At 58.3% G+C, this 56885-nt stretch carries 54 protein-coding genes (2 of these 54 running past the window's edge); 27 read left to right on the plus strand and 27 right to left on the minus strand.

The annotated features are described in order from the left end of the window. Both C934_RS0110765 and C934_RS0110770 read right to left on the minus strand, forming a co-directional pair. Positions 1-300 carry the beginning of a glycosyltransferase gene (locus C934_RS0110765; RefSeq protein WP_018856729.1) on the minus strand. The gene continues 636 nt to the left of window position 1, outside the view, so the window shows 300 of its 936 coding nt (coding positions 1-300); it begins with the start codon at positions 298-300; the stop codon falls past the left edge of the window. Then, complete coding sequence (locus tag C934_RS0110770; RefSeq protein WP_026371730.1) at positions 272-1501, minus strand: glycosyltransferase family 4 protein; 1230 nt, start codon at positions 1499-1501, stop codon at positions 272-274. The genes C934_RS0110765 and C934_RS0110770 overlap by 29 nt, the downstream gene beginning before the upstream one ends. A gap of 387 nt (positions 1502-1888) precedes the next feature. Between C934_RS0110770 and C934_RS0110775 the strand changes: the two genes are divergently transcribed. The 9 genes from C934_RS0110775 to C934_RS0110815 all read left to right on the plus strand — a co-directional run bounded on the left by C934_RS0110775 (position 1889) and on the right by C934_RS0110815 (position 12125). Beyond that, positions 1889-2596, plus strand: coding sequence for a hypothetical protein (locus C934_RS0110775; RefSeq protein ID WP_018856731.1), 708 nt, complete (start codon positions 1889-1891; stop codon positions 2594-2596). 18 nt (positions 2597-2614) lie between these two features. Further along, positions 2615-4198 (plus strand): acyl-CoA ligase (AMP-forming), exosortase A system-associated, encoded by a 1584-nt coding sequence (locus tag C934_RS0110780; RefSeq protein WP_018856732.1) that lies wholly within the window; start codon positions 2615-2617, stop codon positions 4196-4198. Positions 4199-4218: 20 nt separating this feature from the next. Beyond that, positions 4219-5421 (plus strand): pyridoxal-dependent decarboxylase, exosortase A system-associated, encoded by a 1203-nt coding sequence (locus C934_RS0110785; protein ID WP_018856733.1) that lies wholly within the window; start codon positions 4219-4221, stop codon positions 5419-5421. A gap of 37 nt (positions 5422-5458) precedes the next feature. Continuing rightward, the gene (locus tag C934_RS0110790) at positions 5459-5734 is read left to right on the plus strand and encodes an acyl carrier protein (RefSeq protein WP_018856734.1); all 276 of its coding nucleotides are present in this window, start codon (positions 5459-5461) and stop codon (positions 5732-5734) included. A gap of 85 nt (positions 5735-5819) precedes the next feature. Continuing rightward, entirely contained in the window at positions 5820-6779 is a 960-nt protein-coding gene (locus tag C934_RS0110795; RefSeq protein ID WP_018856735.1) for a glycosyltransferase family 2 protein, read from the plus strand. A 1-nt stretch (position 6780) separates the two neighbouring features. After that, positions 6781-7455 carry a polysaccharide deacetylase family protein gene (locus C934_RS0110800; RefSeq protein ID WP_018856736.1) on the plus strand — a complete coding sequence of 225 codons (675 nt, stop codon included), beginning with the start codon at positions 6781-6783 and terminating at the stop codon, positions 7453-7455. A gap of 14 nt (positions 7456-7469) precedes the next feature. Further along, positions 7470-8687, plus strand: a complete 1218-nt coding sequence (locus C934_RS0110805) for a glycosyltransferase (RefSeq protein ID WP_018856737.1) — start codon at positions 7470-7472, stop codon at positions 8685-8687. A gap of 160 nt (positions 8688-8847) precedes the next feature. Then, complete coding sequence (locus C934_RS0110810; RefSeq protein ID WP_018856738.1) at positions 8848-10233, plus strand: O-antigen ligase family protein; 1386 nt, start codon at positions 8848-8850, stop codon at positions 10231-10233. 425 nt (positions 10234-10658) lie between these two features. Next, positions 10659-12125 carry a hypothetical protein gene (locus C934_RS0110815; protein ID WP_018856739.1) on the plus strand — a complete coding sequence of 489 codons (1467 nt, stop codon included), beginning with the start codon at positions 10659-10661 and terminating at the stop codon, positions 12123-12125. A gap of 303 nt (positions 12126-12428) precedes the next feature. Here the strand turns inward: C934_RS0110815 and C934_RS0110820 are convergent, their stop codons facing one another. Together C934_RS0110820 and C934_RS0110825 are read right to left on the minus strand one after the other, a co-directional pair. Further along, entirely contained in the window at positions 12429-13241 is an 813-nt protein-coding gene (locus C934_RS0110820) for an FkbM family methyltransferase (protein WP_018856740.1), read from the minus strand. Positions 13242-13619: 378 nt separating this feature from the next. Beyond that, the gene (locus tag C934_RS0110825; protein WP_083929849.1) at positions 13620-14588 is read right to left on the minus strand and encodes a glycosyltransferase family A protein; all 969 of its coding nucleotides are present in this window, start codon (positions 14586-14588) and stop codon (positions 13620-13622) included. Between the two features lie 410 nt (positions 14589-14998). Between C934_RS0110825 and C934_RS31845 the strand changes: the two genes are divergently transcribed. Continuing rightward, positions 14999-16078 (plus strand): glycosyltransferase family A protein, encoded by a 1080-nt coding sequence (locus C934_RS31845; RefSeq protein ID WP_018856743.1) that lies wholly within the window; start codon positions 14999-15001, stop codon positions 16076-16078. Between the two features lie 204 nt (positions 16079-16282). Here C934_RS31845 and C934_RS0110840 read toward each other — a convergent pair whose 3' ends face one another. Further along, the gene (locus C934_RS0110840; RefSeq protein ID WP_018856744.1) at positions 16283-17644 is read right to left on the minus strand and encodes a rhamnosyltransferase WsaF family glycosyltransferase; all 1362 of its coding nucleotides are present in this window, start codon (positions 17642-17644) and stop codon (positions 16283-16285) included. Between the two features lie 251 nt (positions 17645-17895). Here C934_RS0110840 and C934_RS0110845 point away from each other — a divergent pair, with 251 nt between their 5' ends. From C934_RS0110845 to C934_RS0110875, 7 genes are all read left to right on the plus strand, one after another. Beyond that, the gene (locus C934_RS0110845) at positions 17896-18402 is read left to right on the plus strand and encodes an acyltransferase (protein ID WP_018856745.1); all 507 of its coding nucleotides are present in this window, start codon (positions 17896-17898) and stop codon (positions 18400-18402) included. Further along, positions 18399-19436: a Gfo/Idh/MocA family protein gene (locus C934_RS0110850; protein WP_018856746.1), complete on the plus strand. Its 1038-nt coding sequence runs from the start codon at positions 18399-18401 to the stop codon at positions 19434-19436. The genes C934_RS0110845 and C934_RS0110850 overlap by 4 nt, the downstream gene beginning before the upstream one ends. Continuing rightward, entirely contained in the window at positions 19433-20539 is a 1107-nt protein-coding gene (locus C934_RS0110855; RefSeq protein WP_018856747.1) for a DegT/DnrJ/EryC1/StrS family aminotransferase, read from the plus strand. Before C934_RS0110850 ends, C934_RS0110855 begins: the two co-directional genes overlap by 4 nt. Continuing rightward, on the plus strand, positions 20529-21239 hold the full coding sequence (locus C934_RS0110860; RefSeq protein ID WP_018856748.1) for an acyltransferase: 711 nt from the start codon (positions 20529-20531) through the stop codon (positions 21237-21239). Before C934_RS0110855 ends, C934_RS0110860 begins: the two co-directional genes overlap by 11 nt. Positions 21240-21242: 3 nt before the next feature. Further along, positions 21243-22217 carry an SDR family NAD(P)-dependent oxidoreductase gene (locus C934_RS0110865; protein ID WP_018856749.1) on the plus strand — a complete coding sequence of 325 codons (975 nt, stop codon included), beginning with the start codon at positions 21243-21245 and terminating at the stop codon, positions 22215-22217. Then, the gene (locus C934_RS31850; protein ID WP_018856750.1) at positions 22214-23398 is read left to right on the plus strand and encodes a DegT/DnrJ/EryC1/StrS family aminotransferase; all 1185 of its coding nucleotides are present in this window, start codon (positions 22214-22216) and stop codon (positions 23396-23398) included. The genes C934_RS0110865 and C934_RS31850 overlap by 4 nt, the downstream gene beginning before the upstream one ends. 169 nt (positions 23399-23567) lie before the next feature. Next, a complete protein-coding gene (locus C934_RS0110875) occupies positions 23568-24161 on the plus strand; it encodes a hypothetical protein (protein WP_018856751.1) in 594 nt (197 codons plus the stop codon). A gap of 205 nt (positions 24162-24366) precedes the next feature. Here C934_RS0110875 and C934_RS0110880 read toward each other — a convergent pair whose 3' ends face one another. Both C934_RS0110880 and C934_RS0110885 read right to left on the minus strand, forming a co-directional pair. After that, positions 24367-25872 carry an O-antigen translocase gene (locus C934_RS0110880; protein ID WP_026371735.1) on the minus strand — a complete coding sequence of 502 codons (1506 nt, stop codon included), beginning with the start codon at positions 25870-25872 and terminating at the stop codon, positions 24367-24369. A gap of 26 nt (positions 25873-25898) precedes the next feature. Next, positions 25899-27197, minus strand: a complete 1299-nt coding sequence (locus C934_RS0110885) for a polysaccharide biosynthesis/export family protein (protein ID WP_083929850.1) — start codon at positions 27195-27197, stop codon at positions 25899-25901. Positions 27198-27542: 345 nt separating this feature from the next. Between C934_RS0110885 and C934_RS31855 the strand changes: the two genes are divergently transcribed. Together C934_RS31855 and C934_RS0110895 are read left to right on the plus strand one after the other, a co-directional pair. Beyond that, on the plus strand, positions 27543-28997 hold the full coding sequence (locus tag C934_RS31855) for a GumC family protein (RefSeq protein ID WP_018856754.1): 1455 nt from the start codon (positions 27543-27545) through the stop codon (positions 28995-28997). Positions 28998-29132: 135 nt separating this feature from the next. Next, positions 29133-29879, plus strand: coding sequence for a CpsD/CapB family tyrosine-protein kinase (locus tag C934_RS0110895; protein WP_018856755.1), 747 nt, complete (start codon positions 29133-29135; stop codon positions 29877-29879). A gap of 45 nt (positions 29880-29924) precedes the next feature. Here C934_RS0110895 and C934_RS0110900 read toward each other — a convergent pair whose 3' ends face one another. The 7 genes from C934_RS0110900 to paaN all read right to left on the minus strand — a co-directional run bounded on the left by C934_RS0110900 (position 29925) and on the right by paaN (position 38177). Next, entirely contained in the window at positions 29925-31955 is a 2031-nt protein-coding gene (locus C934_RS0110900; RefSeq protein WP_018856756.1) for a 3-hydroxyacyl-CoA dehydrogenase NAD-binding domain-containing protein, read from the minus strand. Between the two features lie 4 nt (positions 31956-31959). Next, on the minus strand, positions 31960-32661 hold the full coding sequence (locus tag C934_RS0110905) for an ABC transporter ATP-binding protein (RefSeq protein ID WP_018856757.1): 702 nt from the start codon (positions 32659-32661) through the stop codon (positions 31960-31962). After that, positions 32648-33433 (minus strand): ABC transporter ATP-binding protein, encoded by a 786-nt coding sequence (locus C934_RS0110910; RefSeq protein ID WP_018856758.1) that lies wholly within the window; start codon positions 33431-33433, stop codon positions 32648-32650. Before C934_RS0110910 ends, C934_RS0110905 begins: the two co-directional genes overlap by 14 nt. Then, complete coding sequence (locus C934_RS0110915; protein ID WP_026371737.1) at positions 33430-34386, minus strand: ABC transporter permease subunit; 957 nt, start codon at positions 34384-34386, stop codon at positions 33430-33432. The genes C934_RS0110910 and C934_RS0110915 overlap by 4 nt, the downstream gene beginning before the upstream one ends. Before the next feature lie 2 nt (positions 34387-34388). Further along, complete coding sequence (locus C934_RS0110920; RefSeq protein WP_018856760.1) at positions 34389-35261, minus strand: branched-chain amino acid ABC transporter permease; 873 nt, start codon at positions 35259-35261, stop codon at positions 34389-34391. Between the two features lie 67 nt (positions 35262-35328). Beyond that, positions 35329-36477 (minus strand): ABC transporter substrate-binding protein, encoded by a 1149-nt coding sequence (locus C934_RS0110925; protein ID WP_018856761.1) that lies wholly within the window; start codon positions 36475-36477, stop codon positions 35329-35331. Positions 36478-36518: 41 nt separating this feature from the next. After that, the gene (gene paaN / locus C934_RS0110930) at positions 36519-38177 is read right to left on the minus strand and encodes a phenylacetic acid degradation protein PaaN (protein WP_018856762.1); all 1659 of its coding nucleotides are present in this window, start codon (positions 38175-38177) and stop codon (positions 36519-36521) included. Positions 38178-38279: 102 nt separating this feature from the next. Here paaN and paaG point away from each other — a divergent pair, with 102 nt between their 5' ends. The 4 genes from paaG (at position 38280) to C934_RS0110950 (ending at position 41567) form a co-directional block, all read left to right on the plus strand. Further along, positions 38280-39074 (plus strand): 2-(1,2-epoxy-1,2-dihydrophenyl)acetyl-CoA isomerase PaaG, encoded by a 795-nt coding sequence (gene paaG / locus C934_RS0110935; protein ID WP_018856763.1) that lies wholly within the window; start codon positions 38280-38282, stop codon positions 39072-39074. Continuing rightward, positions 39071-39520, plus strand: a complete 450-nt coding sequence (gene paaI, locus C934_RS0110940) for a hydroxyphenylacetyl-CoA thioesterase PaaI (protein ID WP_018856764.1) — start codon at positions 39071-39073, stop codon at positions 39518-39520. Before paaG ends, paaI begins: the two co-directional genes overlap by 4 nt. 35 nt (positions 39521-39555) lie before the next feature. Continuing rightward, positions 39556-40866, plus strand: a complete 1311-nt coding sequence (gene paaK, locus C934_RS0110945; RefSeq protein ID WP_018856765.1) for a phenylacetate--CoA ligase PaaK — start codon at positions 39556-39558, stop codon at positions 40864-40866. 104 nt (positions 40867-40970) lie between these two features. Beyond that, on the plus strand, positions 40971-41567 hold the full coding sequence (locus C934_RS0110950; RefSeq protein WP_018856766.1) for a TetR/AcrR family transcriptional regulator: 597 nt from the start codon (positions 40971-40973) through the stop codon (positions 41565-41567). A gap of 87 nt (positions 41568-41654) precedes the next feature. Here the strand turns inward: C934_RS0110950 and C934_RS0110955 are convergent, their stop codons facing one another. The 3 genes from C934_RS0110955 to C934_RS33235 form a co-directional block, all read right to left on the minus strand. Then, positions 41655-42416, minus strand: coding sequence for a slipin family protein (locus C934_RS0110955; protein ID WP_018856767.1), 762 nt, complete (start codon positions 42414-42416; stop codon positions 41655-41657). 26 nt (positions 42417-42442) lie between these two features. Then, the gene (locus tag C934_RS0110960) at positions 42443-43852 is read right to left on the minus strand and encodes an NfeD family protein (RefSeq protein ID WP_018856768.1); all 1410 of its coding nucleotides are present in this window, start codon (positions 43850-43852) and stop codon (positions 42443-42445) included. Positions 43853-44138: 286 nt separating this feature from the next. Beyond that, positions 44139-44486 (minus strand): hypothetical protein, encoded by a 348-nt coding sequence (locus C934_RS33235; protein ID WP_018856770.1) that lies wholly within the window; start codon positions 44484-44486, stop codon positions 44139-44141. A gap of 141 nt (positions 44487-44627) precedes the next feature. Between C934_RS33235 and C934_RS0110975 the strand changes: the two genes are divergently transcribed. The 4 genes from C934_RS0110975 to C934_RS0110985 all read left to right on the plus strand — a co-directional run bounded on the left by C934_RS0110975 (position 44628) and on the right by C934_RS0110985 (position 47054). Continuing rightward, positions 44628-44900: a helix-turn-helix transcriptional regulator gene (locus tag C934_RS0110975; protein WP_018856771.1), complete on the plus strand. Its 273-nt coding sequence runs from the start codon at positions 44628-44630 to the stop codon at positions 44898-44900. Beyond that, positions 44897-45064 carry a hypothetical protein gene (locus C934_RS35610; protein WP_245267946.1) on the plus strand — a complete coding sequence of 56 codons (168 nt, stop codon included), beginning with the start codon at positions 44897-44899 and terminating at the stop codon, positions 45062-45064. The genes C934_RS0110975 and C934_RS35610 overlap by 4 nt, the downstream gene beginning before the upstream one ends. Next, positions 45018-45365, plus strand: coding sequence for a HipA domain-containing protein (locus C934_RS0110980; RefSeq protein WP_245267945.1), 348 nt, complete (start codon positions 45018-45020; stop codon positions 45363-45365). Before C934_RS35610 ends, C934_RS0110980 begins: the two co-directional genes overlap by 47 nt. 252 nt (positions 45366-45617) lie before the next feature. Next, a complete protein-coding gene (locus tag C934_RS0110985) occupies positions 45618-47054 on the plus strand; it encodes a DUF6880 family protein (protein WP_018856773.1) in 1437 nt (478 codons plus the stop codon). A 214-nt stretch (positions 47055-47268) separates the two neighbouring features. On the opposite strand, the gene C934_RS0110990 is transcribed toward C934_RS0110985, so the two are convergent. The 10 genes from C934_RS0110990 to paaX form a co-directional block, all read right to left on the minus strand. Then, positions 47269-47883 (minus strand): transferase hexapeptide repeat family protein, encoded by a 615-nt coding sequence (locus C934_RS0110990; protein WP_026371739.1) that lies wholly within the window; start codon positions 47881-47883, stop codon positions 47269-47271. Positions 47884-47900: 17 nt separating this feature from the next. Continuing rightward, a complete protein-coding gene (paaZ, locus tag C934_RS0110995; RefSeq protein WP_018856775.1) occupies positions 47901-49958 on the minus strand; it encodes a phenylacetic acid degradation bifunctional protein PaaZ in 2058 nt (685 codons plus the stop codon). A 16-nt stretch (positions 49959-49974) separates the two neighbouring features. Further along, the gene (locus tag C934_RS0111000; protein WP_018856776.1) at positions 49975-50730 is read right to left on the minus strand and encodes a Phenylacetic acid catabolic protein; all 756 of its coding nucleotides are present in this window, start codon (positions 50728-50730) and stop codon (positions 49975-49977) included. A gap of 27 nt (positions 50731-50757) precedes the next feature. Beyond that, positions 50758-51834 carry a 1,2-phenylacetyl-CoA epoxidase subunit PaaE gene (paaE, locus tag C934_RS0111005; RefSeq protein ID WP_018856777.1) on the minus strand — a complete coding sequence of 359 codons (1077 nt, stop codon included), beginning with the start codon at positions 51832-51834 and terminating at the stop codon, positions 50758-50760. A gap of 25 nt (positions 51835-51859) precedes the next feature. Beyond that, complete coding sequence (gene paaD / locus C934_RS0111010; protein ID WP_018856778.1) at positions 51860-52384, minus strand: 1,2-phenylacetyl-CoA epoxidase subunit PaaD; 525 nt, start codon at positions 52382-52384, stop codon at positions 51860-51862. A gap of 15 nt (positions 52385-52399) precedes the next feature. Next, positions 52400-53179, minus strand: a complete 780-nt coding sequence (gene paaC, locus C934_RS0111015; RefSeq protein WP_018856779.1) for a 1,2-phenylacetyl-CoA epoxidase subunit PaaC — start codon at positions 53177-53179, stop codon at positions 52400-52402. Beyond that, entirely contained in the window at positions 53179-53463 is a 285-nt protein-coding gene (gene paaB, locus C934_RS0111020) for a 1,2-phenylacetyl-CoA epoxidase subunit PaaB (RefSeq protein ID WP_018856780.1), read from the minus strand. The genes paaC and paaB overlap by 1 nt, the downstream gene beginning before the upstream one ends. A gap of 103 nt (positions 53464-53566) precedes the next feature. Beyond that, a complete protein-coding gene (gene paaA / locus C934_RS0111025; protein ID WP_018856781.1) occupies positions 53567-54571 on the minus strand; it encodes a 1,2-phenylacetyl-CoA epoxidase subunit PaaA in 1005 nt (334 codons plus the stop codon). Positions 54572-54596: 25 nt separating this feature from the next. Then, positions 54597-55802: a 3-oxoadipyl-CoA thiolase gene (gene pcaF / locus C934_RS0111030; RefSeq protein ID WP_018856782.1), complete on the minus strand. Its 1206-nt coding sequence runs from the start codon at positions 55800-55802 to the stop codon at positions 54597-54599. A 192-nt stretch (positions 55803-55994) separates the two neighbouring features. After that, on the minus strand, positions 55995-56885 hold the 3' portion of the coding sequence (paaX, locus tag C934_RS0111035; protein WP_018856783.1) for a phenylacetic acid degradation operon negative regulatory protein PaaX. The gene runs 3 nt beyond the window's last position; the window shows 891 of its 894 coding nt (coding positions 4-894); the start codon falls outside the window, past its right edge — the gene reads right to left on this strand; it ends in the stop codon at positions 55995-55997.

Genomic DNA, 56885 nt, shown 5'->3' on the forward strand with positions numbered 1-56885 from the left:
ATGCGTGATTTCATCTAGCCAACCGTCTGCGGCAACACAGTCAGCATCGATGAAAGCCAAGGTGTCTCCCGCAGCGTTTGCTACACCAAGATTTCTGGCGGGGCCCGGACCAGGAACTGGTTGCGACAGCAGTTTGACATTTGGAAAGGCAGCGCAAATCTCCGCTGGCATCTCTCTGGACCCGTTGTCCACCACGATTATCTCGAACGAAAGCCCAGGGTTATTCTTGAGTGTCAGCGACATCAAGCAGCGTCGAAGCAATTCGGGCTGGTCAAGATGCGGGATAATGACGCTTATCATCGACGCCCAATCTCCTGCGAAATACTGTGCGATAGGCCGTCAGATAGCGACGAGCTTCGTTCGCCCACTGGAACTCACGATCGGCGACAGATCGCCCGACGGCTGACATCTCCGCGCAGCACTGTGGATCGTCCACAAGCGCGAGAATTCCGGTTGCGAGTGCTTCTGGCGAATGCTCCTTAACCACGAGCGCCGCTTCTGTTGCATCACGCGTGGCTTGCCGAAGATTGAACTGAACGATGGGAAGGCCCAACATCATGTATTCAAAGACCTTGTTCATTGAGAGCTTGTCGTTGAATTCATTGGGTGGGTCAGGAATGACTCCAATGTTTAGTGCAGACAGGTGAGCCATGAGGGGCTGGCCACTCAAATAGCCACTGAAGCGAACGGTATCGCCAAGGTTGAGGTCGGTCGCGAGCTTTTTCAGTCGGCTAAGCTCCGGACCGTCACCAATGATGAGGCCGTGGACATCGTCTCTCTTGCGATGATGGACAATCTCGGCGAGGGCGCGGACCATGGTCTCAACCCCGTCCTGTTCGCCCATAATGCCGAGATAGCCGACCAGGTGCTTGCCGGGGACAACGAGCGACTGATCAGGAATTGTGCGCCGGAACCGTGAAGCTTCTGGGTAGCTTTTGACGACAACTACACGATCGGGGGCCATTCCACCGCGAGAGATTGCAATGTCGCGGAACGTCTCGTTTGTCGCAATACTGACATCGGCCAACCGGAAGGTCTGCCGTTCAAAGAAGCAGAGCAATCGGTGAAAGATGTCCTTGCGTCCGAACTTGGTAGCGTAGAGCTCCGGGCTGAGATCGTGATGGTCGAATACAAAGCGGGTGCCGAACAGCAATTTGTGGATCAGGGCAACGAGGAACATCAGATCCGGGGGATTGCATGCCTGAATGGCGTCAATTGACTGGCGCCGCCGGACGCGGAATGAAAGACGTGTCTGATGAAACAGCGCGAGGCAATACTCTCTCAAGTAGCCAGTCGCGCTGGTGGCTTCCCGAAGCGGATGCCGGTAAATATGGATGCCGTCCAGAACTTCATAGCTTTTGTCGTACCCCTTTCCTTTGGGGCAAATCACGGACACCTCGTAACCGGCGTCGTTTAGGGCCCGGGCTTCCTGCCATACCCTGCGATCGAACGGGACCGGCAGATTCTCGACCAGGATCAGAATGTGATGGTTGCTAGGAATGGCGGCCTCCCGCGTGTTGAAAACACATCAAGGCTCAAAGATACGGCCCTGCCGGGACGGCATTCCAGTTAGCAAACCGGTTAAAAAAGGCGGCTTTTAGTTGATCTGTGGTTCACCCATATGGGTATCTATGAATCGGTTCAGTATTATATGTAAAAATCTTTAGTAATTTCCAAGTGTACATGAGTTCCAAAAGGGAAATGGGCGGTGCCGGAGGGTGTTTACAAAGAAAAAGTTGGAAGTACATTGCTTTGTCCAATTTCTTCTGGCGACGTGCAGCGAGTGGCGAACTTCCTGCATGCGGAACTAAATGGGAAATTGTCGCCAGCGACGTGGGCCTCAGCGATACGACCGTCTTGGAAGTCGACATCCCCCAATCACGGGTACATGCTGATTGCAGGCGAGCAAATCGTCGGTGTGTATGTTGCTTTTTATTCGGACCGACGGGTTGGGCAAACCGTCGAGAAGTTCTGCAACCTGAGTGCCTGGTGCGTCCTGGATGGTTATCGGGCCCATGGTCTACGACTCCTGAAGGCACTTCTCGGCCAGGATGGCTACACGTTCACGGACCTTTCGCCGAGTGGCAATGTCGTTCCGCTCAACCGACGGCTCAAATTTCAGTTAATCAACACTGCCGTTGCGATGGTGATAAATCTTCCTCGGCCGAGTTGGGGAAGCGGCGTTTCGATCGTCACCGATCCTCATCTCATCGAGCGTTATCTCGACGCTCGCAATCTCGGTATCTACAGGGATCATGCTCTTGCGCCCGCCGCGCATCATCTCGCTGTGATAAAGGGCGATCGTTGCTGCTACGTCATCTTTCGCAAGGATACGCGCAAACGGATGAGGGTGTTTGCGTCGATCTTGCATGTCGGGGACCGCGACCTTTTCGCGGAGACCGCTCACCACGTCTACAGCTACTTGCTAACGCGCTTTGGGATCGTCGCGACCTTTGTCGAAGAGCGCTTTGCCGACGTGCACCCAAGGCTTTCCATCTCGCTTCGATCCCCGCGCCCACGGATGTTCTTGAGTGATCGGGTGTCTCCAAGCGAGGTCGATTACCTCTACAGCGAACTAACCTGCGTACCCTGGTAGCGAGGAGTTTCGAGATCAATGCAGCCGACGATCAAGATCAACATTTCCGATCTGCTTCGCCACGGGGCAGCTTCGTTCGGCAATTCTCCTGCCCTGACATACAAGAATACCACTACTGGCTACGCTCAGCTTTGGCAAAACGCCTGCGGATTCGCATCAGCCCTGGATGCCATCGAGACGGCCCCGGGTGACCGGGTGGCGATTTTCCTCGACAAGCGGCCAGAGACCGCCGTCTCGATATTCGGTACTGCTGCAGCTCGCTGCGTAACGGTGCCAATCAACCCCATTCTCAGGCCACAGCAAGTCGCCTATATATTAGCGGACTGCGATGTCAGGATATTGGTCACGTCCGCAGATCGCCTGGCCCTACTCCAGGGACACCTTGCCGGAGTTCAATCGCTCCAACATGTCATACTCGTCGATGGCACAAACACAGAAGCACAAAAGGACGGCACCTGCCCGTGCATCCACTCTTGGATCGAGATCGTTCCGACGGAGGCATCGCCTCCGTTGCAAAGAGGCGTTGATTGTGACGTTGCCGCCATTCTCTACACATCTGGAAGTACCGGCAAGCCGAAGGGGGTCGTTCTCAGCCATCGCAATATGATCGTCGGCGCTGAGAGCGTAAGCCACTATCTCGGGAACAGTCCGCACGACACGATTCTGTCAGTTCTACCACTGAGTTTCGATGCGGGACTAAGTCAGCTTACGACAGCCTTCAACTCGGGTGCACACGTCGTTCTCATGAACTATCTTCTGCCTGGCGATGTCGTACGGCTTTGCGAGAAGCACAAAGTGACCGGCATTACCGGCGTTCCGCCTTTCTGGATCCAAGTTGGAGCTCTCGACTGGCCAACGGAAGTCGGTGCTAGGCTACGCTACTTTGCAAATACGGGTGGGAGGATGCCGAAGGCAACACTCGACCGGCTGCGCGCGTCCTTCCCCAATGCGCTTCCATATCTGATGTATGGCCTGACGGAGGCTTTTCGATCAACCTATCTCGATCCGACCGAGATCGACCGTCGACCGGATTCGATCGGCAAGGCGATTCCCAATGCGGAAATTCTCGTCGTGCGGCCAGACGGGACGCTTTGCGATCCTGGCGAACCCGGCGAACTGGTTCACAGGGGCCCGCTCGTGGCGCTTGGATACTGGAACGATCCTGCCCGCACCAGCGAGCGCTTTCGGCCATTGCCCGGGACGGGTTCAACCTGGCGGCAACCGGAAATGGCGGTGTTTTCGGGAGATACTGTGGTTCGTGATGAGGAAGGCTTCCTGTATTTCGTCGGTCGCCGGGATGAAATGATCAAGACGTCTGGTTACCGTGTCAGCCCGACCGAAATCGAGGAAGTTGCATATGCCACGGGTCTGGCCCGTGACGCAGTGGCTATGGGAATCGATGATCAGGCGCTCGGTCAACGGATTGTACTGGTTGCTAGCCCGGTTGCCGAGACACTCGACGTGGGTGCACTGTTAACGGCGTTCAGACATCGACTGCCGCAGTACATGGTGCCGTCGAAAGTCATCGAAATGGCGTCCATTCCGACCAATCCAAACGGCAAGTTCGACCGCGTACTCTTGAGGGAGCAATTGGGACAGTGAGTGCACATCCTTCCATTGACATGTTTGACGTGACCGAAGACTGTTTGGCAGTTGGAGGGATAGGCCTTGATCGTCTGGCCGAGCGGGTCGGAAGCACACCTTTCTTCGCCTATGATCGCCGATTGATCACTGCACGGGTCGGGTATCTTCGTTCGGTTCTGCCGAAGGAGGTTCGGCTGAGCTATGCCATCAAGGCCAATCCAATGCCAGCGGTGGTCCAGCATCTGTCGGGCCTTGTCGATTCACTCGATGTTGCTTCCGCCTACGAAATGAAGACAGCCCTGGATACGACAGTGCCTGCCTCCAGCATCAGTTTTGCCGGGCCCGGCAAAACGTCGGCTGAACTGATCCAGGCGGTTGCCGCTGGTGTAACGATCGAGATGGAATCGGGAACTGAGGCTTTGCGTATTGTCGAAGCCGGAAATCGCCTTGGTATCCGACCGAGGGTGGCGTTGAGGGTGAACCCGAATTTCCAAGTCAAGGGATCCGGGATGAAGATGGGTGGTGGCCCACAGCAGTTTGGCGTTGATGCCGAAGAGGTGCCGTCACTCCTTGAAAAGCTTGCGGGCGCAGATCTGGAGTTTCTCGGGTTTCACGTGTTCGCGGGATCGCAAAATCTTCACGCAGATATTCTCTGCGAAGCTTTCTCCCGCAACGTCGAACTGCTGCTGGATCTTTCCGGGAAGTACGGACACGTCGTTCGCTACCTCAATCTCGGTGGTGGTTTCGGAATTCCGTATTTTGAGAAAGATCGCCCTCTCGATCTCGTTCCTGTCGGAAAAAGGCTTGGCGAGCTGGTTGAGAGCGCGATTCTGCCTGTATTGCCCGATGCGAAAGTCGTCATCGAACTCGGTCGGTACCTCGTCGGTGAATCTGGCGTCTATGTAACGAAAGTGGTCGAACGGAAGGTATCACGCGGACGGGTCTATCTGGTGGTTGACGGAGGTCTTCATCATCAACTGGCCGCATCAGGCAATTTTGGTCAGGTGATCCGGCGCAACTATCCAATCGCCATCGGCAACAAGATGAATGCGCCCGAGCTGGAGACTGTATCTGTGGTCGGATGCCTTTGCACGCCCCTGGATCTGCTGGGTGACAATGTTTGTTTGCCACGTGCAGAGGCGGGCGATCTCGTCGTTGTCTTCCAGGCCGGCGCATACGGCCTGACTGCCAGTCCAACAGCATTTTTGGGGCATCCAATGCCGCTGGAGGTGCTCGTTTGAAACCTCGTCATCAATACTGCTATCGTTGTGAGGCACCATGAATTCTTCAACATTTGAATCCGTCAAGGATGTCATCGCCGAAACCCTCGAAATCGAGGACAAGGGTCGCATCGCCGACCCCTCAACCCCACTGTTCGGGAGTCTCCCCGAACTTGATTCATTTGCCGTGCTGAGCCTGATGGCGGCCATTGAATCTCGATTTGGAATTCAAATCGATGACGACAACTTCAGCGCCGAACTATTCGAAACCGTGGGATCGCTGGCATCATTCGTGGACCTGCACCGGTCGAAAACCGATGCCCCTCTCGGCTAGAAAATTCAGGAAACAAAGCATCCAAGGCGGTAACTGGCGCGATGACTGTCGGCAAGTTTGAAAGTGGAAAGCGGAGGAGCCGAACATGACGGTGCTCGCGGGAAATGTTCTCGATCAACTGGATCCTGGCGAAACTCGGCCAAGCGTGGTCGTTGTCATCGTAACTTTCAACAGTGCCAGCGCCTTGCCGGCGCTACTGGATTCCCTTGTCGGCGGTCTTGAAGGTGTGGATTACTTTGAAGTCATTGTCGTCGACAATAATTCTCGGGATGGCTCGGCAGAAATCGCTGAAGCACATCCGGTCCGCCCCACAGTTATCCGCACGGGCCGAAATGCTGGCTACGCGGCAGCGATCAATATTGCCTCAAGCAAAGCGGCAACCGCATCCCATCTTCTGATCTTAAATCCCGACCTTCGGCTCTATCCGGGTGCGGTCAAACCGCTCATTGAGCGGGGAACAACCTCAAAGGTTGGGGTCGTCGTTCCACTCAATTATAAAGAAGACGGGTCGGTCGACCCGACCTTAAGACGCGAGCCCTCGATTATCACCGCGTGGGCGGATGCTATTTTAGGGGGCAGGCTGGCTGCGCGCCTTGGGGTCGGTGAAATCATAGGTGAGCGCCGCCATTACGATCAACGCAGGCCCGTCCAATGGGCAACAGGATCGGCTCTGCTCGTAACGACCGAGGCTCGGAAAGCTGTCGGTGCATGGGACGAGTCGTTTTTTCTCTACAGCGAAGAAGTGGAATATCAGCGCAGGATCCGCGAAGCAGGATTTGAGATCGTCTTTGAGCCGCGCTCGAAGGTGATGCATGCGAGTGGGGGAAGCGGTGCCGGCCCTCGGCTCTTTGCACTGCTGACAGCCAACAGAATTCGCTATTACCGTCGCCACCATGGGGCGCTGCAAACCTCAATATTCAAATTGGGCGTGATTATCGAACATACCGCCAGATTGTGGCGTGGCGCGTCACATCGTGCAGCGCTGGTGAGCGCGCTGACGCCAGGTCGATCAGCTGCCGCGTTTGTTGAAAGTACACGGGGTTAGCATGGCGAGGGAAGGGGAATACCGCATCATCAACTTCCATGGGATTGGAGAACCGCGACGTGAACTTGAGCCCGGCGAAGCCGATTATTGGCTCAGTCGAGATCGCTTTCTGACGATCATTGATAGCATTGCATCCCATCCCCAACGGGAAAGAGTATCAATCACCTTCGACGACGGTAACGCCTCTGATCTTCTGATCGCCGCACCTGAATTGCGACGGCGTGGTCTTCGCGCAGAGTTTTTCATATTGACCGGTCGCATCGGGCACCCGGGATCCCTTGCCTCTGACGACATCGAGGCACTTACGGCCATGGGGATGCGCATAGGAAGCCACGGCGTTGATCACAAAGACTGGACAAAGATTCCAACTCCCGCGCTTAGACACGAGCTTGAAGCATCACGCACGCGGCTACAGGAGATTTGCGGGGTTGATGTTCAGTCCGCCTCCTTGCCCTTTGGCTGGTATAATAGCGCCGTTCTCTTGGAAATAAGACGAGCCGGATACATCGCGGCTTATTCAAGCAGTGGAGGCAATGCAGCCCCCGGCAGTTTTCTGAAACCACGGACTTCCATTCGATTTGACACGACCGATGCCACCCTCGCTCGCATTCTCACAGGTCAGATGCCGATCTGGCGAAGCGTTCGTAGCGAGGTTCGGGCGCGCTTCCGAATATAGGTGGAGATCTTAGAATGGCAAAGCTGTTACTGGTCGCGCCTACGTGTAATGGGGAAGATGTGGGGGAGGCCTCCATCGCATACCAATGGGCGCAGCGGCTTGGCGAGCGCCACGAGGTCACATTGCTCACGTATCACAAGATTGGAGCCAGACCCGCCTCGCAACAACTGAGGAATGTCAACGTCATCGAGTGGCGTGAGCCGCCGCTGCTCGGACGGGCGGAGCGGTTGAATAGCATCGTTAAACCCGGGTATATCCCATTCTATTTTCGGGCACGACGTTGGATTAGAAAAGCGCTCTCCGAAGGCAAACACTTCGATTTGGCGCATCAACCTGTTCCCGTCGCGATGCGCTACCCGTCTCCAGCGGCAAACCTTGGTCTGCCACTGGTGATAGGTCCTGTAGGAGGGGGGCTATCGTCCCCGCCAGGATTTGAAGCGGATGAACGATCAGCCCCATGGTTCATGAGTCTGCGTCGTCTGGACACATATCGTCAAAAATTCGATCCCATCCTGCGCGGGTCGTTTCAGAGTGCAGATTGTGTCCTCGGAATTGCCGACTACGTAAGGGATCAGCTCTCCAATATCCCATTGAAGCGGTTTGAAGTAATGGGTGACAATGCCCTTGACGCCATTCCGGCTCTCATTCGACGACAACCGCGGTCGGGTTCGGTTAAGCTGCTCTACGTCGGTCGTCTCGTTCGAACAAAGGGCGCTCGAGACCTCATTCGGGCAATGACATCTCTTCTCGATTTGCCAGTTGAACTGGACATCGTGGGTGATGGACCAGATCGTACTGAATGCGAGAGACTGATAGCAGAATTCGGACTAGAACATCGCGTTCACCTTTATGGTTGGGTGGCGAAGGAAACCGTTTCGAAATTTTACCGACAGGCTGATGTGTTTGTCTTTCCTAGCTATCGGGAGCCCGGCGGGAGGGTTGTTCTGGAAGCTATGGCGTATTCGCTGCCGCTGATTATTGTTGATCGCGGCGGGCCGGCAAGCGCTACAACCGAAAATTGCGCAATAAAGCTCGCAGTCTCGACACCCGACGTGCTGGCCAATGATATCTCCGTTGCCGCGCGGCGACTTGTCACTAGTCCCGAGTTGCGCGGACAAATGGGAGCAGCCGCTCATGCTCATGCCATGGAGACTGCGCTATGGTCCGCCAAACTCGAGCGGATGAACGAGATCTTTGCTGAACTGATCAACAGAGATCGGAAATTCAGATGATGTGGCATCACGTCTATCGTCGCATTGGGATTAGGTTGGTTCCCATCTCAACATTCCGAGCGCGAACCGGGGCGACGATCCAAACGCTCGAACGTCGTACTCACCTTGCATGTCAATGGTCCCGTAAATGCCACAGCGTTTTTTGGCGGAGCCCTAAAACATGAGCGCGGTTACACGTTCGCAACCAGGTGAGGCACGGCTGGTACCTCGCACCCTTAAGGAGGCGGATGATGCACGTCGTTCAGGCATACGCGGCACAAAGCGTGACAAGGCACTACTTCCTCCAGAGGCGAAACAGGAACGGCTGGCCTGGCCGCTAAAACTCTTTCTGATTGGACTTATGGTTCCGTGGGCAATTCCGATTGGGCCGCTCGCACTCTCTGTTTATAGAATAGTCCTGCTCATAGCCGTTATTCCATGCCTTTTGGCCTGGCTACGGGGCCGGGCCGGCCCCAAAAGACTCGCCGACTTTGGCTTCCTCCTGTTTTGCTCATGGGCGGCAATTGCCTTCTTTGTCGTTCAAGGCGTTGAAGAGTCGATCGAGCCAGCCGGCATCCTCTTCATTGAAACAATGGGAGCATACATGTTGGCGCGCGTGTGTATTCGTACACCGCAGGATTTTAGTCGTATGGTGCTGTTTGTCGCCAAGGCGATAGTTTGCATGATGCCATTCGCGATTTATGAATGGTTGACCGGGACAAACTTGATCCTTCTCATGTTTGGGACGGTGTACAAGACCGAGACAATCGTTGTCATGCCACCAAGAATGGGCCTCTGGCGCGTGCAGGGCCCATTTAGCCATACGATCCTGTTTGGAACCTTCTGTGGAAGCATGCTTGCACTTGCAGGCATGGCAACTATCGGCAGGCTCTCGCCCAAGGCGCGCGTCATACTCGCTGGCCTGGTTGGGTTTACCGCTCTGTTGTCAATGTCTTCGGCGCCCATCGGCGGCCTCTTGTTTCAACTGATGTTGCTGATGTGGAACAAGACCCTGGGCGCATTTGCTGGCCGATGGAAGCTACTGTGGGCGATCGTGTTTGCAGGATATCTCCTCATTGAGTTTGGCTCAAACCAGACACCCGTCCAGTTCTATATTTCCCACTTCACCTTTGAGCAGCAGACAGGCTGGTACCGAATCTGGATTTTTGACTACGGCTCTGCATCGGTAGCAAATCATCCGTTGTTCGGAATTGGGCTGGGTGATTGGGAGCGACCCGTCTGGATGCCGGAGAGCAGCGTCGATAATTTTTGGCTGCTAATGGCGATGCGCCATGGCCTACCAGCTTTTTTGCTGATGACGTTATCGTGGCTTCATATCTGGTTTTCGGTCGCGAAGCACAAGAGTCTCGACCCCACGGTCGACGCTTGCCGGATCGCCTATTTGATTTGTATGACAACGTTTGTGTTTGTTGGATCAACCGTGCATTTCTGGGGAGCTGTTTACGCTTGGTTTTTCTTCCTTGGTGGATCCGGCGTCTGGATCTTGGATACAACGAGGCCGACGTTGAGCTCCAAATACAGGAGGTTCCAGGGGCGGGAACCTTGATGAAGCCTCGGACCCCACGCAAACTCGAAGAGGGATATCTGTACAGGGGGCACCAGACATCCAGCCAGGGGGCGCCTGGGTGAAATGCGACCGGACGCCAATCGCGCTCGAGCCTGGCGATAAGATACAGAAGTCGGTTCCATCGCAGTAGGCAAAGGGAGTGATAGTGCCCAGCCGCAGTCATAGGAAGGTCCACAATAGTGCGCATTTCCTTATTCGTTGGCCAAGAACAAGTGGGACACCCAAAAGACTGCCTTTAATCGCGTGGTCGCGCTGACTGACTGGTGGTCTAACTCTTCTGAAGCAGTCTCTTAACTCCATTGGACGACAGTGACGCGCTTACTAGACAATGCGTGATTGGATAGACTGACAAACACTTCGGTCCAATGCACATCGATACGCTGAAGAAAGCTAGGGGATGATAGATGCAGTTAGAATCTGATCAACTCGCCGGTCAGTTCGTTCTTGCAAGCGAACCTATACCTCGCTTCCTCAACTGGGATCACTGTGAGCTAGGCTCTCTCCACCTTGCCCTGGCGCCGGGCGCCAAATCTGTGCCCGTTGTCGATGCCGAAGGAAATCAACTAGGGGTGCTCCTTGGAACTCCGATTGATCTAGCACAACGTCGTGTGATCGCGGATAGTTACAGCATTTCTGAAAAGCTTGAGGACGTGAATGACGTCGACGATTTTATTGAAACGCACATCTACAGCCTGGCAGGCAGTTTTCTTTTCATATTGTCCACGCCGACGAAGAGGCGGGTCTATCTCGACGCAAACGGGACGATGTCGCTTGTCTATGATGCGCAGGCTCGGCTGGCGGGCGCGACCGCTGCAGCGCTATTGAGTGAGGATCAATATCGGCAACGGTTTCGAGCGAAGCTTTACAAGTCGCTCGATGTTGAAAATGCTGGCTGGTTTACCGGTGACCTGACAGCTCATGCCGGTGTTAATCGCCTGCTTTGCAACCACTATCTTGACCTCGACACGTGGACGGCGAACCGTCACTGGCCCGCGTCGCCTATTACAGTCTCGCTTGATCCGACCTCAACCTGCACAAGGATTTTCGAGCGGGTGGGACAGACAATAGAGATCCTTGCTCGCACCGGAAAGACCAGTGTGGCTTTGACCGCGGGAAGCGATTCCCGCTTGTTGCTCTCCTGCTGCAAAAACCTCCTGAGGGAAGTCTCCTTTGTGACGGTAAAAGCTCCAAATGCCGACGTTGACACCAACTGCGCGAAGCGTCTCGCTCTCAAGTTCAAACTGGCCCATGAGACATTGGCTTACTGCGAAGCCACACACGAACAGGCGGAGCTGTGGCGGCTCAGGGCTGGCCACTGTGTTGGCGGAAACAACGTCAAGATGCACCCGAGCGTGCGTGCGCTGGAAGGCCGCTATTTTGTCGGTGGCCTCGGCGGTGAAGTGGGCCGCGGCTTTCTTTGGCTGAACGCGAAACCGGACACGGTCATCGACGCAAAAGGCCTAGTGAGCCGCCTGAAGCTACCGCAGAGCGATGAGATATTGCAGTCTGTTGAGGACTGGATCAGACCCATATCGCATTTTGATGCACTGACGATACTGGACCTTGCCTATATCGAATTGCGAATGAGTTCCTGGGGATTTTGCGACACTTACGTCAAACCCAACCAGTGCGAATTACATCCGATGATATCGAGGGCCAACTACGTGGATATGCTTTCACTGCCGCCTGACTTAAGGCGAAAGGGTGAGATCTACTTTCGGCAGATAGAACGCACGTGGAAGGAAATTTCCGAGATACCGATCAATAAGTACGGCAACTATCGGGACGTGATTGCGCCAGCCCTCGCGGTCGTTAGAAATCCGAAACGAGCATATCGGAAAGCGCTGCAAATTATGGCAGCTTCACGCTAGAGGCGACAGGGGTTTGCCTGAACAGCTCCGGACGTTTCGCCAAGCGGATTTTCCGCCGCGATTAAAGCTGTCACCACCGGTGTCGGTCAGCGCGTTGAGTTAAGCCTGAGCCAGCACTCTGCCTGGTTGGCCCTGTGTGACCGGCACATCGCTTGCGGCGCAAGATCGGCTATCCACCTTGGCGCTGATCGGCTCCGAGCTCCAGCTAGTCCGTGTCCGCTTCCTCGGTTACCCGCATCAAAGCACGTCTTCCGGTCTTTGAAACCAGCCGCTCCTTCAACATGCGATGATAGGCGATGGCTTTTACCGCAAAACGGCTAGGTAGTTGGACACCCCTCGGAAGTATTCAAGATCCTCATAGTAGGACTCAATCTTGGACAGTCGACCGCCAGGCGTAATCCTGCTCAGGCTGTAGCCGTATCCCGTCAGGAAATCCCAGAAACTTCGGAAGAACGTGCCGGAATAGATATTTGCGGAACCGAATTCGAAAGCGATTGCCCGAACCGCGCCCCTCGAAATGAGGTCGGAAGCGCCTTTCAGGACAGCGAGCTCATGCCCTTCCACGTCAATCTTCATATAATCGATCTTGGAAATTGAGTTTTCGGCTGCAAAGTCGTCAAGCTTGAGGATTGGCACCTCGATGCTGCCCACCTGATCAGCAAAATAGCTCTCCTTCCGTTGGTAGATCGACGCGCTACCCGCTCCTTCGATCGAGAAATGGAACGTCACCGTGCCCTTCTCATTGCCAACGGCGCTAGACACTAAAACGCATCCATCGGCCGCTAGCGGGGCCAACTCACGCTGGCAAGACGGCTGAGGCTCAAACATGTATATTTTGAGTGGCTGCTTGTAGGCGTGGCGGATTTCCGTCGTCCACGTGCCCATGTTTGCCCCCACGTCGAAAACAACTGCGCCGGGGGAAAGGAATGGCAGGGCGACCTTCGTTTCGGCGCCAGCGTCCCAACCCGTGCCGGCCCCCTTGCCTTGCAGTATTGCAACGCTCGTCTCGAGTAGAGAGAGAGCCAATTGAGCGGGCCTTGGGCTGAAGGCAGGTCCGATTGTCGGAAATATCTTTTTGGCAAGCGTCCTAGACCAGCCTAGCTTATGTACTTCCATTAAATCACCCTCCAGTTATTGGCGAAGACTAACAGGTGTTTTCGTTTTTGCTATTCAAAAATAGCATTTATTCTTGTCTATCGCTTGCTTATAAAAAGACGTGACTTGCGTTCGCACTCCGTTGGTAAACTGGCATCCATGATGCGCCACGCGGCATCGCTTCAAATGCTAGCCACGTACCAAAATTGCCTCCCGAAAGGTTGCCCCCAATCTCCGCAGCAACGTCGGTACGCGAGCCACAATCGGGATTCACTTCATAGAACCACTGGATCAAAACTGAATAAAACTCGGGCGAACTACTTTTTCCGATTCCGCGTTGATCGGACCTGCTCTTGCTGCCAGGAAATTCAGTGACGGCTCAGCCTCAGGCGGTACCTGTTAATCACGGCCCGTGCAGCGGGAAATATTCTGCAGGATCAGTGAATAAAGTAGGCTCATATTTAGGGCGCGCTCCCTCATTGACGAAACTGGCCTGAACGCGCGGTAGAGTGTTCTTGCTAGAAATTCGAAACGAAGCATGTCAGTCTTGACGTATATAGCAACAGCCAAGCATTCGTTGCGGCTTTTCAATACGCTGTTTCCGGCAGGATTGTTATAGGACATGCCCGCGCCGGATATCTTCGCGATGTATTTCCTTTCGAAGTTGATGGCCCAATTCGACCAGTCCTGGTCTTCCGCTGAAAAAACCTCCGGACGGAAAGAGCGCTGTCTTAGATGACGCGTCTTGTAAAGGGCGCATGTATTCCAAACTCCGTTGAAACCCGAAAAGTTCTTCGGGCCAATCAGATCAAATCTCATATTCTGTGCAAATTCCTGGACGAAATAGGCAGCTGCAATATCGTCATTTTCTTCGAGCGTCGCGAGGGCGTATTCCAGCGCTTGGCTATTCGCTATGGAAGTGTGGGAGCTCACTACCATTGTATAGGGAGTCTCGATGTGGGCAATTCCCTCATTCAGAGATTCCGAATAGTTGAATTTCTTTGCCCGGTAATGATGAATGATCGAATTCTTGGGGGCGATCTCTAGCGTACCGTCGGTCGATCCAGAGTCGACGAAGACATACTGGCTGGGAGGAACTGATTGCTGCGCAAGCGATAACAAGGTCGATGCGAGCGTCCTCTTAGAATTAAAAGTTCTGATTAACGCTGTATAGTTTGGGGAACTCATCGCGCGACCACTTCGATCTTTGGGCAGGCACTGATGCAAGAGGAGATCGCATTGGTCCGCTCGCCTTCGATAAGGGTCGTGTGAAGAAAAGACAGAGCCGTTCTCGGCAACACGGAATGAACGTACGAACATGCCTTCGTTTTCGGTGGTCCACTGATCCAGCAGGTCGGGGCGTCGCACGAAAAATCTCGACCGGCGGTCAATCTTTCATTGACGGCGATTGCTTCGACGTGTGCGAAGAATCTTGACGCGTTCCACCTGCCTGTGAATCGGTCGTTCGATAGAGCAATGATATGAGTGACGGCAGCGTAGACCGACGTTCCTGCTAAGCCGCCCTGATAATGGAGCAGTCCTTGAAGCAACTGCCCAACTTCAAAGAGCTCCACTCCAATTGCGATCGAAGGGGCGGGAAACATGCGCATCTCCGTTCTGGTGAGCTGAGTTCTACTGCAGTTTCGACGACGGATACAGATTGCCGTTTGGATTAGAAATCGTTCTGGCGTACCTCCAAATGATCATGGATCAGCCCCTTGATTCAAGTATTCATTTAAATAGTGTAAAGTATATGATTGAGGTTTGGAGTACAGCGCATGGCGACAGTTCAGGTGCTCATCCCGTGCTATAATTACGCGAGATATCTTGAACAGTGCGTCTCCAGTGCGCTTAGCCAAGAGGGGGTGTTCGTCAACGTCCTGATTATTGACGACTGCTCCACCGACAACACCCCGCAAGTCTGCCAGAAGCTTGCATCAGGGGATTCGCGCATCCGCTTCATTCGTCATGAAACCAACCGCGGGCACATTGCGACCTACAATGAGGGTATCGGACAGATTGAGGGCGATTATTTTGTACTCCTTTCGGCGGATGATTGTCTGACTCCCGGATCACTTCGCCGCGCCACGTCTCTAATGGACGCAAACCCGAATGTGGGTATGACATATGGTCAGGCGATATCCTTTTTCACCGACCACCCGCCCAAGGCGCGCACGACAATGACGGGAGTATCGCTCTGGACTGGGGAGCAGTGGATCCGACAGGTGTGCCGCTCTGGTAAAAATTTCCTCATTTGTCCGGAGGCAGTCGTCCGATCGAGTGTTCAAAGGCAGATCGGCGGATACGATCCAGCGCTTCCGCATTCTGGTGACATGGAGATGTGGCTGCGCATCGCCGCAGTGTCCGATATTGGCCGCGTAAACGGAGTTGACCAGGCCTTCTACCGTGTTCACGAACAAAGCATGCAAAGAACCGTACACGCTGGCTTTCTCGTCGACTTAGTCGGTCGGCGGGAGGCCTTTCAATCTGTCTTCCGCAAGGAGGGCGCTGGCCTGTCCGCTAGCGAGGAACTTCATGAGTTGGCCAGGCAGGCACTGGCATTCACTGCGGTTCGTTACGCTCGACAGGTCTGCGACCTCTCATGCGACGATCCGGTGCCTGTCAGTGATTACTGCGACTTTGCTGCGTCGGTCTTCCCCCCAATTGTCAACACCCGCGCTTATCACGCCCTTCTTGCAGCCGCGGGCAGCGAGCGAAATGCCTTACGACGATCAACAGCTCGCTGGAACGCTCGCCTTCGTCGACTGATCGAAGTCGAGATCTTTAATCGAGTCGAGTATCATTGGTCACGACGGACTGGTGTATATTTTTCACGATGTGGCTTCTTAGGTGGATAGTTCCATGATGTGTGCCAAGCCGTGAGATGAATTCGAGCTGCCGGAGAGGGTTTTAGACCTCACGATCCGGCCAGTCTTTCCTGACGCTCCGGGGTCGTTGCGACGCTGGGATCTTAGTCTGCGCAATTGACCCGCAGTTCCCTTGGGAGCGTGATTTCCGCAAAATGAAGACCGGCTTTTGCGCCGGCCCGTTAACAGCAGGAGTCAACTCGCGGCTCGACGTGGGGCATTGCGCAGCGCCTTGCGCAGCGCACTATCCACCGCCGAGCCTGCGATGTCCCAGGACATTGCAGCCACACTTTCAGCAGCACGCCAGGATGCAGCGTGAAAGCCAGGCATGGTAACGATACTCTCCATTGCATCGGCCAACGCATGTGGAAGAAGTGAGGCATATCTGACGTGCGAATTATCCAGAACCAAGCGGTTGTGGTCGGCGTCGTTCACAACCGGGATGCAGCCGCATGCAAGCATTTCATGAGGCACGAGCGAGACATTGGTCAATGATAGACTGAGCCCTGCAAAGCACTTGTTGTAAATCTGGTTGAGCTTGTCCGGAGAGACGAGGCCGTGATTGATAAACTGGAATGGAAGGCTCCCCATAGACTGGCCGAAAAGGTGCAGTTCGATGTCAGGCCGTCTGGCGGCAAACAATTCGAGCGCTAGCAGGCCGATCTCAACCGCGCGGCGCGGCGTGCCCGACCTGGCATAGAATGCAACACCGGAGCGTCGTGAAGTGGCATCAAAGCGATAGCGAGCCGTATCGCTTCCGAACGGGAACCAATCGGTTTCCATTGCGAACTCTCGCGCGAGCTTCTCGGAGAGCCAGCGACCTGCAGTAATGCCGTGAAATCCCATCCTGTAGGTTGTTTCCGCCAGGGCGCTATTCGTCCCCACAGGGTAGAACGCAGGCTCATAGTCCTGAATGAAATAGAAGCGCTTGCCGGCGCAAGAAGCGTTGAATGCTGCGTAGGCAGTGGGCCAGCAGGTTGCTATGACGCCATGAGCGTCCTTCATGCCAAGACTGATATCTTCAATGTCGCAAGTCAGATCATAGTCGGACCGTGCGACGTGCTGGTAGTATTTGCCGTCACCGCCATAGGGGTCATAGAAATATACCCGGTTTCGGTAGCCCGCTGTTTGAAGATATTTGAGGGTGCGGAATATGGTCGTATGACCGCCCGATCCAGGTCCGGCGGGACCGACGATCCAGTTTAACTCGATAGGCTCTCCATCGATCAGAACTGGAATGGTAGGGCTTGGTGGCTTCGACAGGTCGGCCTTCAGGACGTCAGATGGAAAAACATGCCATAAGAATGTCTTGGGGTGAATTGCATCCGATAGCTTGGTTCTTATTTTGTTTGTGAGCGCCTTCAGGCCCCCATCCAAAATAATGCGTTTGATCTGACGCCTGAAGCGGCCGAGTTGCTTGTGCGTCGTTGACACGTTCGCAGCAGCAAACGTCAGGAAGCTGCTGGTCGGAAATTTCTTTGATTTAAGAGACAATCGCGCAGTCCCCATGCCCAATGCGGTTTCACTTTCGCCAGCGACGACCGTGAGAAGCCTCATTGCCCGTCTGTGCTCGGTCGTACGCGGAAATTCTAGAATATTCTATTAAATACTTTGCTGCCCGATGTAAAATTCTCAAACTGAACTCAACATACTACTTTTGATTAACCGAATACCGATTTTTGTTTTCTTTACTCCAAGGATAAAAGAAGACTTCTTTGTCTTCAGGAATTGTTCAGTGGGGGCGCGTTTATGCTCGACGTAATTGACAATCCGCTGGGATCAAGCGGCTGCTGCGCGGGGCGGATGGGATGATCGCACAAAGCGTAAAGCTGGGCGACGACGTGGTGATCCACCATCCCGATCTCGTGAACCTTTACGGCTGCTCGATCGGTCGGGGCTCACGTATCGGAACGTTTGTCGAGATCCAGAAGAATGCGTCGATCGCTGAAAACTGCAAAATCTCCAGTCACACTTTCATATGCGAGGGTGTGACAATCGAAGATGGTGTTTTCGTCGGTCACGGGGTGATGTTCACCAACGACCTCCATCCACGTGCCGTCAACCTTGATGGTTCCCTCCAGTCCGACGCGGACTGGTCGGTCGTGCCGACACTCGTCAAGCGCTACGCCTCGATCGGCAGCAACGCCACCATTGTCGCAGGCATAACCATTGGCGAAGGCGCGCAGATTGGTGCGGGCGCGGTCGTCACCAAAGACGTGCCTGCCTACGCAATTGTTGCTGGCGTGCCGGCAAGAATCATCGGCCGCGCAAAGGATGCGCCAGTCGAAGTCATTTCATCCGGGAGAGTAAGATGATCGGAGTTGCCGTCGTCGGTTATGGGTATTGGGGCCCCAACCTGGTCCGAAATCTTGCCGAAACGCCCGGTGCAAAACTTGTCTGGGTATGCGATCTCAAGAAGGATCGCCTTGCAGGTGTCCAGCTGCGCTACCCAACCGTCCAAATCACAGATGATTTCGACGAGGTGCTGCGTGATCCCCGTGTTGACGCCGTCGCAATCGCGACGCCTGTGTCGGCCCACTACATGCTGGCGATGAAAGCGCTCATGGCCGGCAAGCACGTGTTTGTCGAAAAGCCCATGGCTTCGAACTCCGAAGAAGCTCGCCGGATGGTCGACGAGGCCGCGCGGCGCCGGCTCATTCTCGCGGTTGACCACACCTTCATTCATACAGGTGCGGTCCGCAAGATGCGGGAGATTATCGAGAATGGCCTCGGAGACATCTATTACTACGACTCCGTTCGCGTGAATCTCGGCCTCTTCCAGCATGATGTCAGCGTCATCTGGGATCTCGCCGTCCACGATTTGTCGATCATGGACTACGTGCTGCCGGAAAAGCCGGTGGCGGTCTCGGCAACGGGCATGGGCCATGTTGCCGGTGAGCCCGAAAACATCGCCTATCTGACGCTCTTTTTCGAGAGCAAGCTAATCGCCCACATCCACGTCAACTGGCTGGCACCGGTCAAGGTGCGCCGTACGCTGATCGGCGGCAGCAGCAAGATGATCGTCTACGACGATCTGGAGCCGAGCGAGAAGATCAAGGTCTATGACAAGGGCATCACTCTCAACGGCAATCCGCAGGCCGACGGCAAGAAGGTCCACGACATGCGCGTCGGCTACCGCACCGGCGATATGTACGCGCCACAACTTGATATGACGGAAGCGCTTGGACGTGAGCTCAAGCAGTTTGTCGATTGTGTCGTGACAAACGGCCAGCCGATCGCCGACGGTCATGCGGGGCTTCGCGTGGTGCGCATTCTCGAGGCTGCCACCCAGTCGCTCGCCCAGCGCGGACGTGTCATCGAACTCGAGCCCGCGAGGCTGATTGCATGATCCCCCTTCTCGACCTCAAGGCTCAGTACGCCGCCATCAGAAGCGAGGTTGAGCCCGCAGTACTGCGCGTGCTGGCGTCGGGCCACTATGTCCTTGGCGAGGAAGTCGCTCGCTTCGAAGAGGAGTTCGCGGCCTATTGCGATGCCAGGCATGCGATCGCCGTCAACACCGGCACAAGCGCTTTGCATCTTGCCTTGCTCGCCGCCGGCGTCGGCCCGGGCGACGAGGTCATTACCGTTTCCTTCAGCTTCGTCGCGACCGCATCCGCGGTCTGCTATACTGGCGCGCGCCCGGTCTTCGTTGATGTCGAACCGGTAACCTTCACAATGGATCCGGCCAAGCTCGAAGCATCGATAACGCCTCGGACCAAGGCCATAATGCCGGTCCATCTCTATGGGCAGATGGCCGACATGGACGCCATCAAGGCCATCGCTGACAAGTATGGGATTCCTGTCATCGAAGACGCCTGCCAGGCACATGGCGCAGAATACAAGCAACGCCGTGCGGGAAGTATCGGCGTGTCGGGCTGTTTCAGCTTCTACCCCGGCAAGAACCTCGGGGCCTGTGGCGAGGGCGGCATCGTCGTCACCAACGATGATGAGCACGCCAAGACGATCAGGATGCTGCGGGACTGGGGCCAGGAGCAGCGCTATCACCATGCGCTGAAGGGCTACAACTATCGCATGGATGAGATCCAGGGTGCGATCTTGCGCATCAAACTTCGGCATCTCGAGACCTGGACCGAAGCACGTCGGGTTCGTGCCGATCGCTACTCCAGCCTCTTCGCCGATTCGCGCTCGGTGAGCGCCCCTGTTGCGATGATGGATCGGCGCCATGTCTACCATGTCTACGCCGTACGCTCGCACGACCGTGAGCATCTCCAGCATTCGTTGCGGTCGGCTGGCATTCATACCGGCCTGCATTATCCGATCCCGATCCACCTTCAAAAGGCGCATGCTGACCTTGGCTATCGTGCCGGAGATTTCCCGATCTCGGAGGCCGCAGCACGTGAGGTGCTCTCGCTGCCGATCTATCCGGAGCTGACATTGACGCAAGTCGATCAGATTGCAGCTGCTGTGGAGCAGGAAGCCTATGTCAGCTGACCCCTTAACCGGCGTGCGTCTTGTCCTGGCCGTGCATGGGCGTCAGCAAACCTCCGTGGATCCTGATTATGCCGTTCATCTGGCCGAGGAACTGACCCGATCCTATGGGACCGCGGGCCTCGTCGAACTCTACGCGCGCTTCGCGACGGGCGACGGATTCGTCGACAGTTTCATGCGCAAGACAATCTGGAGAAGCCTGGCACGCACCTGTGGCGACGGCTTGCAAGTCGGTAGCGGAGCCGGTTTCAAGCACCCGGAAACCTTCGAAATCGGCAATGGCGTGTTTATCGGCGCTCAAGCCTACATTCAGGGCAGATTCGACGGAACTTGTCGGATCGGAAACAACGTCTGGATCGGCCCGCAGGCCTATTTTGATGCCCGCGACCTCGTGCTTGAGGATCATGTCGGATGGGGGCCGGGCGCTAAGGTCCTCGGTTCAAGCCATACTGCACTGCCGGTCGACATGCCGATCATCCGCACCGACCTGGAAATCAAGCCGGTCCGCGTCGAAGCATGGGCAGACATCGGCACCAATGCCACCATTCTTCCCGGCGTGACCGTCGGCAAGGGTGCAATTGTCGGCGCTGGCGCCGTGGTTGTTGACGACGTCGCTCCCTTCTCAGTTGTTGCCGGCGTTCCTGCAAAATTCCTCCGCTGGCGAGCGGATCAGGATTCAAGCGGACCAAATTCGGAGTGTTAGAGTATGAAGAACAAGCGGATCTTGATCACCGGTGGCGCCGGTCTCATCGGCTCGCATATTGCCGATCTCGTCGCCCGCGAGGACCCCAGGGAAATCGTGGTCCTGGACAATTTCGTCCGCGGCAGGCGTGAGAACCTTGTTGACGCCATCGATCGGGCTCGGGTGACGATTGTCGAGGGCGATATCAGGGACCGTGCGATTCTCAAGGACGTCAGCCAAGGCATCGATGTCGTCTTCCACCAGGCCGCCATTCGCATCACGCAATGCGCCGAGGAGCCGCGGCTTGCCTTTGATGTTCTGGCAGGCGGAACGTTCGACGTCCTCGAAGCGGCCGTGCAGGCTGGGGTTTCCAAAGTTGTGGCGGCGTCTTCTGCCTCGGTCCTGGGGCTGGCCGACACCTTCCCGACCACCGAGGAACATCACCCTTACAACAATCGGACCATTTACGGCGCTGCCAAAGCCTTCAACGAGGGTTTGTTGCGCAGCTTTGCGGAAATGTACGGCCTTCGTTACGTCGCGCTTCGCTACTTCAACGTCTACGGTCCGCGCATGGATGTCTACGGCGCCTACACGGAAGTTCTGATCCGCTGGATTGAGCGAATTGCCAGCGGCCTGCCGCCGATCATCCTCGGTGATGGCATGCAAACGATGGATTTCGTGCACGTGCACGACATCGCGCGGGCCAACCTGCTTGCCGCGAAATCCGATGTCACCGATGAGGTCTTCAACGTCGCAAGCGGTAGCGAGACGAGCCTTCGCGAGCTTGCCGCCCTCTTGACCAAGGTCATGGGCTCTTCGCTGGAACCGCAATTCGGGCCGGCGCGGAAGGTCAATGCCGTGCCGCGGCGTCTCGCCTCAACTGCCAAGGCAGAGAAGCTTCTAGGCTTCAGCGCAAAGGTGACAATGGAAGAAGGCCTGCGCGATCTCGTAGAGTGGTGGCGCCAGGAAAAGAGCTTGAACGCAGGAGAGGCAGCATGAGCCAGATCCCGGTTGCCAAGCCTGTTCTCGACGAACAGGAGGTCGAGGCGGTCCGTCGCGTCATTTTGTCCGGCTGGGTCACGCAAGGGCCCGAGGTGGCCGCGTTCGAGGAAGAGTTCGCCGATTTTGTCGGCGCCCGGCACGCATGTGCCGTATCCAATTGCACGACTGCGCTCCACCTCGCCCTCAAGGCGGTCGGCGTCGAGGCTGGCGATGAAGTCATCACGGTCAGCCACACGTTCATCGCAACCGCAAATGCGATCCGCTACTGTGGGGCCGTGCCCGTTTTCGTCGATATCGAAAAAGATGGCTACAATATCGATCCCGACTTGATCGAAGCGGCCATCACGCCCCGAACAAAGGCCATCATTTGCGTCCATCAGCTCGGAATGCCCTGCGACCTGCATCGCGTCGTTACGATCGCGGCCCGTCATTCCATCCCGGTGATCGAGGATGCCGCTTGCGCAACTGGTAGCGAAATTCTCTGGAAGGGTCGATGGGAAAAGATCGGCAAGCCTCATGGCGATATCGCCTGCTTCTCCTTTCACCCGCGCAAGGTGGTGACGACCGGCGACGGCGGTATGCTGACAACGGCCAACCCGGAATACGATCGAAAGTTCCGCTTATGGCGGCAACACGGCATGAGTGTGACGGATGCAGTACGCCACGGCTCGAAGCAGGTCATTTTCGAATCCTATCCCGAGTTGGGTTACAACTACCGCATGACCGACATGCAGGCGGCGGTCGGGCGTGAACAACTGAAGCGACTTCCGACGATCATTGCGCTGCGACGCGAGCTCGCGGATCAATACGGGCAGGGACTTCGTTCTACGGCAAGTGTCATGCTGCCCATTGAGCCTGCTTGGGCACGCAGCAATTGGCAGAGCTTCTGCCTGAGATTGGCCACGGATCTTGATCAGCGCGACGTTATGCAGGAGTTGCTTGATCGAGGCGTTTCGACGAGACGCGGGATCATGAACATCCACCTTGAGGGCGCCTATTGTGAACCGGGTTCACATCGCGTCTCGGTGAGTTTGCGGCGAAGTGTTGAAGCACAGCAACATTCGATCATTTTGCCGCTCTTTGCGCAGATGGAAACAAGCGATTTGATTTGGGTCGTGGATGCAGTCAAGTCGACGGTCCACAGACATCAATTGGCAATCGAGCAGGCAGTAGGTTGATTTTCCCGGGCGGGGCTCAGATTGCAAATCTCTGGCCAAGAAACGCGTGCCAAGTACCTAAGATCAAAAATACATAAGGGTGCGGTTGGCCGAAAGGCTAACTTGCCGCGATACGGAAGCCCACGAAGATTGGCCCTTCAGGAGACCCGGCATTGTACGGAGATCGGACATGGCGCCTAACTTTGAGTTCTCTTGGCATCCTGGCATCGGCGATCCGACCGCCGGGGGTTGGATTACTGTCGTTTTGTACCTCCTTGCCGCCGGCAGCTGCTGGATGACCGTCCGGGTTCTCCGTCGACAAGATCCCAAAGACAAGGCCGATGCCCGTGTCTGGCGCAATATCTCTGTTCTCTTTTTCCTTCTCGGGATAAACAAGCAATTAGACCTTCAGTCTGGCCTGACAGAGCTTGGCCGTATGGTCGCCTACTCAGGCGGGTGGTATGAACACCGCCAGACAGTACAGATCTATTTAATCGCTGGCATTACCGCCGTATGCCTGGCGATCTTACCAGTCTTGATTTTCGGGCTCAGGAAAGCCCCATTTCAAACGTGGATGGCGGTAGCTGGTTCGACGTTTGTGCTCGGTTACGTATTAATTCGAGCCGCGTCGTTTCATCATATGGACAGCTTCCTTAGGACCCGCCTCCTGGGCCTCAAATGGTACTGGATCCTGGAAATGGCTGGGATCGTGATCGTGTTGATCGCCAGCGAGTGGCGGCGAGCAAAGGCCTTTCAGCAAGTTGGCGAGCGCGTCGTCAATTAGCATCTCGGCCGGTTCAGCGCCGACACTCAATACTGGAATTCGACCTTTATGTGACCACATCCCCGTCGGCAGAATCCATTGCGCAGGTGAAGGGGCAGAAGCCTCAAAGCCACTATTGTTTTATATCTTCGCGTCCCGATACCAGGCCGAGGCCGCTTGCAGATCATAATACCCCGTTGGAGATTGGAACGGGCCCATATGTGTTTCAAATTCGACACATGTTTAAGAGTGGCCGGATCAGACGTGGCAACGCGTGTTCTGGGACCAGATCAGCGAGATTTCTCAGGGAGTGGAGGCCGGCCAGGGCCGCAATTGCCAATCCAAGAGTCGTTGCCTGCCACAGCGGCAAGAGCTGGAGGGCGCCAAACAGAAGCGCCGAGATCGCAAGATAGGCGTTGATCAGATTGCGATTAACCGGTGACCAGCGAAAATCGGTGAAGTGGCGCGCGATAAAGTACATCAGAACACTGTGCCAAACGTAGAGGCCGAAAAACGCAAGGCCCGCACCTGCGGCGCCGAACTTTTGAACACAGAGCCAAGCAAGTCCAACTTGAACGACGGCAGCAGCAATCTCCGACCAGAAGAATATGGATTTTACGCCCTTGGCGAGCACGATGAACCCCATCGGCCAAGCCACGATTCTCAGCATCATGCCGAGGCAAATCCAGCGGAGAATGTCAACAGCTCCCTGAAATTCCGAGGAGTAGAGTAGCGCCATGAATGCCGGAGCAAGGGTCATCGTCGCGATCAGACCAGGGCCCGCCAGCAGGATGCTGATTTCAGTCTGCTCGTTGACCAGTCGGTTGCACTCCGCGTTGTCTTCCGAAACGGCCGTGAGCCTGGGATAAAAGTCCGTGCCCATTGCCTGCAGGATGAAGCCTGCATAAAGCCCTCCCAATGACCAGGCTGCCTGGTAAAGGCCGGCCGCGTGCAATCCGCTCTCCGACGACACAATAAGGCGAATTGCGTAGGTGCTCCCCATGCTCAGGAACGCGCTCGCCATGAACACAAGGCCAAGCTTGCACAAGTCGCTGGCTTCCAGCAGCGCCCTTCGTAAAGAAAGCGAAGGGCGTGGTAGGTGAATTCGTCGGCTGAACCACCATGAGGCAACGAAGTTGACAAAGGCTGCCACCACCAGAGAAATCGCGATTCCGGTTTCTCCGAGGCAGTAAATGATCGGCACTCCCACGATCACGCTGAACAGGCCTGCGAGGACACCGATCCAAGCAATGCTGGAAATGTCACGCATTCCCTGAAGCAGCGCAGTTCTCGCTCCGGCGGCAACCTGAAAGAATACCGCCAGCGACAGCGCCATTACACCCAATGTGTGTCGGCTATCTCCGAATGTAAACTGAGCGACAGGCGCGGCCAATACGAACAACAGCGTCGTGCCAATGATGCCCAAGAGGAGGGAAACGCGGCGAAGCACCGCCACGACCTCGGATACACGGGCAGTATCTTCCGTATTGACGGCAGCGATCTGCCGCACCCCACTCGCGTTGATGCCAAGGCCGGCGACAGTCTGGGACATGTCCACGATCGAGTTGTAAAGAGCAATCATTCCAATGCCTTCGGGCCCCAGAAGCAGGGCCATGGCCTTGTTGCGAAGGATTGAAAACATCACATTTATGATAGACGAGCCTCCGATAAGCGTCGTCGACTTAATTATCTGTGTATAGCTCTTGCTAACGTCACTGCGGGGAGGCGTCATTGTGGCGGCCTAATGTCGCTGCGGATTCATTGGCTGATACCGGTAACTATCGCTTGTGGAGATGGTCGCGCTGGGTTCGTCTGCACGACCTTCAGTACGTCTCCGGGGAGCAGTGCCGTCGTTTCGCTGGACGCAATCTCGGTGGTATTGTTGGTGCCGGGTGCACGGCGCACGAGGACGAATTGCAATTGTGGTTCTTTGTCCTGGTGCATTGCGTCTGTAATCGCTGGGCTATCGATCAGAAGCGTTTGAAGAGTATCACGCTTTAGTCTTAGCTGGGTCAAGGTGGCCCGCTCGGATTGCAGTTCCGTGGCAACCTCCGTCTGTCGCCGATCGTAGAGTCCCTCAAGGTCCCTTGTCGCCTCGCTTATGCCCTGGCGAGCTTTCGTAATCGCGACCGTCAAATCGAGACGGTTGATCCTGTAATCTCTCATTGTACGCTCTACGTCGGCCTGTCTTGTGGCATTCAGCGCGCCGCGCTCGATCAGGTTGATCGTGCTCTCGAGTTGCTGTTGTATTGAGTTAATGGTTAGGTCAGTGCTCTTTATCTTTTCCTGAAGGACGTCGATTTCCTCCGACAAGAGATCGCGCAGATCCGTTAACGACTTCGACTGTCGGGCCAGTTCGTTCGCACGAGCAGAGAATATCACCTCTTCCTGCTTATAGATTGCATTGGAAAAGGCGTCCGTCTTCGGGCGATCCTCTTTCGGTTGTATCGTCCGCTCACCCGCCATTTCCGCTTCAAGGCGCTCGATCTTCGCTGAACTGCGGATGATTGAGTCGTTTATTTCCCTGATTTCACCGACTAGCTTCGTGATGCCTTGCGAGTTCTGCAAACTGTCAAGCGAGCGCAACTGCCCTCCGCTCATTGCCAGCGCCTGAAGAGCGGTAATTCCCGTATGAAACTCATACTCACCTGGCTTTGCGACATCACCAATGACATAGATAGGCGGATAGCTGAGGATCTGAATCGTGGCTGCCGGTTCGTCCACCAGACCAATTTTCTCCTTAAGTTGCCTTGCAATAGCGGATGCCAATGTTCCCTCATCCTTGTCTCTGACGGAGACGTCACCAAGCAAGGGAAGCGAAATCATGCCTTCTTCCGAAACCGTATATTCACCACCGACTGTGGGCCACTGTTCGTAGCTGCTCTTGGTCGGCATCCATTGTACGAGTGTCAACCGAATTTTTGTGTTTGGCAAAAGGGGTGTGCAGGAGGCCTCACTGGCGCTCAAAAACGTCGAAGCAGCTATTGTCGCCGCTGCAATTTTCGAGATTGCACTCAGTAGATTGCCGCGGCATGCCAGTGGTGCCTTGTAACGCATCAGCCAATTCCGGAGTCTGATCGGTTCCATTTAAGGTGATGCTGGACATCGAGCGATCGGTGTATTGCATCATCTGTGCTCTTAAATTGTAGTTTTTGATGTATTATGTTTGCAAGTCTGCGAGGTTAATTAATAAAGATGAGAGTCGTATATTATGCATGCGAGAATTATATATAGAAATGGTGTAAGAATTGGCATTTACTACTTGTAGTGCCTTTAACCAAACGGACTAGTTTGGCTGTCTAGGTTCCTACACTATCGACCAACTATCAACCTAACCAAAACTGATTGAATATGGCAGCTCACGCCACGCCGCTCTAGTTCTAAAGTTCGGATGAAGTCGTAATGGGTGACATCGATTTTCGCTTTTATCTTTCCATCCTTCGGCGAAGACTGCCGTACATTATAGTCTGCGTAACTCTGGCAACAGCAGTCGCGCTTGTGGTGGCGCTCCTCATGCCACGCAGCTATCAGGCCACCGCGAAGATCCTGGTTGAGGCGCCGCAGATTCCCGTGAATCTAGTTCAGTCGACGGTGCCAACAAGCTCGCTCGGCCAGTTGCAGATAATCCGGGAGCAACTGACGACGCGGGATAATCTGGTAAAGCTGGCAGCCAAGCTCGACATCTACGCCGACGCGAAGGAAAAACCCCCGGTCGACTACCTCGTCAGGGATCTCAGATCCCGGCTTATCTTTGAGCAAACCGAACTCAGCAGTGGCGATGGTGCATCGGTACTCGCAATCGGATTTGAAGCAGGCGCGCCGGCCTTGGCAGCGCGGGTCGCAAACGAGCTTGCAACCTCGATCGTGACTAGGAATCAGAAGCAAAGAAACGAGCGGGCGGATGACACGCTCGATTTCTTCAATGACGAGGTGAAGAAGCTCGATGCTGACCTCGGCCGGATCGAAGCGGAGCTCTTGAAATTCAAGAACGAAAACCGCGCTACTCTTCCCGAGAGCCTGGAGTTTCGGCGCAGGCAGCAGAGCACGCTGCAGGAGCGTCTGATATCGCTCGAGCGTGAACAATCGGATCTTCGCACGAGGCGCAGCCTTTTGGTCGAGACCTATATGGTGACCGGTAAATATCCGACCGGCGAGCCGTTGACCGCGGACCAACAGATGCTTCTCGATCTTAACAAGGCCCTTTCTGATCAGCTTACGATCTTTTCGGAAACCAGCCCGAACATAGTCTCGCTGCGAGCGCGCATAGCATCACTGCGGGGAAAGGTTCTGCCAAATAAACAGGAGGGCGCGGATACCAAGGCCCAATCCGGGCTTGACCTTCAGCTGTCCGACGTGGACAGGCGAATTTCTGCAATCGAGAAGGAGCACGCGGAAATAACCGAGACTATCGCTGCTCTCACTCAATCCATAACCGCAACGCCGGCCACCGACATTCGCCTGAATGCCCTTGAGCGAACGCTATCAAACACACAAACACTGTATAACACTGCGATCGCGAAACGGGCGGAAGCTTCATTGGGAAAGCAAGTTGAAACGCGTTCCGATGGCGGGCGGTTCTCGCTTCTAGAAGAGGCCACCGAGCCGCAGCAGCCGTTGCGGTCGCGACGCCGTTTTACTGTTCTAGTCGGTGCCCTTGGCGGCTTTGGGCTTAGTCTCGCGATCATCGCACTGCTCGAAATGCTGAACAAGACAATCCGTCGACCTTCCGAATTGGTTCAGATGCTGCAGGCGCAGCCACTGGCAGTGATACCCTTCATTGCCACGCCCTACGAAATGCGAACGCCACCCATGAAACGGAAACTGAACATTGCGTCACGGGTGTTTCTGAACCGCTGATGTATTTGAAGCGATCCTGCCACCAGGTTCTCTTCAATGGGAATAAACCCGTACAGCGTCACAGATCGACGCGGGCAATGAGGACGTCTAATGGAATCAGTTGGCAGATCGTCACGTGGTAGAGGAATTGTCGAAATGGACGATCGGAGTTTGGCGTTGCCGGAACAATTGGAGGTTGTGGGAGGGGCGTGGGAGGGTCTTTCCCAGCTTGTCATCGACCTCGATGCAGCAGCCAACAATCGTGTGATCACCTTGAATCGGCAGTCGCCGGCCCACGCAGCCTTTGACATGATGCGGACGAAGCTGCTTCGTCTTCTGAAGGAAAATAACTGGTCGTCAGTTGCCATCACATCGGCTACCCCAGCGTGTGGGAAGACGTGTATTGCGCTCAATCTCGCGTTCAGCCTTGCCAATCAGAGAGATTGTCGGACTGTTCTTGTGGATCTTGATCTGCGGCGCCCTCAGATCGGCAGGTCGCTTGCGATCAAAAATCCAGGCTCGATGGAGAGTTTCCTGAAGGGTAAGGCTGGCTTGCGCGAAACCTTTTTCCGCTGCGGAGATAACCTCGCAATTGGACCAAACCGGCAGCCGGTTCAGTTTTCAGCGGAACTCCTTCAAAGTGCTGCGGCTGCCCAGTCATTGCAAGAAATGCGTCAGAAGATTAGGCCGGACGTCATTCTGTATGATTTGCCCCCGATGCTATCGACCGATGATGTGCTTGCGTTCCTGCCGAATGTGGACGGTGTCATTCTCGTCGCTGCTTCCGATCAAAGTACGATAAGTGAGGTGGACATCTGCGAGCAGAGCCTGCGCGAGAAAACGAACCTGCTGGGCGTCGTTCTGAACAAGAGCGAGTACAGCCACGAGCAATACGGGTATTAGCAGAAAGGGCCGTCCTTCCCCGTCTCCTTGCTGGGAGATACCCTGCTAGCGTAAAACACCCTGGAATTTGAATGGCGGTTCGGCCAGACCATCTGCCGCGAGTTCCTCGAGTTTTGCAGCGATTTCGGCAGGTCCCCGCCCTTGAGCATAATGCATCAGGCCACCGCGCCAGCGCGGAAAGCCGTATCCGTGGATTTCCACAAGGTCGATGTCTTCAGCCCTTAGCGCCACCTTCTCGTTGAGGATCTTTGTGGCCTCGTTGACCATCGGCAGGACGATGCAGTCGATGATGCTGGCTTCATCCCACGCTCTCTGCGGCGTTTCCCGGGCTTCCCCGGCAATAATGTCGGCGACGATATCCGAGTGTCTGGGCGTGCGATCGCCCTTCGCGTAGTCGTACCAGCCGCCACCGCTTTTCTGGCCAAAGCGTTCCAGAGCACAAAGCCGTTCCGCGATCGGAGCGAATGGGGTCTCGCCGCGGGCACGTGCCGCCTTGCGCTGGAAAGCAGCAATGTCGAGGCCGCCGAGGTCCTGGGCCTCGAAGGGCCCCATGGGGAGCCCGAAGCTGCGCATCGCTGCATCGACCGCCTGTGGTGTCGCGCCCGCCAGCAACAGGCGTTCGGCCTGGGCGCGCGTAATTTTCAGGATCCGGTTGCCGATAAAGCCATCGCAGATGCCGGCGCGCACAGGGATCTTGTTCAGCATCCTCGCAAGTGCAAAGCCGGTTGCAAGGGTTGCGGGCGCGGTATGGGCGGTCGGTACGATCTCCAGCAGCTTCATGACATGTGCCGGACTGAAGAAGTGCAACCCGAGGAAGCGCTCCGGGTGCCTGATGCCTGCCGCGATCTGGTCGGGGTTAAGGTAGGACGTATTCGTGGCAAGGACCGCATCGGCGCGGCAGACCGTCGAAAGCCTGCTGAAGACTTCGCGCTTCACGTCGAGATCCTCAAATACTGCTTCGATGACCAGGTCGGTTGCGGAAAGCTGGCCGTAGTCGGTCGTGCCCGTTACACCGGCCAGGCGGGCTGCCCCAACGTCTGGACTGATCTTGCCGCGCTTGACCGCGCCTTCGAAGATCGAACGCAGGTTGGAAAGGCCGCGTTCAACCGCAGCCTCGTCGCGCTCCACAAGCGTCACCGGCAGGCCCGCGTCGCGAAGGGCGGCCGCGATACCCGCGCCCATCGTGCCGCCGCCGATGACGGCGGCAGAACGGATCTTTCGGGGCTCGACCCCTGCAAGCTCAGGCGGCCGGGGTGCTGCCCGCTCAGTGAAGAAAACGTGGCGCAAGGCTGCAGCCTGGGGTGAGCCGCGCAATTCGAGAAATGTCTGGCGCTCGAAAGCCATCGCAGTGTCGAAATCGGCCTCCGCCGCCTTCCTCACGCAGGCGAGCGCGCGAAGCGGTGCTTCCTCACGCCTGGCGCGGCTGGCGACCGCCTTTGAGGTCGTTTCCCAGAACGTCGCATCGACGGCTGGTACACCCCGCTGGCGGAGTGGAAGCGGCAGGGACTGATCGATGGCAGAACGCGCAAAGTCGATCGCCCCCTTTTCCAGATCACCCTCGACAACGGCATCGATCAGCCCTTGAGACCGCGCCTTCTGCGCCGCCACGGGCGTACCCGTCGTGACCATCTCGGTTGCAAGCGCCGGTCCGATCAGCCGTGGCAGGCGCACGGTACCCCCGGCACCCGGAACAATGCCGAGGCGGACTTCGGGCAACCCGACGCTTGCCGACGGCACGGCTATGCGAAAGCGGCAGCCGAGCGCCACTTCGAAGCCGCCACCGAGCGCGGTGCCATGAATTGCAGCAACCCATGGCTTGGCTGCCGTCTCGATACGAGCGACGAGGTCGGGAAGGTGAGGGGGCATCGGCGGCTTGCCGAATTCGTTGACATCGGCGCCGGCAATGAACGTCCGTCCGTCGCAGATCAGCACCACTGCGCGCACCGAAGGGTCGGCGTCCAGCGTCTCGGCCGCATTCCACAGGTCCTGCCGCACTGCCTGCGACAAGGCGTTCACGGGCGGGTTGTCGATGGTGACGATGGCAATGTCGCCGTTTCGTTCGATGGTCACTGTCATGATGTCAAATTCCCAGATAGGCTTCGCGAATTCTTTCGTCGGCAATCAGGTCCTGAGCTGGTCCCGACATTGTAATACGGCCAGTCTCCATCACATAGCCGCGGTCGGCAATCGAGAGCGCGCCAAAGGCGTTCTGTTCGACGAGGAGCACAGTGACGTTGAGCGAACGCAGGCCTTTCACCACCTCGAAGATCTGGGCGACGAGGATCGGCGCGAGGCCCATGCTTGGCTCGTCGAGCAGCAGGCAGGAGGGGCGGGCCATCAGGGCACGCGCAATCGCAAGCATCTGCTGCTGGCCGCCGGACAGGCCCCCGGCCGCCAGATTGCGTTTTTCGCGCAGCACCGGGAACATGACGAATGCCTCCTCCATGTCCCGTTCGACCTTGTCGTCGGAGAACAGGAAGGCGCCGAGGCGCAGATTTTCCTCGACGGAGAGGTTCGTGAAGATCTGCCGTCCCTCCGGCGATTGCGCGAGGCCGCGCGCCGGGCGGCGATAGGCTGGAACACTGTTCAGGCTCTCGCCGCGAAACACAATGGAACCTGATGACACCGGCTGTATGCCGGAAAGGCAACGCAGAAGCGTCGTCTTGCCAGCGCCGTTCGCACCCACAACAGTGACAATTTCGCCGGAGCCGACCTCAAGATCAATGCCGTGCAGAACCTCGATGCGGCCATAGCGGGAGCGCAATCCTTCAACCGTCAACATCAGCCGCCTCCACCGCTTGCGCGCCAAGATAGGCTTCGATGACCCGCGGGTTGCGGGCGACCGCTGCCGGTTCTCCTTCTGCAATCTTCTCGCCGTGATCGAGCACCACGATATGGTTCGAAATGCGCATCACCATCTTCATGTCGTGCTCCACAAGCAGAATGGAAACGCCCTCTGCCGCGACACCGGCGATCAGGTGATCGATCTCCTCCGTTTCGACAGCGTTGCAGCCGGCTGCCGGCTCGTCGAGAAGCAGCACGCGTGGTTGCAAGGCAAGCGCGCGGGCGATCTCCAGCCGTTTCAGCGCGCCGTAGGACAAGGAGCCCGCGGTTCTCTCGGCTGCCTGGGCTAGGCCAACCCGCTTAAGCAGTTCGCGGGCTCCGGCTTGCGAGGCCTGGCTTCTCAGGCGCGAGCCGGGGAGCCCGAGGAGATCGGCGAGAATTGATCCCCGTTCGTGCAGGTGATGACCGACGGTGACATTCTCCAGCACCGTCATTGTCTGGAATATCTGCAGGTTCTGGAACGTGCGGGAGAGACCGCGTTCGGCGAGCAGATGCGGCCCAAGGCCAGTGACATCCTCCCCTGCGAGCAGGATACGCCCGCGGCCGGGCAGGTAGACGCCCGAAATCATGTTGAAGAGGGTCGTCTTGCCGGCGCCGTTCGGTCCGATCACCGAGACGATTTCGCCAGCCTTCAGGGAAAAGCTCACATCATTGACGGCACGCAGGCCGCCAAAGTCGATCCCGAGGCCTTCGACTTGAAGCAGGCTCATTCTCCCCTCCCTCTGATCAGGCGCGCAAGGCTCGGAAGCAGGCCGTCGCGCATGAAGATCATCACGAGCATCATGATGAGGCCGAGCACGAGCTGCTCATATTCCTGAAAGACGGTCAGGACCTGAGGCAGCGTCGTCAGGATGGCGGCCCCGAGGATCGCCCCGACAACGGAACCCGCACCACCGAGAACCGCCATGGTGACGAGCTCGATCGAATGCATGTAGCCGGCAACATCCGGGGTGATGAACTTGTTCTGCAGCGCCAGCAGGGAACCGGCAACCGACGCGTAGACGGCTGAGATCACGAAGGCCCTCAGCTTGTATTTGGCGACATCGACGCCGACGGTGCGGGCAGCGACCTCCGAGCCGTGAAGGGCGCGCAGCGCACGCCCGGTCGGGCTGTGAAAGAGGTTGAGTGCGAGCCAGGCGCCGATCAGCATGATGAAACCGGTAAAGGCATACCAGAAGACCGGGTTCGACATGTCGAGACCGAGTGATTTCAGCAGGCCCCGCAATCCGAGGTCGGCAACGGCAATGCCGTCAGGACCACCGGTCCATCCCGCTTCATTGGCAAGCACCATGGCAACCAGGGCACCAAGTCCGAGACTTGCGACGGCCAGATAGTATCCCTTCAGCCGGAGGATGGGCCGTCCGACCAGCCAGGCGACAAGGGCGGAAAGCACGGCGCCAAGGATGACGGCCAAGGCTGGATGCAGACCGATGTGAAGAGGCGCAAGCGCACAGCTGTAGCCGCCGATCCCGACGAAGCCGGCATGGCCGAGGCTGATCTGGCCGGCATATCCGGTGAGGATGACAAGACCCGTCACCGCAAGTCCGTTGACGAAGATCAGCGAGCCGACGCGGAAATAGTAGGAGGAGGGAAACAGGAAGGGCAGGGCGACGACGACGAGCGTCAGCACAAGCAGCGTGATGGTTTTCGAGGAGAGCTTCATCGTCATACCCGATCCGTGACTTTGCGGCCAAAGATGCCCTGCGGCATGGCGAAGAGGACGGCGAGGATCACGATGAAGGCAGCCGCGTCCTTGTATTGTGAGCTTATGTAGCCGGCGGTCATTGCCTCGAGGACACCGAGAAGCAGGCCGCCCACGAGTGCTCCCTTGGGGTTGCCCATCCCGCCCAGCATGGCGGCGGCAAAGCCCTTGAGCGCCAGCGAGATGCCGACATCATAGCTGGTCAGCGTGATCGGCGTGACGAGCACACCTGCCAAGGCGCCGATCGCGGCCGAAAGCGCGAAGCTCAGCGTCATGATGTAGCGCGTGTTGATGCCGACCAGTTGCGCGGCAATGCGGTTATTGGCTGTCGCGAGCACCGCGCGGCCGGTGAGCGTCTTGGTGAAGAACAGCCAGAGGCCAATGAAGACCATGAGCGCGCCGGCAACGACCCACAGGCTCTGCGGCAGGATGGTCGCTCCGCCGATTGCGATCGGCGTATCGCCCGAGAAGGCGGGGAAGCGATGCAATTGCTTGTCGAAGGCGATTTGCGTCAGGCCGCGGATGAAGATCGAGGCGCCAATCGTGATGATGATCAGGGACACCACGGGGGCACCGCGCGCGGGCTCGATGGCGAGCTTGTTGAGTGCGACCCCGATCGCCGCCGTCACGAGGATGGCAAGGATCGCCGCCAGCGGCAGTGGAATGCCCGCCTGATAGGAAAAGACGGTGATCATGCCGCCGAGCATGACGAATTCGCCCTGGGCGAAGTTCACGACATCGGATGCGTTGTAGATGATGGTGAAGCCGAGGGCCACCAGCGCGTAGACCGCACCGACCGTCACCCCGGACAGCAGAAATTGCATGAACTCGGCCATTGGCTGCCTCCCTTTGCACCGCGCCTGATCGGGAGCGCCACGCGCTCCCGAAAGCACGGCTCAGCACTTAGTCGACGATCTTCCAGCTACCGTCACGGATCTCCAGCATGCGGAAGGCCGTGAGATCTAGGCCGAGGTGATCGTCCGCCGTCATGGTGACGGTTCCGGTCGTTCCGACGAGGCCCTTCGTCTGCTCAATGGCTTCGCGAATGGCTGCAGGATCGGCTTTGCCCGCACGGTTGATCGCGTCGACGAGGATGCGCAGCGCGTCATGCGCATAGCCACCGAAGGTCGATACCGGCTTGCCCGTCGCTGTTTCGAAGCTCTTCTTGTAGGCGGCAACGACCGCGCGCTGCGGATCGTTTTCCGGCAGGAGGTCGGCCACCAGCAGGGCGGTACCCGGCAGGCGAATGCCTTCGGCCGCACTCGCGCCAGCCAGATCGATGAAGCCGTTGGAGGCGACACCATGCGACTGATAAAGCGGCAGACCGACGGCGAGCTGTGCGTAGTTGCGGGTGACGATTGCCGGACCCTGGCCGAAGCCCGGGTTGAGGATTGCCTGCACGCCTGACGTGTTCTTGATGTTGGTGAGCTGCGGGGTCATGTCCGCATCGCTCGGTCCATAGGTTTCGTCTGCAACGACCTCAATGCCATAGTCGCCAACGATGGCCAGGCACTGCTTGTGCATGGAGGCGCCGAAGCCGTCGGAACCGGAGATCATGCCGATCTTCGTGAAGCCCTTCTTCTTCATGTCGTCGAAGATCTTTGCGCAGGCCATACGATCGGTATGCGGCGTCTTGAAGGTATAGGGCTTTACCGGGTCGACGATTTCGATGGCGCCGGCAAGCGAGATGAACGGGATCTCGGCATCTTCGGCAACCGGGATGATTGCCATCGAGGTGCCGGTGGTGGTGCCGCCAATGACCGCGGTGACTTCGTCGTCCTCGACCAGACGCGTTGCGAAGGTGCGTGCCTTGTTCGGATCGCCGCCATCGTCATAGATGACAAGCTCGAGCTTTTCACCGAGAACGCCGCCTGCCGCATTGATCTCGTCGACCAAGAGCTTCAGCGTCTTGGCTTCAGGGTCGCCGAGGAACGAGGCGGGTCCTGTTTCCGAGACGGTCGCTCCGATGCGGATGTCGGCAAGGGCTTCGCCGGCAAAGCCAAGCCCAAGCGCAAGCGTGCCCGCGAGCGCGGTGGTTATCGCAAATTTCATGTCAGTCTCCTCCCAAGAGAACAAAGGTTAAGTCAAAATCGTCACGCCGCCTTCGGACGGCGCCACATGACGGTGCGGAAGCGGTTGGCCACGAAGGCCGCGTCTGTCAGGCTGGCATTGCCGGCCGGGTTGGCGCCGGTGACGTGGAAATCACTGAACGCAGCACTCTGATTGACGAAGATGCCGCCGGTCAGATTGATCGAGAGATTGACGCCCGCCCTGGCGAAGGCGTAGCAAGCAGCGTCGATGCGGCTGCTGTCGGTGTCATAAAGTGCCGCGGTGATCGCACCCTTGCGACGGGCGAGGCTTGCTGCCTTTTCGATGCCCCCGGCAACATCCGCAACGGCGACGATGAAGGCAATCGGACCGAAGCGCTCTTCCTCATGCGCATCCGTCTTGTCGGCATCGACGGCAAGGACGAGCGGCGTTGCCGTGCGTGCATCGCCTGTTGTGACCGGGGCAGAGTCGCGAATGAGCGTTCCGAGGCTGCGGGCGGTCTCGATGCGCTTAAGCGTCGCCGGGTTGGCTATCGCGCCACAGACGCCGGCGGCCCGTGCCGGATCGGCAAGAAGGTCGTCGATGGCAGCGGCAATTGCCTTTGCCACGTCGTCGAAGCTCTTGTGGCCCTCATCGGTCTCAATGCCGCTCCTTGGAACGAAGATGTTCTGCGGGGCGGTGCACATCTGGCCGCTGTAGAGCGAGAGAGAAAAGGCGATATTGGCGCACATGCCTGCAAAGTCATCGGTGCCGGCAACGACAATCGAATTGACACCAGCCTCTTCGGTGTAGACTTGAGCGTCTCCGGCATGCTTGCGCACCCAATCGCCGAAGCTGTTCGAGCCGGTGTAGTCGATGAGCTGCACCGCATTGTTCTCAACGAGATCGCGGGTGATTTCGGCACCCGGCGCATCGGCTGCCAGAAGCGCGATATTGGCGTCAAATCCCTCTTCGGCAAGCACCTGGCGAATGACTGAAACCGTGATCGCCAATGGCAGGATTGCGCCCGGATGCGGCTTGACGATGACGGTGTTGCCGGTCGCAAGGCTGGCAAACAGGCCTGGATAGCTGTTCCAGGTCGGAAATGTCTGGCAACCGATCATCAGCGAGATCCCGCGCGGCACGATCCGCCAGTGTTTTTCCAGAACGATCGGCTCGGCCTTGCCCTGCGGTTTGGTCCAGATGGCCTGAGCCGGCGTGCGGGTCATCTCTGCGAAGGCGTAGGCAACGGCTTCGAGGCCGCGGTCCTGCGCATGCGGTCCGCCAGCCTGGAATGCCATGGCAAAGGCCTGTCCCGTCGTGTGCATGACGGCATTGGCGATTTCGAAGCTGATGCGATTGAGGCGGGCCAGAACTTCGAGGCAGATGCCGACGCGGGTCTGGACCGCCGCATCCGCCCATGCGGGTGCCGCAGCCTGCGAGGCGGCGATCAGCGTGTCTGCATCTGCGGCCGGATAGGTGATTGCGAGCGTCGGGCCGAATGGCGAGACTTCCGCGCCGACCTTCGCCGTCTCGGGATGGCCAGGCAAGGCAAAAGGCTTGCCGAGCCGGGCATTGTAGGATGCCAGGCCATCGTCCTTGGCGGTTTCGCCATAGATCTTGCCGCTCGGGATTTCAGGATAGGCCGACCAATAACCGCGTTCCTGCGCAGCCTTCAGGGCTGCGGCAAGGGTTGGCTGGTGGCGGTCGAAAAGGGCATCCATTCACATGTTCCTCTCATGCTGTGGATTTATAATTGACCGGCCGGTCGGTTTATGCAAGAGTTTTTTCATGAACCGCCCGATCCTGGCGGAACTGGAGGAAACATGTCCGAATCCGACACCGTCCAATCGGCATATGCCGATGGCGTCCTTACGTTGACGCTCAACCGTCCAGACAAGCTCAACGCCTTCAATGAAGAAATGCACCTGGCACTCAGGGCAGGCTTCGAACGTGCGCATCAGGATGCATCCGTTCGGGCTGTGCTTCTGACCGGCGCCGGTCGCGGCTTCTGCGCGGGGCAGGACCTCGGCGACCGCGATCCGCGCAAGGGTGGGGCGGCCCCCGACTTGGGACGCACGATCGAGCTTTTCTACAACCCGCTGATCCGGCTGATCAGGACGCTGGAAAAGCCCGTCGTCTGTGCCGTCAATGGCGTTGCCGCGGGTGCGGGCGCCAATATCGCGCTTGCTTGCGATATCACTCTGGCGGCGCGCTCGGCGCGGTTCATTCAGGCTTTCGCCAAGATCGGCCTCGTACCCGATTCCGGCGGCACCTGGAGCCTGCCACGCCTGCTTGGCGAAGCGCGCGCCAAGGCGCTGGCACTGACCGCCGAGCCGCTCGACGCGGAAACGGCGGCAAGCTGGGGGCTGATCTGGAAGGCGGTCGACGATGCGGCACTCCTCGATGAAGCCAGGACCCTTGCCACCAAACTCGCTGCCGGACCGACAAAGGGTCTCGGCATGACCAAGCGCGCGATCCAGGCAGCGGCAACCAATTCGCTCGATGAGCAGCTTGAGCTTGAACGCGATCTGCAGCGCGAAGCTGGACGCAGTGCCGACTATGCCGAGGGCGTCGCCGCCTTCCTGGAAAAGCGCAAGCCGGAGTTCAAGGGACAATGACCGACAGGATCATTCTCACGGCCGAGGAGCTTGCGAACGCCTGCGCAGACGCCATGTGGCGCGACGACAATGCCTCCCGTCGCCTTGGCATGGCGATGGAACGTGTGGCGCCCGGCATGGCGGTCATTTCGATGGTTATCAAGCCGGAGATGACCAACGGCCATGGAACCTGCCACGGCGGATACATCTTCACGCTGGCCGATTCCGCCTTCGCCTTCGCCTGCAATACCTACAATCAGCGGGCCGTCGCGCAGCATTGCTCGGTTACCTACATCGCACCGGCCTTTGCCGGCGACCGCTTGACGGCAAACGCGCGGGAGGTTTCACGGCGCGGGCGTGGCGGCATTTACGATATCAACGTGACCAATCAGAACGGCGAGCACATTGCCGAGTTCCGTGGCCATTCGCGCACCGTCAAGGGCACCCTTTTGCCGGAAGAGGCGTAAAGCCGCCGGTCATTCATCTCGGAGGAGAGACAGACATGGAAGACCTTTCACCCCGCCCTGGCGACCTCGAGGCGATAGAAACAGCATCGCGTGACGAGATCGCCGCACTTCAGCTTGCCAGGATGAAGTGGTCACTGAGCCATTCCTATGAGAATTCGCCCTTCTACAGGGCGCGTTTCGACGAAGCGGGCGTCCATCCGTCGGATCTGAAGTCGCTGGCCGATCTCGCAAAGTTCCCCTTCACGACCAAGAAGGATCTTCGCGATACCTATCCCTTTGGCATGTTTGCCGTGCCGCGCGAGAAGCTGACGCGCATCCATGGATCTTCGGGAACCACGGGCAAGCCGACGGTCGTCGGCTATACGCAGAAGGACATCGACGTCTGGGCGGATATGGTGGCGCGCTCGATCCGTGCTGCCGGTGGCCGGCCTGGAGACATGGTCCACGTCGCCTACGGCTACGGGCTCTTCACGGGCGGCCTTGGCGCCCACTACGGCGCCGAACGGCTTGGCTGTACCGTCGTGCCGATGTCGGGCGGCATGACAGAACGTCAGGTCACGTTGATACAGGATTTCCGGCCGCGCATCATCATGGTGACGCCGTCCTATATGCTCTCCATCCTCGACGAGTTCCACAGACAGGGCATCGACCCGCGCGAGAGCTCGCTGGCGGTCGGCATCTTCGGCGCCGAACCCTGGACGAACGCGATGCGTCAGGAAATCGAGCAGTCGTTCGACATGCATGCGGTCGATATCTATGGCCTGTCCGAAGTCATGGGTCCCGGCGTTGCCAGTGAGTGCGTCGAGACCAAGGACGGGCTGCACATCTGGGAAGACCATTTCTATCCTGAAATCATCGACCCGGCGACGGGCGAGGTCCTTCCCGATGGCGAAATGGGCGAGCTTGTCTTCACGACGCTGACCAAGGAAGGCCTGCCGATCATCCGCTACCGCACGCGCGACCTGACGCGGCTGCTGCCCGGCACGGCCCGCTCCATGCGGCGCATCGCAAAGATCACCGGCCGCTCCGACGACATGATGATCCTTCGCGGCGTCAACGTCTTCCCGACCCAGATCGAGGAGCAGATTCTGAAGTGTCAGGGGCTTGCCCCGCATTTCCAGATCGAGCTCAGCCGCGCCGGCCGCATGGACCAGATGACGGTTCACGTCGAGTGCACGCCCGAGGCCGCCGATGAAACTGCACGCGCCTCCTCGGCAAAATCCCTTGCCCACTACATCAAGAGTGTCGTTGGTGTTACCACGAAGATCGAGATTCGCGACCCGGGTGGAGTCGCACGATCCGAGGGCAAGGCAAAGCGGGTCGTCGACAACAGGCCAAAGGAATAGAGGCGATTGCTTCCCGGCGTGATGATCATTCCGGGAAGCGCAAATCACGAGCCCTTCGGCTCATCGCGTGGGGGCGCGGAGGAAAAACAGGAACGCAGGATAATATGGCACGAACGCGCGCGATCGATTTTGAAGAGAAACAACGCAGCCTCTTGAGCAGCGCCGCTGCCGTCTTTGCGGAGATGGGAATGGAGAAAGCCTCCATGGCCCACATTGCCTCGCGCAGCAATGTTTCCAAAGCCCTCCTCTATCACTATTACCCGAGCAAGGACGCGTTGATTTTCGATATCATTCGCAACCATCTCGAGGAACTGGAAGCTGCCGTTGCCGCCGCAGACGAGCCCAGCCTGACGCCTCAGGAGCGACTTCGGCTGCTGGTGCGGCAAGTCCTGGAGAATTATCGCGATGCGGACAACGAGCACAAGGTGCAGCTGAACGGCACGAGTGCGCTGTCGCAAGAACAGCTGGACGAGCTGCGCGCCATCGAGCGCCGGATCGTCAAGCGCTTCTCCAATACCATCATCGAGATCAACCCCGACCTCAATGCCAGCAAGCCTCTGCTGATGCCAGTGACGATGTCGCTCTTCGGCATGATGAACTGGGTCTACATGTGGTTTCGCCCAGGCGGCCAGGTCAGCCGTGACGAGTATGCCGATATCGCCACGACCCTGATCCTCGAGGGCGTCAAGGCGGTCCGCTAGGGCCCGCGGCGTTTCGCCTATTGCGCTTCGGTCGCCCATAAAGCCCCTTGAGATGATCATGACCGGCGGGCCAAGCCTGAAGGTTGATCATTTCGGTTTGGGAGCCATGAGATTGCCGAACTCCATCGGAAAGGGGAACAGGATCGTCGAGCTCTTCTCGCTTGCGATGACGTTCAAGGTGTTCAGATAGCGCAGCTGCATGGCCTCTGGCTGCCTGGCGAGGACTTGGGCCGCTTCGAGGAGCTTTGCAGCCGCCTGCTGTTCACCCTCGGCATTGATGACTTTTGCGCGGCGCTCGCGCTCGGCTTCCGCCTGGCGGGCAATCGCGCGGATCATCGATTCGTTGATGTCGACATGCTTGATCTCGACAGTGGCGACTTTGATGCCCCAGGCATCCGTCTGAGCGTCAAGGATTTCCTGAATGTCCAGGTTGAGCCGGTCACGTTCCGCCAGCATCTCGTCGAGATCATGCTTGCCGAGGACGGAGCGTAGGGTCGTCTGGGCAAGCTGGCTTGTCGCCATCATGAAGTCCTCGACCTGTATCGTCGACTTTCCGGGATCAATGACCCTGAAGTAGATCACCGCGCTGACACGGACCGAGACATTGTCATGAGAAATGACGTCCTGGCTCGGCACATCGAGTACCCGCGTGCGCAAGTCGACCCGGATCATTTGCTGGACGTAGGGGATCAGGAGTATCAGGCCGGGTCCCTTGACGCCTGTGAAGCGGCCAAGCGTGAAAACGACGCCGCGTTCGTATTCCCGCAGGATCTTGATCGCGGATGCAATGATCACGAGCAAGATAAGGATCGCCACAAGATAAAAGGCAAGATCTGCAAACAAAGCCATGACGTTCTCCTGCTCTCTTCCGGCCGCTAGCTCTTGTCGGGGCGTCTCTCGACCTCGAGGGTCAGACCGTTGCGGGCGATCACCTCGACAGCGTCCCCGGCGGCGAGCGCCTCGGTGGAAATTGCCTTCCAGCGCTCGCCATGCGTGATGACATAGCCTGTGGGCCCGGCCCAACTCTCGACCTGACCCGAAATACCGATCATCTGCTCAGCGCCCGTCGCGACTTTGCGCCACCGCGAGGCAAATGCCAGGCGTGCAACGAGGAGGCTGAAAGCGAGGCTGGCAAGAGCGATTGCGCCAAGTACAGGGCGCGAAACCTGAAGGCCCGGCATATCCGTATCAAACAGAATGGTTGCGCCGAGGATCATGGCTACCCCGCCGCCGATGCCCAGAGCGCCGAAGCTTGGCGAATGCATCTCGGCCACCGTCAATCCGACGCCGAGGATGATGAGCCCGATGCCGGCAAAGCTCACCGGAAGCAATGCCAGGGCATAGAGACCAAGAAGGAGTGAGATGCCGCCGATCGTTCCGGGAAACATCGTCCCGGGCGCAAGAAACTCGAAGATGAGGCCATAGATACCAACCATCATCAGGATGATTGCGATGTTTGGATCGGTAATCACCGAAAGCAGGCGTGTTCGCCAGTCCGGCTCGAATTCCTGTACCGTCAAACCGGCGGTATCAATTCGCATGTCTGTCTGACCGACCCGCACCACGCGCGCCTGTGCCTGCGCAAGGAGATCGTTGACATCCACCGCCGTGAAATCAATGACATGTTCGCGCACCGCTGCGGTCGATGAAAGGCTCGCGCCTTCCCGCACCGCCCGCTCTGCCCAGTCGGCGTTGCGATTGCGCAATTCCGCAAGCCCGCGAATATACGCCACCGCGTCGTTGATGATCTTCTTTTCGCTGGCACTGGCTGGAGGCTCGGCTTGCTTGTCATTTTGCTTGTCCGGTTCTTTCCCGGGTTTTGCATCGCCGCCAAAAGGGTTCACCCCGAGCGCGATCGGTGTGGCTGCTCCGAGGTTCGTGCCTGGCGCCATTGCGGCAATGTGGCTTGCATAGAGAATATAGGTGCCGGCGCTGGCAGCCCTTGCGCCGCTCGGTGCGACGAAGCCGGCGACTGGGACGGGCGAGGCAAGGATGGCGCGAATGATGTCCCGCATGGACGTGTCGAGGCCACCGGGCGTGTCCATCTCAAGGATAATCAGGCTGGCATGTCCGTCGGCACGCTGAAGGCCCCGTACGACATAATCTGCCGTTGCAGGTCCGATGGCGCCGTTCACCTTGAGGACGACCGCAGCGCGATTGGATTGCGCCGACGCCGACAGTGTGAAGATGCCTGGAGCTAAGAGCAGCAAGAACAACGAGATCAGGATTGGCGGCACCCACCGCCAACGCTTCAAGCTCAGCGCTACCACATGCGGAACGCTCATGATTTTCCAGTATATCCCAGAAATCACAAAGAGCCAGAAATCACAAAGAGAAAGAAAAGCGTCACAGTCCGGGGCGAACAGCTTGAATGTCTTCGAGGGTATCGAGGGTCGCTTTGCTCAAGGCGGTCGCGAGGCTGGGAGTGCGATCGAGCAATCCGGATCAAAGGCAGGTAATGCGCTGGCAGCGAAACTTGTGCAGCTGGCGACCAGTTTGCGGCGTCGATAGCCGGCAGAATTCTCGAGGCGATTGATCGCGGCGTCCGGAAAATCAACGGCATCGGAAACGTCAACGGGAATGCCGGTCGGACGATGCCGCCTGAGGCACTCTTTCCCAGAGGCGGTGGTGCAGGCGGATATTGATAATTAGGCCTTGTGAGGAAAAAAGGCGCGGCTCCTGGTCCGCGCCTTTTTCTGTTTCAAGCACGCTTCGAGAACCGAAACGACGATGGGTTTTGCCGAGCGCCTGCATCTCATCCTGCAGCCGACCAAGCTTGGAATGATGGTCAGGATCCAAGATCCGTCTGGCTTCATTTTCGGTCTTGCCGTGGCGGCGGGCTAGTTCTCGCTTCAAGATATTCGCCTCGTTGAAGGCTTCTATCACTGCGAGCTTGATCGCATCCTCGGCTTGTACCACACGCGCAAGAGTATCCGGATGCGCAAAACTTCCCGATCGGGGTGATTTTTATGCCTTCGGACACGCGCTTCCCGATCGGTAAGTCTTGCGTTGATCTAACGGGAATCTTCCTGTACGGTAAGCCACCTCTGGAGATGCTCGATGTTCAGGTCCGCACGCGATTTCGGCGCCGCCATCCGGGAAAATCGGAAGGCGCTTGGCTGGACACAGACCGAGCTTGCCGCCCGGTCCGGCACCGGCGAGCGCTTCATCGTCGAGCTCGAATCCGGCAAGCCAAGCTGCCAGCTTGAAAAGTCCTTGATCGTGGCGCGCACTGTCGGCATCGAGATCGGCGATCTCAGGACGGCCCAAGCCGCCCCGGCCTCGCCTGACGATGACCTGGACTTCCTGCCGACCTTCGGTGACGGTCGATGACGACGATCTTCTACGAAGCCCTCCCCGTCGCCCACCTGACCTTCGATGGCGAGTGGCGACTGGACTATATTCAACGTGCTGATTTGCAATTCGGATTCCCATGCCAAGAACTATTCCATCCTGATCGGTGCTGGCGGGTCAGCGAAGATGGCGCCGCTCTATGACCTGATGTGCGCGGCTGCGTACCGCCAGGTTGACCAAAGTTTGCCGCAGGGGATCGCCGGCCGGTTCAACGCTCCGGACCTACGGCGAGCGGATTGGCAGGCCCTGGCAGACGAGGTTGGATTAAGCGGTGCATCGACGTTGAGGCGCGTTGTGGAACTTGCCGAGCGTGTCAGCGCCGCGTGCGACGACGTAGCGCCGCAAGTCGAGGCTCTGGCTGGCGATCCGGTGAGAGTCCTCGAGAAGATTATCAATTCCGTCCGAAAGCGGTGTCGGCGAATACGGGTCCAATGTCGCGGATAGCCAGGAAAGCACGGAGGGCGGAAATTATTTCCGCTTCTCTTGCAAATATTGCGCTCACACAACTGCCGATTCTTCCGAAAATGAGACGGTACGGTCGCTGTTGCGGCAAGAGACTGTAGTGGGGCCGTCAGCCGACTATCGCCTATCAAAGGATAGGTCCAGGAGGGAAACCAAGGACTATCCCGGCACTCTCGTCTTGGACTTCGTGGTGCGCTGGGGTAACGTCCGCGCGACACAACTCATCAAAGACCCATGGCAGCCAAGACGACACTCAATGCGAAGAACCTTGAAGCTCTCGGCGTGCAACGCCTCGCCGAGCTTCTCATGGAAATCAGCACCGGCAGCGCTGCGCACAAGCGCCGGCTTCGTATGGAGCTTGCTGGCAACCATAGCAGCGCCGAAGTTGCCAGGGAGGTTCGCAAGAGGCTTTCCAGCATTGCACGCGCCAAGACCTTCGTTGATTGGCGAAAGGTGAAGGCGACCAGGACCGACCTGGAGACCCAGCGCAAGTCGATCGTCGAAACCGTCGCGCCCAACGATCCCGCAGGAGCGTTTGAGCTAATCTGGCAGTTTTTAGCGGTTGCGGATCCTCTATTTCAGCGATCGGACGATGGCAGCGGCTCGTTGATCCAGAGCTTCCATCAAGCCTGCACCGACGCCGGCGCGATCGCCAAGGCGGCGAATATCGATGCCGATGTCCTGGCCGAGAAGATATTCAAGGCAGTTCAAAGCAATGATTACGGCCAGTTCGACCGGCTGATTACTGCAATGGTGGCGGCGCTGGCGAATGAAGGATTGGAGCGTCTCAAGGCTCTCTTTGTCGGCTGGTCGAACGAGCCCAAGGAGAAGCCGGCCAAGAAAGATCAGAAGGTCATCGGCTGGAGCAGCGCTGGCCCGATCTACGAGGATGAGGTTTACGGCAATCACCAGGATCTGACCATTCGTATCGCGCTGCAGGAAATAGCCGACGCCCAGGGTGATGTGGATGCCTATATTGCGCAGCAGCCGGAAAGGACACATGGAGCGCCGATGGTCGCGGCTGACATCGCCAACCGTCTGGTCTCGGCGGGACGGGCTGAGGAAGCACTGAAAGCCCTCGAGAAGGTTGATGCGAAAGGCCGGGCGGATGTCCCCTTCGAATGGCAGCTTGCCCGCGCCGAGGCACTGGAAGCCCTGGGGCGCAACGACGAAGCCCAGGCGTTTCGCTGGGAGTGCTTCGAGCAGTCCCTGAACGACGACCACCTGCGCGCCTATGCGCGCCGCCTGCCGGACTTCGACGATCTGGAAGCGGAGGAGAGGGCATTCGCCTACGCCCAAGCGTTCCCGGACGTTCATCGCGCTCTCTACTTCTTCCTGCGCTGGCCTTCATTGGCGGAAGCGTCAAAGCTCGTTACGAAGCGGGCGGCGGAACTGGATGGCGACCTCTATGAGTTGATGACGCCGGCTGCGGAAGCGCTTTCGACGAAACAACCACTGGCCGCGACGATCGTGCTGCGATCAATGATCGACTTTACTTTGGAGAGCGGCCGATCGAGCCGTTACAAGCACGCGGCACGACACCTTGCAGAATGCCGGTCCCTGGCGAGTCAGATCGAGGATTTCGGCAGCGTTCGGCCACATGAGGTGTATATGGTGGACATCAAGCGCGACTACGGAAGGAAGTCGGGATTTTGGAGCCTGGTGTCGTGAGTATTGCGCTCATGTTGGCCAATGTCTTCTGAACTTCCTCATGGTGGCGATCCAACGGATGTTGTCGATCACGCGTAGGACGCATCTGGAAGGGTGCCAAGGATTATCCCGGCGCAGTAAGCGAAATCAATGTCTTGCCCGCTGCCAAAGACAATCCTAAAAGCTTCTGACACTCGAGTATCCGTCGCCCTTTTTGGGTGAAGCGTGCTTTGCCTCAATCGCGGAATTTCAGCCGTTCCAGGATCAATGGATCATATTCGGGTGCCTGGATCCGTCGCCGGTCTTCCTCCGGCTCGCTGAGCGGTTCGGCCGGTTGAAGCTTGTCTCTGGCCTCCAGGGCGAGACGTTGATAAACGCCGGTGCCCTGGCGCTTCCAGGCGATTTCCTTTTCACTGAGCTCGCGGATGACCCTGGCCGGCGAGCCGACCGCCAGGCTGTTTGCCGGGATGTCAGCCCCCGCCTTGACGAAGGCCATGGCGGCAACGATCGAATTTTCGCCGATGACAGCCTCGTCCATGACGACCGCATTCATCCCCACCATGGCATTGCGACCGATCCGGCAGCCGTGCAGCACGGCGCCATGCCCGATGTGGCCTTCTTCGCCGATCACCACCTCGACATTTGGGAAACTGTGCACGACGCAGGTCTCCTGGACGTTCGAACCGCGTTCCATGACAATGCGCCCGAAATCCCCGCGCAGCACGGCGCAAGGCCCGACATAGCAGGCCGGTCCGATGATGACGTCGCCGATCACCACCGCGGCCGGATGGACGAAGGCCGCCGGATGGATCACAGGCACGACGCCATCATAGGAATAGACCATAGCCATCTGATCAGTCCCTTGCCTTAGTCTCTCGTCTTGGCGACCATCGTCAAAACATCGTATTGGGCGACCGTCGCACCGTTCTGGTTGGTCACATTGCAGTCCCAGCGCACCTCGCCGTGCTCGGCGCCGATGCGCGGATTGATCTCCTTGCAGGTCAATTTCACCTGCAACGTATCGCCCGGATTGACCGGCGTGAGGAAGCGCAGGTTGTCGACGCCGTAATTGGCGAGAACCGGGCCTGGGGCCGGGTCGACGAAGAGGCCGGCAGCAAATGAGACGATCAGGTAGCCATGGGCAACGCGCCCATCGAAGAACGGATTGGCGCGAGCGGCTTCCTCGTCCATATGGGCGTAGAAGGTGTCGCCGGTGAAGTTGGCGAAGTGCTCGATATCCTCAAGCGTGACGGTGCGTGTTCCGGTGACAAGCTGGTCGCCGATCCGCAGTTCGGCGAGAGACTTGCGGAAGGGATGTTCGCCATCCTTGCGCACCTCGGCATCCGCAACCCAGCGGCCGGTGACCGCGGAAAGAAGCGTTGGCGAGCCCTGGACCGCGGTGCGCTGCATGTAATGCTTGACCCCACGAAGTCCGCCCAACTCCTCGCCGCCGCCGGCGCGTCCCGGACCGCCGTGCACGAGACCCGGCAGCGGTGAGCCATGGCCGGTCGAGGTCTTGGCGCTGACCCGGTTGCCGATCAGCACGCGGCCGTGGAAGGGCGCCATGCCGAGAACAACCTCTTCGGCAAAGGCCGGATCATTGGTGAAGACCGACGATACCAGGCTTCCCTTGCCGCGACGGGCAAGGTCGACAGCCTCCTCGGCGCTGTCATAGGGCATGACCGTGCTGACCGGGCCGAAGGCTTCGACGTCGTGAACAGCCCGGGCGTCCCAGGGTTTGTCGCAGTATAGCAGCACTGGATTGAGGAAGGCTCCGGCCTCAGCGTCTCCGGAGACGACGCGGGGATTATCCGGATCGCCGGCAACGATCTCCGCGTCGGCAAGAAGATCGCGGATGCGGGCGCGGACCTCGTCGCGCTGGGCAAGGCTTGCGAGCGGGCCCATGCGGACGTTTTCATCGGCCGCATTGCCGAGCGCCGTCTTGCCAAGACGATCGCCGAGAGCGGCGACAAGAGCGTCGCAATAGGCGCGGGGTGCGATGACGCGGCGGATCGCCGTGCACTTCTGGCCGGCCTTCGCCGTCATCTCGCGGGAGACTTCCTTGACGAAAAGGTCGAACTCCTCGGTGCCGGGGGCCGCGTCGAGACCGAGGACAGAGGCATTGAGACTGTCGGCCTCCATGGTGAAGCGGACCGAATTCTCGATGATCGCCGGATGCGTCTTCAGCTTGCGGCCGGTCCAGGCCGAACCGGTAAAGGTAACGGCATCCTGTCCGTCGACATGATCAAGAAGATCGCCGACGGAGCCGCAGACAAGTTGCACGGCGCCTTCGGGAAGCAGGCCCGTCTCGACCATGCGGCGCACGACCAGTTCGGTCAGATAGGCCGTCTGGCTCGCCGGCTTGACGATAGCCGGCATGCCGGCAAGCAGGGTCGGCGCCAGCTTCTCCAGCATGCCCCAGACCGGAAAGTTGAAGGCATTGATGTGAATGGCGACGCCCTGCAGCGGCGACAGGATGTGCCGGGCGGCAAACGTGCCGTCGCGCGACAGGTTTTCCACGTCGCCGTCAACAAGCACGCGCGTATTCGGCAACTCGCGCCGTCCCTTTGAGGCATAGGACAAGAGAGTGCCAATGCCGCCATCGATATCGATCCAGCTGTCTGCCTTGGTCGCACCGGTGGCCGAGGAAAGGGCGTAGAATTCTTCCTTGCTCTCCATCAGCGCCTGGCCAAGTGCCTTCAGCATGGCGGCACGCTCATGAAACGACATGCGACGCAGGGCCGGGCCAGCCTTCTTGCGGCCGTAGGCAAGAGATGCGGCAAAGTCGACGCCGGTGGAATCGATCAATGCAACCGGTACGCCTGTCGAAGCGTCGAGGAGTTCGGCGCCATCCTTCGTGCCGGGAACCCAGCGGCCATAAACATAGCTTTCGAGGCGGCGCGGCGGGTTTACCAGGACGTTCATCGTCTTATCCTTCCGGTCAGTTCAGATTGCGCGCAGCAAGCTGCGCATCAACGGCCGTCTGCCATTCGGATAGCAGCGTCTCGTTGGGTGTGTGGCGAAGGCCGAAGCGAGCCAGCGTTTCGTAGCGCGCCGAGCCGGAGAGCCCGAAGCTTGCCGCAACGCGCGGGCGCCAATAGGCGATTGCCTTGCGCGCTGCCGTTGCTCCGTCTTCCGTCTCGGCAATTTTCTTCAGTCCCTCGATGCCGAGTTCGGTGTGATGCGCCTCGCTGGGTAGAATGGCGCGGAACACTTCGGCAAGTGGCTGGTAGGAAACGCGGGCAAGCTCGCGCAGCTGGATGGTGCTTGCGGTACCCATCAGCACGTTCATGACAACCGCGTCGATCCAGCCATGCAGGGGATAGTGGAAGACCGAAAGGCGCATGTCGCCGCCCTGACGCGCCGCACCGATATCGGCGTCGCGCTCCAGCCGGGCGTCCCAGGGATGATGGACGGCGTAACGGCCGGTGTCGGCGCCAAAGCTGCCCATTATCTCAAGGACCCGACCGGCATGGTCGGTTTTTTCAAGCACGATCTTGGCAGACGCGATGCGCTCCTTGATCCCTGGGGCGTCGTTGATCGTGTCGGCAAAGCCGGCTGCACCCGCAAGCTCGCTATCGACGAAACTTGCCATCAGGCGCAAAAGCTCGCCGCGATAGCGTGGGGTCACATTGTCAGGCGACGTCAGCACGCCACCTTTCAGCAGGTATTCCTCGATCGGCATCGTATCGGACATTGGCTATTCCTCCCTCGCTTTCGCGCCTTATTGGTCGTAGCTGACCACGACCCGGTCGCTCAGCGGATAACATTGGCAGGTCAGAACATAGCCCTGGCGCACTTCGTAATCCTCGAGCGCATGGTTGACCTCCATCTCGGTCTCGCCCTCGATCACCTTGGCCCGACATGTGGAACAGACACCTGCCTTGCAGGCGTATGGCGCGTCCATGTTGTTCTCGAGCGCGGCTTCCAGCAGCGTTTGCCCCTGCTTCGGCATCTTGAAGACACGGGTTGCACCGTCGAGGGTGACGGTTGCCTCACACGCCGCGTCGCGATCGGCCAAGGCAGCGCTTTCCGTCTTTCGGCGCGCCCGGCCTGGCTGCGAGGAAGCAAAGAGCTCGAACTTGATCTGCTCTTCGCGCATCCCGTGGTCGCGAAGGGCAGCGGCGATCGTCAACATCATCGGTTCCGGACCGCAGATGAATGCGGTGTCGACGGATTTCAGGTCGATCCAGTGCCTGAACAATGCTGCGCACTTTTCGGTATCAATACGACCCGTGAAGAGGTCGATATCCTGGGCTTCGCTTTCCAGCACGTGCAGGATGGACAGGCGACCGAGATAGCTATTCTTCAGATCGTCCAGCTCCTCGCGGAACATGATCGAGCTGATCTGCCGGTTTGCGTAGACGAGCGTGAAGCGCGAATGGGGCTCACGCGCCAAGGTGGTCTTGATGATGGAGAGCACCGGCGTGATGCCGCTGCCGGCAGCAAAGCCGATGTAGCTCTTGGAAACTTCGGGCTCGATTGCCGTGAAGAACGCGCCCATCGGCGGCATCGCTTCCATCGTATCGCCAATCTTGAGCTCTTCATTGGCCCAGGTCGAAAAGCAGCCGCCGTCGACCCGCTTGATGCCGACCCTCAAGATACCTTCGTCACGCCCGGCACAGATCGAGTAGGAGCGACGGAGTTCCTCGCCATCGAACTGGCGGCGAAACGTCAGATACTGGCCCTGCGTGAAATCGAACGCACCGCGGTCCTCGTCCAGCGGAGCAAGGGTGACGACCACGGCATCGCGCGTCTCGCGCTTGACGTCGGTGACCTGAAGGGAATGGAAACGTGCCATATTGCGGACCTCACTAGGCAAAGGGTCAGATGCACTTGAAATAATCGAATGGTTCCAGACAGTCGGTGCAGCGATAGCTCGCCTTGCAGGGCGTCGAGCCGAACTGGCTGATCTTTTCGGTGTTTGCCGATCCGCAGCGCGGACAGGCGATCGTCAGATTGGAACGACCGGAGAGCCGATCGACGCGCTGGCGCAGGATCCCGTCGATCGCGGTGCCATCGACAGGCGGCGCAATGCCATAGGCCCTGAGCTTTTCGCGACCTTCGGCGCTGATCCAGTCCGTCGTCCAGGCCGGCGAAAGCTGGCGTTCCAGCCGCAGCTTTCCGATGCCCTTCTCATGCAGCGCCCGCTCGATATCGAGATTGATGATCGCGGTTGCCGGACAGCCCGAATAGGTTGGCGTTACCGTCACAACCAGCGTGTCGTCATCGAAGGCGACATCCCTGATAATGCCGAGATCAACCAGGGAGATCACCGGAATCTCGGGATCCGGAACCTCCGCAAGCCACTGCCAGACGTCTGATGTCGAAGGCAAAGTTACGGCCGTCATGACCGCCTCCTTCCGTTACCAGGTCGCGCCCGGATAAGCGCGCTGCAGGAATTGCAGATCGGCCAGGATGAAGCCCATATGTTCGGTATGAAGGCCGCGCTTGCCGCCCTTGTGCATGAAGCCATCGGCCGGCTTCTTGAGCGTTGCCTCGGACAGGGCCTCGCCAACAAGCTCGTCCCAGGCGGCCTTCAGGCTTTCCGGTTCCGGTGCAATGCCGGCAGCGACAAGCTCCGCGTCCGACGCGTCGCCGATGAAGAGTTCGCCGGTATAGGCCCAGAGATCGTCAAGCGCTTCCTGCATGCGACGATGGCTTTCGGCGGTACCGTCGCCAAGGCGGATGATCAGATCGCGGCTGCGATCGAGGTGATAGGCAACTTCCTTCGTGGCTTTTTCCGCGATTTCGGCAATGCGCTTGTCGGTCGAGCCGCAAAGCGCCTTCAGCATCAGGAAATGCCAGGCGTCGAACAGAAACTGACGCATCAGCGTCTTGCCGAAATCGCCATTCGGACGCTCGACCAGCAGGACGTTGCGGAAGTCGCGGGCATCACGCAGATAGGCGAGATTGTCGGCACTGCGGCCCCGGCCTTCGACTTCGCCGGCAAGTCCGAGCCAGAGTTGTGTCTGGCCGATCAGATCGAGCGCGGTGTTGGAAAGCGCAATGTCTTCCTCGAGCGCCGGTGAATGCCCGCACCATTCGGAAACGCGATGACCGAGGATCAGGGTATTGTCGCCCATGCGCGTGAGAAACTCGAAAAGTGCCGCCTGGCTGACGGCCGTGTTGGAGGCAGCGCTCATCACATATGCCCCACTTCTTCGGGAACGTCGAAGAATGTCGGATGACGATAGACCTTCGAATTCGAAGGATCAAAGAGTGGTCCCTTGTCCGAAGGCGCGCTGGCGGTGATGTCGCTCGAGCGTACCACCCAGATGCTCACGCCTTCGTTTCGGCGGGTGTAGACATCACGTGCGTTGTTGACGGCCATTTCGGCATCGGGCGCATGCAGGCTGCCGACATGCCGGTGATTGAGGCCGTGCTGGCCGCGGATGAAGACTTCCCAAAGAGGCCATTCGCTGGACATGGACATTTCTCCCGTCTTGCGTTTCTCACGGGCCATGGCCCGGAAATCGCGTATTGTTAAGACTTGCGACTGCTTGGAGCGGACGCCGATGCGTCCGGACGCATTATTCGGCTGCGGTGCGCTGAGCGGCGCGACGCGATGTCATCTTCTCGGCGTGGGCAACGAGACCGTCCCGGAACCAGGCGCCATCGTTCCATGCCTTCTGCCGGGCGCCGAGGCGTTCGGCGTTGCACGGGCCGTTGCCGGCAATGACGGCGAAGAACTCGGTCCAGTCAGGTTCGCCGAAGTCGTAGCCGCCCTTTTCCTCGTTCCACTTCAGATCCGGGTCCGGAACGGTGAGGCCGAGATATTCCGCTTGCGGCACTGTCTGGTCGACGAACTTCTGGCGCAACTCGTCATTCGAATTCTGCTTGATCTTCCAGGACATGGACTGGGCGGAATGCACTGATGCGTCGTCGGAGGGGCCAAACATCATCAGCGATGGCCACCACCAGCGGTTCAAGGCATCCTGGACCATTTCCTTCTGGGCGGGCGTGCCCTTGACCATCTTCATCAGGATGTCGAAGCCCTGGCGCTGATGGAAGCTTTCTTCCTTGCAGATGCGGACCATGGCGCGGGCGTAAGGCCCGTAGGAACAGCGTTGCAGCGGCACCTGGTTCATGATCGCCGCGCCATCGACCAGCCAGCCGATCGCGCCGATGTCGGCCCAGCTCAGCGTCGGGTAGTTGAAGATCGAGGAGTATTTCGCCTTGCCACTGTGCAGCTGCTCGTACATCTCGTCCCTGGTGATGCCGAGCGTTTCGGCCGCACAGTAGAGGTAAAGCCCATGTCCGGCCTCGTCCTGAACCTTGGCGAGCAGGATCGCCTTGCGCTCGAGCGTCGGGGCACGAGTGATCCAGTTGCCTTCGGGCAGCTGGCCGACGATTTCGGAATGCGCATGCTGGCTGATCTGGCGCATCAGTGTCTTGCGATAGCCTTCGGGCATCCATTCCTTCGGCTCGATCTTCTGGCCGGCGTCAATGCGCTCCTGGAAGGCGCGTTCGATCGGATCCATTTCATCGAGCGTCTTGACGCGGGCGCTGTCGGTCTTGACCATCTGTGCGTACATGGTTCGTCTCCTTTGCCTTGGCGCGTCAGACGCGCTCGAGAATGATCGCGATGCCCTGGCCGACGCCGATGCACATGGTGCAAAGCGCGTAGCGACCGCCCTGGCGATGCAATTGGTAGGTTGCCGTCGTGACCAGCCGGGCACCGCTCATGCCGAGCGGATGGCCCATCGCGATGGCGCCGCCATTCGGATTGACATGGGGCGCATCATCGGGGAGGTCCAGATCGCGCAGCACGGCGAGCGCCTGGGCGGCAAAAGCTTCGTTGAGCTCGATCACATCCATCTGGCCGATCGAAAGACCGGCGCGCTCGAGCACCCGCCGCGCGGCCGGTGCCGGGCCGACGCCCATGATGCGCGGTTCGACGCCGGCTGCCGCCATTGCGACGATACGCGCCTTCGGCGTCAGGCCTTGTGCCTTCGCGGCCGCTTCGCTTGCAACGGCGAGAGCGGCTGCACCGTCATTGACGCCCGATGCATTGCCGGCTGTAACGCTGAGATCAGGGCCATTGACGCCCTTCAATCTGGAAAGCTGGTCGATCGTCGTGCCTGGACGAGGGTGCTCGTCGCGATCGACAATGATGGGGTCGCCCTTCTTTTGAGCGACCTTGACGGCGACCAGTTCATCCGCGAAGAGGCCGGCCTCCTGAGCAGCCGCCCAGCGGGCCTGGCTGCGGGCCGCGAAAGCGTCTTGGTCGGAGCGGCTGACGCCGAAATCGGCTGCCACATTGTCGGCCGTCTGAGGCATCGAATCGACGCCAAACCCTGCCTTCATCTTCGGATTGACGAAGCGCCAGCCGATCGTCGTGTCGTAGATGGCGTTGGAGCGGGAAAAGGCGCTGTCTGCCTTCGGCATGACGAAAGGCGCCCGGCTCATGCTTTCAACGCCGCCGGCAATCACGAGGTCACAGTCGCCGGCGCGGATCGCTCTTGCCGCCATGCCGACGGCATCCATGCCGGAGCCGCACAGGCGGTTGACGGTTGTTGCAGGGACACTGATCGGCATGCCCGACAAAAGGACAGCCATGCGGCCGACATTGCGATTGTCTTCGCCCGCCTGATTGGCGCAGCCGTAGATCAGATCATCGACCTTGCTCCAGTCGACGTCAGGATTGCGTTCCATCAGCGCAGTGAGGGGGAGGGCGGCCAGATCGTCTGCGCGAACCGTTGCCAGCGCGCCGCCATAGCGACCGATGGGTGTGCGAACGGCATCACAGATGAATGCTTCCGACATGCGCGATTTCCTCCTGCTCTCGCAAAGCTGATCAATTCAGTATTGATTAACCGACCGATCGGTCATGTTATTAGCATGCGATATGTCACAGAGCAATGCATTTTTGTGGAAAGTTTGTGATATTTAATATTCTGCAGGAAAAACCTTAGCACGAAAGCCGCGCCGGCGGCCGAAAAGCTGATCGTGAGATTGCTAGAAAGCCTCGTGGGCCAGCATCCCCAGGCGCAGGTCCGTCGCTGCGGTCGATGCGGGCAAAGGCCCGGAGGCCGTGACAAAGGTGCGGGCCACGTGGGCATCGGCGGCCGGAGAAAGTTGCCTGTAGGCCCGGGCAAACAGCTGCCGCGCTGCCTTTCCCGGCCAGTCGTCGGGGAGTGCGCCTGAGGGCAATCTCGGATCGTGTAGATGAACGGCGCGGAAGCGATGCACGAGTAGCAGGCGGATGGTCAGCGCCATGGAAGGCGAAAAACTGACGGAGGCATCCGGGCTGAGCAGAGCACCGAACTGCGCCAGAAAAACCGCATACGCTTCCGCATGCACTGTCAGATCCCAGTACTCGGAGGCGAATTCTTGCAGGGCTTTTGGATCTCGTGGCGGTTCTGCGCGGAAAATCAGGGCAGGCACTGTCGCGGTCACCGCCCTTGCAGGGCCGACCGCCAGGCGGTCGTTGAGACGCGCGTGGCCAGCGCGCTTCAGCACCTGCATGGCGTCTTCGACCGCTGGCCCCATCACATGAACGAACTGCCACCCGCTCTCCTCGGGAGCAGAAAACAGCACGCGGGCCGCTGCCGCGAACTCGCTGCCGGCCGAGTGTGACAGTCGGTAGTAGCTGCGCCGTCCTTCTCTTTCTCCGGAAAGCTGGCCTGCGGCGACGAGCCGGGAGACGGCGGTGCGCACCAGCGTCTCGCTGATGCCAACGTCCGCGCAGGTCTCGATCAGGTTGCCGATCCAGGCAATGCCGCCGCGCGGCTCGACGACGTCACCGTAGATAGTCACGATGAAGCTCGCTGCCTTCAGCGGGCTTTCATCCAGAATGCGTCGAATCAACTCGCTTGCCCGAGCATCTTCAGGATTTGTCGCTGCCGT

Origin of the sequence: Rhizobium sp. 42MFCr.1 (assembly GCF_000377185.1) — a bacterium.
In the GTDB taxonomy this organism is placed as follows: Bacteria; Pseudomonadota; Alphaproteobacteria; order Rhizobiales; family Rhizobiaceae; genus Rhizobium; species Rhizobium altiplani.

Bases quoted from the DNA above. Each gene is read 5' to 3' on its own strand.
- paaC (WP_018856779.1), bottom strand. From the start codon at position 53,179: ATGAGCGCTGCCTCCAACACGGCCGTCAGCCAGGCGGCACTTTTCGAG.
- C934_RS31850 (WP_018856750.1), top strand. From the start codon at position 22,214: ATGAGCCAGATCCCGGTTGCCAAGCCTGTTCTCGACGAACAGGAGGTC.
- C934_RS0110845 (WP_018856745.1), top strand. From the start codon at position 17,896: ATGATCGCACAAAGCGTAAAGCTGGGCGACGACGTGGTGATCCACCAT.
- C934_RS0110925 (WP_018856761.1), bottom strand. From the start codon at position 36,477: ATGAAATTTGCGATAACCACCGCGCTCGCGGGCACGCTTGCGCTTGGG.
- C934_RS35610 (WP_245267946.1), top strand. From the start codon at position 44,897: ATGACGACGATCTTCTACGAAGCCCTCCCCGTCGCCCACCTGACCTTC.
- C934_RS0110805 (WP_018856737.1), top strand. From the start codon at position 7,470: ATGGCAAAGCTGTTACTGGTCGCGCCTACGTGTAATGGGGAAGATGTG.
- C934_RS0110775 (WP_018856731.1), top strand. From the start codon at position 1,889: ATGCTGATTGCAGGCGAGCAAATCGTCGGTGTGTATGTTGCTTTTTAT.
- C934_RS0110915 (WP_026371737.1), bottom strand. From the start codon at position 34,386: ATGAAGCTCTCCTCGAAAACCATCACGCTGCTTGTGCTGACGCTCGTC.
- paaZ (WP_018856775.1), bottom strand. From the start codon at position 49,958: ATGAACGTCCTGGTAAACCCGCCGCGCCGCCTCGAAAGCTATGTTTAT.
- C934_RS0110790 (WP_018856734.1), top strand. From the start codon at position 5,459: ATGAATTCTTCAACATTTGAATCCGTCAAGGATGTCATCGCCGAAACC.
- C934_RS0110985 (WP_018856773.1), top strand. From the start codon at position 45,618: ATGGCAGCCAAGACGACACTCAATGCGAAGAACCTTGAAGCTCTCGGC.
- C934_RS0110960 (WP_018856768.1), bottom strand. From the start codon at position 43,852: ATGAGCGTTCCGCATGTGGTAGCGCTGAGCTTGAAGCGTTGGCGGTGG.
- C934_RS0110820 (WP_018856740.1), bottom strand. From the start codon at position 13,241: ATGGAAGTACATAAGCTAGGCTGGTCTAGGACGCTTGCCAAAAAGATA.
- pcaF (WP_018856782.1), bottom strand. From the start codon at position 55,802: ATGTCGGAAGCATTCATCTGTGATGCCGTTCGCACACCCATCGGTCGC.
- paaN (WP_018856762.1), bottom strand. From the start codon at position 38,177: ATGGATGCCCTTTTCGACCGCCACCAGCCAACCCTTGCCGCAGCCCTG.
- C934_RS0110990 (WP_026371739.1), bottom strand. From the start codon at position 47,883: ATGGCTATGGTCTATTCCTATGATGGCGTCGTGCCTGTGATCCATCCG.
- C934_RS0110865 (WP_018856749.1), top strand. From the start codon at position 21,243: ATGAAGAACAAGCGGATCTTGATCACCGGTGGCGCCGGTCTCATCGGC.
- C934_RS0110975 (WP_018856771.1), top strand. From the start codon at position 44,628: ATGTTCAGGTCCGCACGCGATTTCGGCGCCGCCATCCGGGAAAATCGG.
- C934_RS0110780 (WP_018856732.1), top strand. From the start codon at position 2,615: ATGCAGCCGACGATCAAGATCAACATTTCCGATCTGCTTCGCCACGGG.
- C934_RS0110815 (WP_018856739.1), top strand. From the start codon at position 10,659: ATGCAGTTAGAATCTGATCAACTCGCCGGTCAGTTCGTTCTTGCAAGC.
- C934_RS0110850 (WP_018856746.1), top strand. From the start codon at position 18,399: ATGATCGGAGTTGCCGTCGTCGGTTATGGGTATTGGGGCCCCAACCTG.
- paaD (WP_018856778.1), bottom strand. From the start codon at position 52,384: ATGACGGCCGTAACTTTGCCTTCGACATCAGACGTCTGGCAGTGGCTT.
- C934_RS0110895 (WP_018856755.1), top strand. From the start codon at position 29,133: ATGGACGATCGGAGTTTGGCGTTGCCGGAACAATTGGAGGTTGTGGGA.
- C934_RS0110950 (WP_018856766.1), top strand. From the start codon at position 40,971: ATGGCACGAACGCGCGCGATCGATTTTGAAGAGAAACAACGCAGCCTC.
- C934_RS0110860 (WP_018856748.1), top strand. From the start codon at position 20,529: ATGTCAGCTGACCCCTTAACCGGCGTGCGTCTTGTCCTGGCCGTGCAT.
- C934_RS0110785 (WP_018856733.1), top strand. From the start codon at position 4,219: ATGTTTGACGTGACCGAAGACTGTTTGGCAGTTGGAGGGATAGGCCTT.
- C934_RS0110795 (WP_018856735.1), top strand. From the start codon at position 5,820: ATGACGGTGCTCGCGGGAAATGTTCTCGATCAACTGGATCCTGGCGAA.
- C934_RS0110800 (WP_018856736.1), top strand. From the start codon at position 6,781: ATGGCGAGGGAAGGGGAATACCGCATCATCAACTTCCATGGGATTGGA.
- paaE (WP_018856777.1), bottom strand. From the start codon at position 51,834: ATGGCACGTTTCCATTCCCTTCAGGTCACCGACGTCAAGCGCGAGACG.
- C934_RS0111000 (WP_018856776.1), bottom strand. From the start codon at position 50,730: ATGTCCGATACGATGCCGATCGAGGAATACCTGCTGAAAGGTGGCGTG.
- C934_RS0110855 (WP_018856747.1), top strand. From the start codon at position 19,433: ATGATCCCCCTTCTCGACCTCAAGGCTCAGTACGCCGCCATCAGAAGC.
- C934_RS0110885 (WP_083929850.1), bottom strand. From the start codon at position 27,197: ATGCGTTACAAGGCACCACTGGCATGCCGCGGCAATCTACTGAGTGCA.
- paaI (WP_018856764.1), top strand. From the start codon at position 39,071: ATGACCGACAGGATCATTCTCACGGCCGAGGAGCTTGCGAACGCCTGC.
- paaK (WP_018856765.1), top strand. From the start codon at position 39,556: ATGGAAGACCTTTCACCCCGCCCTGGCGACCTCGAGGCGATAGAAACA.
- C934_RS31855 (WP_018856754.1), top strand. From the start codon at position 27,543: ATGGGTGACATCGATTTTCGCTTTTATCTTTCCATCCTTCGGCGAAGA.
- paaB (WP_018856780.1), bottom strand. From the start codon at position 53,463: ATGTCCAGCGAATGGCCTCTTTGGGAAGTCTTCATCCGCGGCCAGCAC.
- C934_RS0110920 (WP_018856760.1), bottom strand. From the start codon at position 35,261: ATGGCCGAGTTCATGCAATTTCTGCTGTCCGGGGTGACGGTCGGTGCG.
- C934_RS0110905 (WP_018856757.1), bottom strand. From the start codon at position 32,661: ATGTTGACGGTTGAAGGATTGCGCTCCCGCTATGGCCGCATCGAGGTT.
- paaG (WP_018856763.1), top strand. From the start codon at position 38,280: ATGTCCGAATCCGACACCGTCCAATCGGCATATGCCGATGGCGTCCTT.
- C934_RS0110810 (WP_018856738.1), top strand. From the start codon at position 8,848: ATGAGCGCGGTTACACGTTCGCAACCAGGTGAGGCACGGCTGGTACCT.
- C934_RS0110880 (WP_026371735.1), bottom strand. From the start codon at position 25,872: ATGACGCCTCCCCGCAGTGACGTTAGCAAGAGCTATACACAGATAATT.
- C934_RS0110955 (WP_018856767.1), bottom strand. From the start codon at position 42,416: ATGGCTTTGTTTGCAGATCTTGCCTTTTATCTTGTGGCGATCCTTATC.
- C934_RS31845 (WP_018856743.1), top strand. From the start codon at position 14,999: ATGGCGACAGTTCAGGTGCTCATCCCGTGCTATAATTACGCGAGATAT.
- paaA (WP_018856781.1), bottom strand. From the start codon at position 54,571: ATGTACGCACAGATGGTCAAGACCGACAGCGCCCGCGTCAAGACGCTC.
- C934_RS0110910 (WP_018856758.1), bottom strand. From the start codon at position 33,433: ATGAGCCTGCTTCAAGTCGAAGGCCTCGGGATCGACTTTGGCGGCCTG.
- C934_RS0110875 (WP_018856751.1), top strand. From the start codon at position 23,568: ATGGCGCCTAACTTTGAGTTCTCTTGGCATCCTGGCATCGGCGATCCG.
- C934_RS0110900 (WP_018856756.1), bottom strand. From the start codon at position 31,955: ATGACAGTGACCATCGAACGAAACGGCGACATTGCCATCGTCACCATC.
- C934_RS0110840 (WP_018856744.1), bottom strand. From the start codon at position 17,644: ATGAGGCTTCTCACGGTCGTCGCTGGCGAAAGTGAAACCGCATTGGGC.